Genomic DNA, 45,128 nt, shown 5'->3' on the forward strand with positions numbered 1-45,128 from the left:
GGAAAGCTGATCCACCTTGTTCATGATGATGGTATTGCAGAATTCGATCTGCTGGATCAGAAGGTTTGCGATGTCGGTTTCTTCAAGATCCTTCTGGAGAAGCTTCTGGCCACCGCCAAATTCGTCGGCCAGACGGCAGACGTCAACCACGGAAACCACGTTGTCCAGGTGGCAGGGGAGAGGTTCGCCCTTGGTGCTCTGGAGCTGCATGCCGGCCATGCAGATGGTCTGTGCGATAGGTACCGGTTCGCAAATACCGCTTGCTTCAATAAGAATGTAGTCGAACTTGCCGGTTTCGAGAATTTCGGCAATCTGTTCCAGCATGTCCTGCTTCAGGGAACAGCAGATGCAGCCATTGGAAAGGGGAACCACGGTGCCGTCGTCGGCCTTAGTGATGTTTCCGCCCTTTTCAATCAGGGTCTGGTCGATATTCACTTCACCAATGTCGTTAACGATAACGGCGACGTGATAGCCTTGCTGGTTGTTAAGAACGTAATTGAGAAGAGTAGTTTTTCCGGCTCCTAAGTAACCGGTGAGCACTGTAATAGGTACTGACTTTTTCATAGCCGAAAATCTAGCAATTTATTCTTTTCCAGGCTAGAGCATACCGTTTAGGCTGTTTTCATTTTTGTATTTTAGGGCTATGAGCTTGAATTTTGTAATCTTTTTAAGCATAGTTCTCGTTGTTCTTCTACTCTGCATGTTCGTGGTGAATCCTATTGCCCGAAAAATTGCAGAAAAGACTCCCAACAAGTTTGACGATCTCCTTGTAGAAAAACGGTTCTTTTCTAGGGCTTTGCAGCTTGTTCCCGCAACAATTTTTAGCGCAGCCTTTGCCCGCTTTGTGGAGCAGCAGTCCCTTGTGTACGATATTTGTACCCGTGTTTCTGCAGTATGGTTTGCCCTGATTGCCTTTGCGGCGGGAAGCTCCTTCTTTGATGTGGTCGAAACCTTGAACGACCAGAACCAAAGACGAAAGAACAAATCTTTCCACGGAACATTCCAGGCGGTTAAATTGATTTTGTTCTGCGTTTGCGCCATTGTTGTCATATCGCAGGTCATTGGCAAGAGCCCCGTATTCATACTCTCCGCTATGGGTGCCGCCGCAACCATCTTGATGTTGATCTTTAGGGATTCCATTCTGGGCGTAGTTTCGGGTATCCAGATTAATTTGTCTGACTTGCTCCGCAAAGGGGATTGGATCGAGATTGAACGCCACCATACTGATGGTACGGTCATCGACATTACGCTTACCTCTGTGAAAATCCGTAACTGGGACAAGACCATCTCGGTGATTCCTGCTTATGACCTCATTACCAACAGTTTCAAGAACTGGCGTGGCATGGAGGAATCCGGCGGTCGTCGCATTAAGCGTTCGCTCTTCATTGATCAGCAGAGCATCCGCTTCTTGACAGAAGAAGAAATTGAACGATTGTCAAAGATTGAAATTTTGAAACCCTACATGGATGAAAAGCGCGTAGAGTTGGCTTCGGAATTTACCGCCAAGTATGGGGAAAATGCCGTGCCTACAGAATTAGACATGGTGAATAGTCGTCACATGACTAACATCGGAACTTTCCGCGCCTATTGTACGGCGTACTTACGCTCTCTAAAAAATGTGGCGCAGGACATGACCTTGATGACACGCCAGCTGGCTCCAACTCCCGAAGGCTTGCCTCTTGAAATTTATGCATTCGCTAATGTTACCCAGTGGGTGGCCTACGAAGGAATCCAGTCTGACATATTTGACCACCTGATTGCGGTGCTGCCTGAATTTGGACTTAGTTTGTTCCAATACGCAGGGTATTTGAGAAAGTAATTTATGGATTTGTTTGTAGAATAAATCTTGAAAAACGGGTGGTTTGAGGAATCTATGAAAAATATGAAGCCGAATTTTGGATTTAGTGCGATTGCAGTTGGTGCTTTTGCCATGGCTTTGGGTCTTGCCGCCTGTGGCGACGGCGAATCTTCAAACGGACCGGCTAATGATGATGATTCTTCTTCCTCCAGTGTCATCCTGAGCTCCTCCTCTAGTGTCATCCTGAGCGATAGCGAAGGATCCAGCAGTTCTGTTGCAAGTTCGTCAAGCGCTAAGAACAGTAGCAGTGTCAAAGCTGCTTGGGCATACTTGAATCCAAACATTGACTACGGCGAGTTTACTGATGAACGCGACGGTCAAGTTTACAAGACAGTCACCATCGGCACCCAGACCTGGATGGCCGAAAACCTGAACTACAATACAAACGATAGTTATTGCTATGGTAATAACGCTAGCAATTGTAGTAAGTATGGTCGCCTGTACACTTGGTCTGCGGCTATGAACGCTTGCCCCTCTGGCTGGCACCTGCCAAGTGATACAGAGTGGAATACTTTGTGGACTGCGGTAGGCAGAACCAGCACCGCCGGTACGAAACTGAAGTCCACCAGTGGCTGGTATAGTGGTAACGGAACGGATTCCTTCGGCTTCGCTGTTCTGCCGGCGGGCTACCGCAACAACGACGGCAATTTCCGCAACGAGGGCGACTTCGCGGACTTCTGGAGTTCTACTGAGAACTCTAGTGACGGCGCGTACGATTGGTACTTCCGCTACGACGACGACAACATGTACAACTATTGGAGCAACAAGAACTACGCGCACTCTGTTCGTTGCCTCAGGGGCTCGTCTCCCACCAGTAGCAGTAGTGTTAGCTACGGTACTCTGACCGACCTCCGCGACAACCAAACCTACAAGACCGTCACCATCGGCACCCAGACCTGGATGGCGGAGAATTTGAACTACGACCCGGGCGATGTCTCTAGTATGGGCTACTACGCATGGAGCGGCTGCTATGGCAACAAGGCGGACTCCTGCTCCAAGTACGGTCGCCTTTATACCTGGGAAGTAGCCATGAATGACGCATCTTGTGCTTATACCTGTGGAGTTTCTCTAAACCCGACAATTCCTGTTCAAGGCGTTTGCCCAAGTGGCTGGCACTTGCCGAGCCACAGAGAGTTCGAGGAACTAATCAATTTTATTGACCCATCGTTCGGATATAACCATACTAGTGCTGCCAGTTCATCAACGGCAGGAAAGTACCTGAAGGCCAAGTCTGGATGGAACTCTAGCGGCAACGGAACCGATACCTTCGGTTTCTCTGCGCTCCCCGGTGGCGACAGGTACGGCTATGGCGATTTCGACGATGCTGGCATCTACGCTGACTTCTGGTCATCGGGTGAGGGCAGTAGCAACTACGCCTTCGTCTTGCCCCTGAGCTACGATAGCGAGGGCGCGTGCCTCGGCTGGGGCCTCAAGAACGAAGCAAAGTCGGTTCGCTGTCTCAAGGACTAAAGCGAACCTATAACCGAACCTGAGCGTAGGCGCTTTAGCGCCCTCTAACTAGACCGACGTAAGTCGGACTAGTGGTTGGCTAATGTAAGCCAACCAAAACAGGCCGCCAAGCCGCAAGGCAAGGCGGCCCGTCTGTTGACATTTTCGTCGAATAGATTTATATTCTCCTTGACGTTTGATAATCCGTCTGATTGTGGTGTGAAGTTTTTGCAGACACGCTGGCTTCCGAGTCCCAGGGCGGCAGTTGCATCGTTTGGCATTAGCGGTAAAAAAAGCAGGATTTGGGTCGGTGAGTAACGCGGCTGACTAGGGGAGTGGGCCTCCGCCTGCGAAATGCCAAGCACATCCTCGGTAGATAATACCGAATTTCACAAAAAAATGTTGTTATGCCAATGCACGTTATGCGTGTATTGGTTCTGCGTATCGTTCCTAGAAATCGCATCAGGTTTCTGGGTGTGATATGTTGTCTTAAACCCTTAAAATTTCAAGCCTTAAAGAGGTTAAAATGAATAGAAACCAGTATGCAAAAATGATGCAGGATATTCACGAAACCCGCATCGCTGGTGGCGACGTCACCGCCTGTATTACCAAATATCGTGAAATGTACAAGTATGTTTATGTCTATAACGATTCGTGCTTCAAGAAAATTTTTGGAGCCATTGAAAACAGGGGGCTGGCCGCCAGTTTCCTGAATGCAATCCTTAATCTGGAAGGCCCTAGGTGCATTGGCAAGTTGGATTTTATCGATCCTTCTGTTCCTGGCGGCCCTTTTGTAAAGTCGGTGACTTCGGACCTTGTTGCAGAAGATCCCGACAAGAACCGCATTGTTATCGAGGTTCAGCACAAGGGAAATTCGACCTTCAAGGATCGCCTTGTTTTCTATACAGCCTGCCACACTTTGCAGAGCAAGGTTCCTGGAGACACCTTTACCCTGCGCCATGTGGATTACATTGCCCTCCAGATGTTCGATGCGTATTCCGATAGCGAGGACTATAAGCATGTTGTGCAGTTGAAGGATCAGCATAATGTACTGTACCACGGAAAGAACGTATTGACCATTGTGGAAATTGAGAAGTTCCTGAATGGAAATTACGATACTGACGACAGTCGCCTGGCAGAGTGGCTCCGCGCTATCGATCTGGTGAATAACGAGTTTAATGGTGAAACAAGGAACCCCTACTTGGAGGACTTGCAAAACGCCGCGAAGTTGAGTAATTTTGATATGGATTACTTGCTGACGGAGGCAAAGAACATGTCTGACCACGCTTATGAACTGTCTGTTGAACGTGACGAAGCTCGCCTTGAAGGCATTGCCGAAGGCCGAGCAGAGGGTCGTGCAGAAGGTCGAGCAGAGGGCCGTGCAGATGGTCTTGCTGAAGCTAAGCGTTCCGCTGTAATCAAGGCCCTGAAACGCGGCAAGCTTACGGTAGAAGAAATCGCCGAAGATAACGATCTGCCTCTTGAAGAAGTTCTTAAGATTCAGAAGGAACAGCCTTAAGATATCTTGAGAAAATCTTTATCTTAGTAACGACTTGATAGTTGTAGTTCTAGCTGAGAAATCGGCTAGAATTTTTTTATCTGCTTAATTCCACCACGTAGTCGGCTGCATTCACAAAGTCCTGTGCATGCTCGATAGCTACTACGGTGTGGCCCGCTTCCGTGAGGCCGCGGATCAGCTCTAGCAGGTGATTGATATCGACCTGATGGAGGCCGCGTGCGGGCTCATCGAACAAGAATAATGTATTGGGTGCCTTGGCTCGGGCCAGGGCGATAGACAAACGTAAACGGGCTCGTTCGCCGCCGGAAAGGTGGGCGGTACTTTGCCCCAGACGGATGTAGTCGAGGCCTGTGTCTACAAGAGGTTTCAACTTATCGGCGAAAGGCTTCATGTCGTAGAAAAGCTTGTAGGCGTTCCCGATTTCCATATCCAGAATGTCGGCGATGGATTTGCTCTTGAAACGGATGTCTAGGACTTCATCCTTGAAACGTCTGCCCAGACAAACGGGGCATTCGTTTTCTTCATAGCCGGAGGGGTCCAGGATGACGCCTTCTCCCTTACAGTTTTCGCAGCGTCCGCCAGCAGCGTGGGTGGCGAATTTGGCGGCGTTGTAACCACGGACTTTGCTTTCGGGCATTTTTGCGAAAAGGTCCCGCAAAAGGTTGCTCATGTTGGTGGCGCTTAATACCGTACTGCGACGGTTTCCATGAAAATCGCCTGTAGAAAGTATGGATAGGGCATCGATTCCCAAGGGGGCGAATTCGCCGGCTTCTGCGCGAGGTGCCAGATTCTTGAACATGAGGGTAGACTTACCGCTACCGCTCTGGCCTGTGATCACGCTGAACTTCTTTAAAGGGAAATCTGCCGAAACGGATTTCATATCGAAGAGGGCAAAATCGCGAACGAGAATGGATGCTCCTGGATTCTGCTCCTTCGAACCTAATTCAACTAGGGGACTAAAGTCCCTAGTTTCATATATCGCCTTCGGCTCAGAATGACGTTCAGTCTCGCGCCTCGTGCCTTTCAAATACTTAATCCAGTTTCCGGTGGGGGAGACGGGGTTGTTCAAAATCTCTGCGGCGGATCCCATGTGCAGCACTTCTCCGCCTTTTTCTCCTGCGCCCGGTCCCATTTCTATTATCCAGTCAGCTTTCTCGATAATGGCTGGATTGTGTTCTATAAGGACTAGAGTATTCCCGCGGGCCTGCACTTTTTTAAGGACGTTCCAGAGGGCTTCCACGTCGTTTTTGTGGAGACCACTTGCCGGTTCATCTAGCGCAATCAGCAAATTGTTTAAATGACCTGTAGAAAGGCTTGCCAAACGGAGACGCTGGATTTCGCCTCCGGAAAGGGTGGTGCCTGCGCGGCCCGGAGTCAAGTAACCGATGCCAAGTTCGTTGATGGCTTGAATTCGTTCGGACAGGGATGCCGTAAGACGGGACAAAGTTGCCTGCCTACTTTCTTGTATGGGACCGTCAAAAACCGCGTGGATTTTTTCTTCCAGGTTTGCGAAGGGTGTCGTCAGCAAGTCGCTCCAGCGGGTTCCCTGAACTGTGGCGTTGAGCAGACCTTTCTTGAGACGGAGACCTTTACATTCCGTGCAATCTTCGATGTTGCCGTCTTTTTCGCAGGTGCCGGTTCCACCACAGGTGGGGCAGACGGAACTTCTGCAGTAGGGGGAGAAGTCCGAGGCGTCCAAGGCGTGAAAGTCCGCAGCACCGTGTTCCTTACAGCTGGGGACTGTGCTAAATACTCGGCGATTGCCGTTTTCATCTAGTGTAACTTCGGTGTGAGTTAGCTTAAGGACTCCGTCAACGGCTTCGGCAATTCTCGTGCGGGTGTTGGAACGGACTATGATTCTGTCCACAACGATAAAGAATTCACTGGGGCAGATTGCTCGTTGATCGTCTGTTAGGTCTGCTAGAGAAATGACTTGGTCGTCAGCAACGGCACGGGTAAAACCCTGGGCCAGGAAAGCGGCTGAAAGTTTGTCTAGCGATTGGCCGCTACGTTTGCGACCGGAGGCGTCCTCACTTGCACCGGTGTCGATTCGGGCGAAAAATTGCAGTTTGGTTCCTTCGGGAAGGCTCGCAACCTGGCGGATAATGTCTTCGCGGCTAGTGCTTTCCATGGGCTTGCCGCAAACAGGGCAGGCCGGTTTGGCGAAAGCTGCGAATAGAGTTCGCAAACTGCTGTCGCATTCAGAAATGCTTAAGGCGTAGGACTTGGCGCTGGCTTCTCCGTGGCTTGGGCCAATGGCAAGGCTAGCGGGCAGACCGTCAGCACTGTCAAGGGGTATAACCTTACGACCGCCCAGCATTTCGGCTGCGTAGGGCGATAGGGTTTCTAGATACCTGCGCTTGGATTCTCCGTGTAATGTATCAAGGACCAGGGTCGACTTTCCACACCCCGAAGGTCCACAGACAACCGTAATCTTCCCCAAGGGGAATTGGACATCCACATTCCTTAGGTTGTGGAGTCTGCATCCACGAAGTGTTATAAAGTCAGACGTACTGAACCCTATTCCTTAATGGTAAAGCGGAGTTCGCCAAAGGGGGTGCAGAAGTCCAGATTTTCCAATCCGTTTTCTTCGATGCCGTTGAACATGCGATAACCGCCACCCACAGAAACTTCCAGCATCTTGGTAACGCGGTAGTTGAAATGAACGGCCATGTCGGCTACAAAGAAGTAATCTTCGGAAGAAAAATTGTTGTCGCCATTTTCGATGACATTGATGGCGCCGCCACCCACTTCGATGGGAACGGAAATGCTGAATGCTTCATTGATGCGCACCGGGAACAGTTCGATGAAGGCTCCAAAGGAATTGTAGTCCAACATCTGCTTCTGGGGCACATTATAATTGCGAATGTCGCTGATGAGGAAGTTGGCGAAAAGGCCGGAGGCCAGCAGGTTGTTCCACTGGATACCGATTCGCAGATTGGCGAAGATGGCACCGTCGTCAGCAACCAGGGAATTACCTCCACCGATGCCAAGGAAGGCCTTCCAACCGTCATTCACCTTTTCTTCGGGGGTGAACTTGACTGATTGCAGTTCGGCGTTGGCGGTGGATGCCAGACCCATGAGGGCAAGGCCCGTAATCAAAATCTTCTTGAAAATCATAGACGATCCTCCGTTGTAAGTCCGTGCCCTTCGGCTGTAATTCCATCCCAGTTCCAGGTACGGTTTGCGGCTTCGGGCCAGTTGCAAATGGTCCATACCAGACTGTTGCCGCACAAGATGATAATCCAGATTCCGAAAACGAGGAAAAGCACCAGGGGAATAAAAGCTAAGGACCCATAGAAAATAGACATTCTTGTGACCAGTGCGGTCTGGATGAGCACCAAAATCTTCACATAGGCGATAATGCAGATCCAGGCCAGCAGGGATACTCCGATAGAGGTCAATATCAGTTGCTTCTTGGTGTAGGATCGCTTTTCTGCGGGCCGGGCCGGCAAGGCGTACAATACCATGAAAATCATCAAGATTACAGCAAACTGGAAAGAAGAGAACCAGAATGCGTTAATGAGGGTCTTGATGACAGAGGGCGGGAAATGCAAACCATCTACCACGATCAGGGAAAGGGCTTCCTGCAGCTGGTTTACAAGACCTGCGTAAATGCCGATGATGCCTGCATATACCAGCAACAGGGGGATGGCGATACGGATCTGCTTGTGGAGGGGGCGAGAAGTCTTGTTTTCCCAAACGACGTTAAAATTGGATTCCAGACTTCCGAAAGACAGAATGAAGGTGACGAAAAGACCCAATGCGCCGATGAAGCCCAGTCGACCGATAGGTACGTGTTCTGCATTCTGCACGATGGCTACCAGGGGTTCTGTGGGCCAGTCCAAATCAAGAATGTCAAAGAGGTGGGGGAGGTAATCAGAGAAGAAACTACCAAAGCCGGCAGAAATAGTTATGGAAGTCAACAGGATCAGCATGGGGACCACAGCCAAGAAACTGGTGTAGGTCAAGGCTGCTGCACGGGTAAGACCATGGAAATACAGGAAAGACTTGCCAGCGATTACTGCAATCTTTATAGGGGTCGGAGAAACGGCGGCCAATGCGTCGAATATTCGTTCCCAGGAAAAATTTTTAAACCATTCGGGCATAGTGGGGGCAAATTTAAAAAATTATTGCCTGTCCGAAAGTGCGTTGGTCAATGCCTTTACCAAATCAGCGGTGTTGATTGGTTTTGCGACATGCCCATTCATACCGATATTCAGTGCTTTCTGACGATCTTCGTCAAAGGCGTTTGCTGTCATGGCCACAATGGGAATTTTTCGCTTGTTTTTATTCTTGAATTGCCTAATATGTCGAGTGGCTTCATACCCATCCATAATCGGCATTTGAATGTCCATGAGAACTACGTCATAATAATTGTAATCCTGGGCCTCTATCATCTTGATACAGGATTGCCCGTCGGCTGCTCGTTCTATGGTGAATCCTAGTTCTTCAAGGAGTGCTTCTGCAATTTCTGCGTTTAGGTCGTTATCTTCTACGAGGAGAATTCGCTTCCCCTGGAAGGATTTGGATTCCGAGGTTGATTCTTCGTGGACTTTCCCGTTGGCGTTCTCGTTTACCTGTTTTGCGGCGTAAATTTGTTCGGCCGTGGGGAGACGCAGGTAAAGAACGATGGTTATCTTCGTTCCTTTGCCGACTTTACTCTGAATGTCTATGGTGCCGTTCATTAAATCGATCAGGCGCTTGACAATGGGCATGCCAAGACCACTTCCGCTAATCTTGCTCTCCGTGGAATTTTTTTCTCGAGAGAATTCCTCGAAGATGTGGGGGAGGTAATCCTTGTTGATGCCGATGCCTGAATCTTCTGCGATGGCTGTATACATGGTGTAGCCGGGTCGGTCGCATTTAGATTCTGTCAGGGATAGGTGAACAAAGCCGCCAGAAGGGGTGTACTTGATGGCGTTGCTTACGATATTTAACACTAGTTCTCTAATCTTCATTTCGTCGCCGATGACGTAATCGTTGATCAGGTTAGAATCGTTGCGAAAATCCAGCCCTTTTTCGTGTGCGAGATCGGTGAATACGGCATCGGTAACATTCTGGAAATTCTTTACATAGATGATGTCTTCTTCAAGAGTCATCTTACCGCTTTCGATGCGGGCCATTTCAAGAACATTGTTGATTAGGGAAAGGAGAAATTTGCTGGAGGCCTGAAGCTTGTTTAGATAGTCTGCGATTTTTTCTGGATTGCCTAAATTCTTTTGCATCAGGTTGGCAAAGCCGATGATGGCGTTCATGGGTGTACGAATGTCGTGGCTCATGCTAAAGAGGAAACTGCTTTTTGCCTTGTTAGCAAAAATCTGCATCTGCAGTTCTCTTTTGCGGACTGCTGCAAGGGAATGCATGTATAACAGGAAAAGTAGTGTTGCTAAAATCAGGAACGATGTGAGAAGGGATCCCCTCATTGCCTTTAGGGTGTTCCAACCACCTATAGGTTCCAAGGTAATGTGCCAGGTATCGTTAAGAATGTCAAATGATAGCTGAACATCCTTACCAATCTTTCCGTTGTTGAAATTGGTCAGGATAAATCCATTTTTATCTAGAACTGCAGTGGAGTCCGGTTCCTTCCATACGGCAAAATTGTAATTAGAAAAATGGAGATTGTTTGATATCTGGTTCAGAAGTAAACCTTTGTCCAGAACGACAATGGAAAATCCAATGAATTCTTCGTTGATAAAGGCAGGATTTCGTAGGATAAAGCCTTCGCCGCCTTCTATCAGGTTGTGGGGGCCGGCAATGGTTGCCTTGCGGTCTTCTAGGGCTTTTTGTGACTTTAATCCCTGAACGGGATCTTCTAACATATTGAAATTCGCCGTAGCAGAATCCACTTCGTCGGGGAATGCATACTTGATGATTCCCTTGGGTGCAAAGTACATGCTACCGATGGCCAGATTGTCGCGGGTCAGTTCTAGGCAGATTTCGTTAAAGTCTTTAAGGAATACGTCCCCATAAACTTTGTGGAGGTCAATCAACAACTTGGTCGTTTCGAAACTCTTGTTGAGCTCGCTCTGGATGCTGGCCACAATCTCTTCTGCGTGGGCCTTGGCTTCTGTCTTGATTTGTTTTTCTACGGAGAAATAGGTGGAAATGATGAATATCGATTCCAGTACAACGCAAATGAAAACTAGGGGCAGATAAACATGAATCTTGTCGGATCTTGAATTTTTGTTAGATGGTTGTGTCATGGACTCCTTCTCTAGTTTTGGTTACCGAGAATTCTCGTAAGTTCCTGCAATAGCATTTTGACATTGATTGGCTTGGATAGGTGGCCGTTCATGCCTGCCATAAATGCGGCTCGTTTATCTTCTTCGAATGCGTTAGCTGTGAGGGCAATAATTGGAATTGTCGCTTTCTTGGTGTCGCTCAGACTGCGGATAATGCGAGTTGCTTCATAACCGTTAATTTTGGGCATCTGGATGTCCATAAGGATTATGTTGTAGTAATTGTCGCTTGCCTTGCTTAACAGTTCTGCACAACAATGCCCGTCTACGGCGCGATCTACAGCGAATCCCACCTCTGTCAGAAGTGTTGTGGTGATTTCTGCATTTAGATCGTTGTCTTCGGCCAGAAGAACTCTATAACCCTTGAAGGATTCCTGACTGAATTTTTTATTTGCATGAACTAGCAAATCCTCTTCGCGTGCAATCTTGTGGGGAACCGTAACAATGAATGTGGTTCCGATTCCCTTTTCGCTATGGACTTCTATGGTTCCGTTCATCAGATCCACAAGTCTCTTGACGATTGACATGCCAAGACCTGAACCTTCAATCCTATTTCCGATAGAGGTATTTTCTCGAGCGAATTCTTCAAATACATGGGGGAGGAATTCCTTGGACATACCACAACCGGTGTCGGTAATTGTGGTTTGATAGAGACACCATCCCTCGGTATTGTAGGGCAGTTCCTTCAAGTTCATATGGACACTGCCACCGTAGGTGGTGTATTTGTAGGCGTTGGAAAGAATGTTCAGGAATATTTCACGCATTTTGATAGTGTCACACAACACGTTGTGGTGCTGGACTTCTATGGTTCGGGTGAACTTGATTCCCTTGTTCTTCATCATTTCCTGAAAAACGGAAAATAAGGTGTCGTTAAACTGTTCCGTACTCCAGGCGTTTTCTTCAATTTTTTCGGCGCCCTTTTCAATGCGAGCCATTTCCAACACGTTGTTAATGATGGACAGGAGTGTTGTACTGGAGTCTTGGATTTTCTTGAGGTAATTGTTTCGTTTCTCTGGATCTTCCTGGTATTTTTGCAGAAGGTCTGTGAAGCCTATGATGGCATTCATGGGGGTTCGAATGTCATGGCTCATGTTGAACAGGAACGTTGTTTTGGCGTTATTCGCTTCTTCTGCCTGTTTGCGAGAAAATTCCAGTTTTTTGTTCAGCCTTTCTTTTTCAAGTGCATCTTTTTTGGTGTGGTAGATGTTTCTGTTAAGAAGAATTATGATGAGCAACATAATTCCAAGGAAAATTGAACCGATGGAAATAATGCGGCTTTTTACAAAATCAATGAATGTGACGTTGTAGAATTCGTCCATGTATTTGTAGGCTGTATTGATGCCAAAATCTCGGCCGGTCAACTTTAGACCTCGGTTCAGTAGGAGGAGCAGGCCCACATTCCCCTTCTTGACGCCCAGGTAGCTGTTGCCGGAGGCGTTCAATTGCATCAATGAGAGGTTGTTGAATTCGCTGTTGCTGCGAATCAAATTTACGCGAAGGCCGTTGATGATGGTGACCGCGTTTTCGTTCTTGACTGCATAAAGAGCATCTTCGATTGAATTCTTGTAAAGAATTTCTGCGTCGGGGTAGTTTCTCTTGACGAATTTTTCTTGCAGTTCGTTGTTCTTGTTGATTGCAAAAAGTTTGATCTTTTCTTGACTTAAGTTACCCTGGTAGACAAGGTCTAACCCTGTTGAAACCACTGCGGTGGTAGTGTTCATTCCACTTCTGTCAATATCCCAGATTTGCCCTCCGATGGGGAAAATTGCGTCAATTTGATTTTCGGTCAGTGCGTCGATCATTGGCTGGAAACTGTAGAACGACTGGTAGGATACGACGAGCGAATCCCTTAGTTTTAGATGGTCGAGAGCGGCGTCCATAACTTCGGTGATCAGCCCGTAGGCGTTTCCGTCCTTATCGCTCTTGCTGTAGGGGAGGTAGTCTCCTAGATATCCGATGCGCAGTGTGTCATGGGTAGAAACCCACTGCAACTCTTCTTCAGAAAGTTGGCTATTGGCCATGGTGGCCCCATAGCTTTTGTACTGCAGACTTTGAAGAAAATAGGGGTTCATCTCTTGCAAAATTTCAAGAGATCGATTTAAGTCGGTCAAGAGGTCCTTGCGCTTCTTGGCAACGGCCAGGTAGAATGGTTCTTCACCCACTTTGGCTACGGGCGAGTAACCAACGGTGGTGTTGATGTTGTTGTCTGTTGCGACAATGCCGTCTAGTTTACCGTTGGTGAAATCTTCGTCTCGTCCGCGGAATCCGTCATAGTAGATGTAGTCTAGGCTTGCCTGGTTTTCTTCGGCCCATTGGATCAGGTGCGTGGTCATGCGGTTGTTGTTGATACAACCGATTTTTTTCCCGATAAAGGTCGTGATGTCGGAAACGTCCATGGTCCGCTTTTTGTCGTGCTGATACAGGTAGTATCTGTCGGTTCCCATGGCATGAATGGGAAACAGCATCTTGGAGCTACGTTCCTTGGTGTACGAAACTCCGGCAAGGACGTCGATGTCGCCGTTTTCAAGTTTTTCTAATAGGTCGACCCATTGGCCGTACTCGTAAGAGAACTGCCAACCGCTGTAGTCTGCGATTTTTAGAAGGTATTCGTAGGCGTAACCTCTTTTGGGCTCATCGTCGCTCATTCCCTCTTGGAACATATCGCTATGGTACCAGCCGACCTTGACGATTTTTTCCGCGGAATCGGCGACGGCCGGGCTACTGGCGAACATCACGACGAATGTTGCCACGAGTAATAAGAGTCTTACAATAGACAGGGGCTCAACTTTACTACGAATCATACCAAACCTTTACAGCTTGGTTTGAAATATAGAATAGAAATCTTATTTAAATATTACTAAAGTCCTTTTAGAAAGGTCTGCTGACTAATTTTTCAAGATGATCTTGAGAGTCTCCATCAGCTTTTCCACGTTGATGGGCTTTGCCACATGTCCGTTCATTCCTGCGTCAAAGGCCTTCTTGCGGTCTTCGTCAAAGGCATTCGCCGTCATGGCGACAATAGGAATAGTTGACTTCTCGGAATCGGCTAGACTTCTAATTTGTCTGGAAGCTTCGTAACCGTCCATAATGGGCATCTGGATGTCCATCAGGATCAGCTTGAAAGTGTTTGCCGGAACTTCGTTGATTTTATCGACAGCTTCTTTACCGTTGTTCACTACGGTCACTTCAAAGCCGGCTTCGGTAAGCAGCGTAGAAGCGATTTCCTGGTTAAGCGGGTTGTCTTCTGCCAGTAAGATGGGTGCTCCCTTGAAGTCGTATCCGTTGACAGTTTTATTCTTGGCAGTTCCGGCCGGTCTGGTCAATACATCGCGCAGTTCCGACATGAATAGCGGCTTAGAACAGAACGCGGTTACGCCTGCCTTAAGCGCTTCTTCTTCAATTTCGCTCCAGTCATATGCGGTAAGGATAATAATCTGTTTTCCTTCTCCGATAATCTTGCGGATTCGGCGTACGGTTTCAATGCCGTTCATGTCTGGCATCTGCCAGTCAATAATGAACGTGTGGAAGTCTTCTCCCTGATCCACTGCGTCTTGGGTTCTAAGGACAGCTTCTCTTCCGGATATTGTCCATTCCGGGCGCATGCCGATAGTTCTCAACATCTTGCTTACACTTAGGCAGGTGTTGGAATCGTCATCGACAATCAGGGCTCTCAAGCCCATAAGCTGAGATACGGAAACGTTTCTTGTGGGACCCTTACACAGTTTAAATTCCAGGGAGACGATAAATTCTGTGCCTTTACCTTCTGCAGAAACGATTTCGATGTTTCCGTTCATCATATTGACGATGTTCTTGGTAATGGCCATACCCAGGCCAGTTCCCTGGATGCCGGAAACAGTGGAGGATTCTTCTCTGGAGAATGCATCAAAAATATGCTTCTGGAATTCTTCGCTAATACCGATACCGTTGTCCTTGACGCTGAACTCGTATCGGGCGTAATCCTTAGTGGTGCAAGGCTTTTCAAGAACCCTCAGGCTAATTGTGCCTCCGTTATGGGTGAACTTGATTGCATTGCTCAGAAGGTTTAACAAGACCTGGTTTAGACGGAGTTTGTCTACAATGACGTCTTCGTTGACTACGTCCATGGCGTCGATAAACAGCTCCTGCTGTTTGCGGAGGATGTTTGCCTGTACGATAGTCTTGATGTCGTGGAGCAGGTCAGGCAGATGACATTCGCGTTCTTCCAACTTGACCTTCCCGCTTTCGATGCGGCGCATGTCAAGAACGTCGTTAATCAGGGACAGGAGATGTTCACTGGAGGTGGTAATCTTTCCGAGGTAGTCAGAAAGTTTTTCCTTGTCGTCCATGTGAGTGGCGGCGAGTGTCGTGAAACCGATAATGGCATTCATGGGGGTGCGGATATCGTGGCTCATGTTGTTCAGGAAGAACGTCTTGGCCTTGTTTGCCTGTTCCGCCTGTTCAAGAGCTTCCTGCAGGTTCTGTTCCGTCTTTTTCTGACGGTTGATTTCCTGTGAAATGTAGAGTACGTGCGTCGGCTCGCCCTTTTCGTTGCGACGGGCTACAATGATGCTGACTCCGCACCAACCTTGAATTTTACCGACGTACTCTTCATAAATGGAATCTGAATTTGCCAGTTTGTTTTTCCAGCTGGCGATATTGTTGAATTCTCGTATAATAGGCTTGAACTTGTCCTGAATCATGTTCTCAGCCATCAGGTTCAATGCCTGCTGGGCGTCATTTCTTAAATGTCCGACGGCTTTTTCAATGGATTCGAATGTATGTAGAATGGTGAAGGTATTTTGGGGAATGTTGACCAGGAATACACTATGGTACAAGTCGCTAATGGAGTTAATCACGTCCAACTGCATACTGAGTCGTTCGTTTTGTTCCTTTTCCCTGGCGGTTTCCCTCTTGATTCGTCTGTAGCGGCTGATGATGAATGCGGATATCAATACGAAAAATGCGGCAAGCAGCGAGAAGAAGAGCGCTGCATGGTCGGAAATTGTTTCTACTAGACTCGGCTGATACAGTTTTTCTGCGTACTGATAGGCCAGGTTTAACGTATATTCTGCGCCTGTCAATGCAATTCCTCGATTCAATATCTTCAGGAAAGGTTCGTTTCCGTTGGCAACGCCGAAATACTTGTCGTCGGGGATGTTTAGCAACTTAACCGACAGGTTAGAATATTGGCGGTTCTTTAGTAGGTGGATGGATCGGAGATTTCCTAGAATTGTTGCATTGACCTGGCCTTTCTGTACGGCGTCAAGGCACTCCTGGATTGAATTGTAATAAACGATTTTTGCATTGGGGAAGTTGTCCTGGATGATGTAATCCAGGACCCTGTTGTTCTTGTTGACTGCAAAACTGGAAACCGTATTCTTGTTGAAGACGTTCTTGTAGACTAGGTTCAATTCGGATCGTATGACTGGGGCTGATTCTCGGATTCCCGCCTGTTCTGCCCTATATAGACTGCCTCCTGCAGGGAAGGCTACGTCCTGTTCGCCCTTGACAAGGGCGGAAATCATTTCATCGTAGGAATCGTATCCCTTATACTTGAGGAATAATTTTTTCGAAGTGATGTGACCTGCCATTTCAGGGAATATTTCGCTCACGATGCCTGAGGGCTTGTCGCTGCTTGCTACGATGCGGTCTGAGTGGCTTTGTTCCGCGTTTTTGTCGTTATCCCTGTCGTCGCTGTAGGGGAGCATGTTGCGGAGATAGCCGATCCTGATGGTGTCGTGGTTTGCGAGCCAAATCTTTTCTGGCAATGTCAATGTTTTTGAGGCGGCACCGGCGCGCATGTACTTGTCGTACAGTTTGGCCATGATAATCGGGTCGTCGGTCATTAACTGTCCGATGGCCCGGTTTAACTCACCAAATAGGTCGGGGCGTTTCTTGGTAACGCACAGATAAAAATTTGTATTTCCCATTCTCAAGAAAGTTTCTGTACCTTCCTGAACACTGGATCCTGCGTTTTCAACGATGGCGGCGTCAATGGAATTTGTGCTCAGGGCCTGGTCTCGGGAACTAATGTCATCGAATACGATAATGTTGGCTTTGACATGTCTGGATTGCAGAAGCGTAATGAGTGCCAGTTCCATAGCTCCGCGGAGTGTCCCGATTTTCTTGTCCTGGAGGGAGGTAGGATCCTCGTGAATAGACGTGTTGTTGGATTTCTTGATCAAATGGTAGATGTCGCGGCCCATGGGAGCTTGAGGGAAGAACATTTTGGCCTCTCGTTCCGGGGTGCGGGCGAGACCTGCAAACAGGTCTATTTCGCCGTCAATGAATTTCTGATAGAGTTCTTCATAGGGTCCGTAGACATACTCGTAACGCCAGCCAGAGTACTGGGCGACGCGTTGGTAATATTCGTAACCGAAGCCATACAGCGGAGATCCCTGTCCGCCTTCCTGAAAACTTTCGTTCTGATAGTATCCTACACGGACAGTCTTTGGCTTCTTGTCTCCACGATTGTGGACATTTTTAGGCCCAGGTTGGGCGTTTGCTGTGTAGGCGAAAGCCAGAATAATTGCGAAAAAATATGAGAAAAATCTTTTCATAGGGCACTCTAGAGTCTATTCAATCATAAATGATAGTTTTTTGTAAGAAAAAATGAAAAATGTTAAACGATTTTATCATTCCATATCGGGGTATTTTTTAAAGGGATGTTGACAGAATGTCAATAAAAATATCTTACAAAAGTGTAACTGTGGACAATTTTAGTATATATTTGTCTACAGTTTTAAGATAGGTGTGGTGTGTATGCGTAATATTTCAAAGGCATTACTTATTGGGTCTGCTCTTTTGAGCATGAATAGTTTGGTTTTCGCTGCTCCCAAGCAGATGGAAAATTTGACTCGCGGTCTTGTTGCTGCGAATGTGGGTAAGGGTATGCTGGTAAGCTGGCGCTTACTAGGCTCTGATGATCCGCAAACGGAGTTTAATCTTTATAGGGATGGTACAAAGATTGCGTCCATCAAGGGAACCGATGGCACAAACTATCTGGATGCAGAAGGTAAGACTTCTTCCGGATATCAGGTGACTGCTGTCTTGAATGGTAAGGAAAGTGCCAAATCTGGATTATCTGTAGTTTTGGGCCAGACCGTTTCTAATAGCGGAAAGTCTTTCCCCTACAAGACCATTAAACTTGAAGTTCCCGCAAAGCAGACCATGCCTGATGGTGAAATCTGCACATATACTCCTAACGACATGAGCGCTGCTGACCTGGATGGTGACGGCGAACTTGAATTGATTTTGAAGTGGGATCCGTCCAATGCCCACGATAACTCCCAGGGTGGTTACACAGGCACCGTATTCATTGATGCCTATAAGTTGGATGGAACCCGTTTGTGGCGTATCGACATGGGTAAGAATATCCGTGCTGGCGCCCATTATACCCAGTTCCAGGTCTATGACTACGATGGTGACGGCAAGGCCGAAATGATCGTGAAGACTGCCGACGGAACCATTGACGGTACGGGCAAGGCCATTGGCGACAAGTCCAAGGATTACCGTAATTCCGGTGGAACTGTTCTTGATGGCCCCGAATACCTGACAGTCTTCCGTGGTGTAGATGGAGCCGCCATCACTACCATTGATTTTGTTCCCAGCCGTAATATCAACCAGCACGTAAAGGGCGTGGATAAGAAGGGCTACTGGGGCGATAACTACGGTAACCGTTGCGAACGCTATATTGCCGCAACTGCCTACCTGGACGGCGTTCATCCCAGTGCGATCTTTATTCGTGGATACTATAGTTCCTCCTACATTGTTGCCTACGATTTTGACGGCAAGACTTTGAAACAGCGCTGGTATCACAAGTCTGAAGATCCTGGCCAGGGTTTCTATGCCCAGGGCAACCACAATATTGTTACCGGCGATATCGATGGCGATGGCTATGATGAAATCGTTTTCGGCGGTGCCGCTTTGAATCACGACGGTACTCTCCGCTATTCCACTCAGTTGGGCCATGGGGATGCAGGTCATTTGTCTGACTTGGATCCGGATCTTCCTGGCCTTGAATTCTTTGACGTTCACGAACATACTGATGCTAAGTACACCGACGAAGTCCGTGCTCCTGATGGCACTATCATTTGGGGTACTCCGCAGCCGGGTAAGGATAATGGTCGCGGCATGGCTGCCGACATTGATTCTACGCATCGCGGTTTCGAAGTGTGGTCCAGCTATAGTGGCGGCATGCATGATATCAAGGGCAAGTCCATGGGCTCTCCTGCGGTTTCCACTAACTTCCGTATTTACTTTGATGGTGACTTGCAGGACGAACTTCTTGATGGCGCTTATGTAACGAAGTTTAACATCACTAAGAGAGAATCTGAAACTTATTTCGATGGCTCGAAGGCTCTTGGCGCAACAGGCTGTAACGGCACCAAGAACACTCCCAGTCTGGTGGCAGACCTCTTTGGTGACTGGCGCGAAGAGCTGGTGGTTCGTAATTCCGAAGACCCGTCCGTTCTCTACATCATCGGCACTCCGGTGACCTCACCTTATCGTGTGTACACCTTGATGCATGATCCGGTTTATCGTACAGCTATTGCTTGGCAGAATACTGCCTACAATCAGCCGCCTCACCTGGGTTATTACCTGCCGGATGCTGTCAAGAAATTAACTGCTCCTGAAATTCAGATTGTGGGCGAACCCATTGTTTCTGTTCCTGATGAAACCGATGAATATCCGGTTATTAAGGATGGAACGTCTGCGCTGGAAATCTGCAAACCTGTAGATGGTGTTGGCTTTGAATGTCAGACGGATAATGCAGGCTTTGAACAGGATGGCTTCTACAATTTTGATAACAGCATTGGCAGTTATGGCGTGTGGGAAATCTACTCTCCCCAGGATGTAAAGACTACCTTGACCATTCGATTTGCCAATGGTGGAAATTCCAATCGTAACATGACTCTTACTGTAAATGGCAAGTCTGCAGGTACCGTGGAATTTGTTCCCGGTGGTTGGACAACCTACACGGAAGTAACTGTAAATGTAGCGCTCAAGGCCGGTAAGAATACCCTGAAATTGTCTTCTACCACTTCTGATGGTGGTCCCAATGTGGATACCTTTACCTTTGGTATGGATGGCATTGAACTCTATAATAACCAGAAAGTTCCTGAGCCGACGGATCCTGAAAATCCGGGTACTGTTCTTGCTCCCGTTCCCTTTGCTGCTGGCGTGAATGCCTATAATCCCAATACAGGTATCTTGCGCACCAATCTTTCTGGTTATGCAGAAGTTCGCATTTACGATATGCGCGGCCAGATTGTGGGTAGCATGGATGCTAAGGTTCCTGCAGGTCAGTCTGTGCTGAATATCGATCGAGATTTGCTGCCTAAGGGCAATTACGTTGTGAAGGTTATGTTGAACGGCAAGACTATTGCTAAGTCCAGTTTCTCCTTGAAGTAGTAGTGTTATGGGTATGAAGTTCTTTTCTGGTAAGTTTTGGCAGGGCGCCGTCGTGGCTTCTATGTTAGCGGCTCCTGCCGCTTTGGCTCAGGTTGTTATCTATATGTGTGGAGACTCCACCATGCAGGACTGGGCTAGTGGTTACTGCCCCAAGCAGGGCCAGGGGCAGGATTTCCATTATTGGTTTGATTCTGGCTTGGCTACCGTGGTTAATCGCGGTCAGGGCGGTATGGCGGCCGATGGCTATTACGAACTTTTCTGGAAGAGCGATTGTACTCAGGGCAACTGCATTGTGAGCAAGCTGAAGGCTGGCGACTATGCGGTAATTCAGTTCGGTATCAATGATGTGAGCAAGAGTGACGAAGCTAAGTTTACCGTAGCTATGGCCACCATGGCAAAGGAAGCTCGTGCAAAGGGGGCTTATCCCATTATCATGAGCCCTATTCGTCGACTCTATTACGATTCTCCGACGCAGATCCATAACAGCTACCGCGGTTATCCTGCTCGTGCCAAGGCCATTGCCGATAGCCTTGATATTCCATTTATCGACATGAGTGAACTGGTGGCAAACTACATGATTTCTGTGGGTGAATATTACGCCCAGCAGTTTATCTTCAACTACGCCACTTCTGCTGAATACAGCAATTTGAAGTCTGACCAGACTGATGCCGTTCATCTGCAGATGAATGGAGCCAATGCCTTTGGCCGTATTATTACCGAACAGATGCGTGCTCATTCCGACCCTGTGGTAAAGAAGTTGGGCAATTACATGGCTCCTATGTACCAGGTGGACGTGAAGGTTTCTCCGGAAGGTGCTGCTGAAGCAACATCTATTGGTGCCTATTATCCCGAAGGTATGACTGTCATGTTGAAGACCGTTCCCAAGAGCGGCAAGAAATTCCTGGGCTGGTATGATGGTAATGGAAATAAGGTTAGCGGTAATGCCATTTCTACCGTTAAATCTCAGTACATCTATACTTTCAAGATGGGCAATAAGTCTACCCAGTATACAGCTGTTTATGAAGGTGGTTCTGCCGTAAAGTATGAGGGTGACGGAAAGGCTTTGACTAGCTTCCCCACAACAACTCCTACGAGTCTTGATGATGTGACTTTTGAACCGTTCACTCCCATTGGCGGAAGCGATACTAATGGAGTGGCTGTAAATAAGGACATCAAGAAATATTTTGATGCCTTTAAGCCGGATACAGGTGTTGGTTTCTCTGAAGACAACTGGGCCCATACGGGTGAAGGCTTCTTTAACTTTGCCAACGAGAAGAATTCCTTTGGCACCTATAGAATGCGTTTCCCGGGGGCAGGCTATGTGACTCTTGCCGTGCGTTATGCTAATGGCGGAACTTCTGACCGTATGTTTAACGCTTATCTGGATCATGACTACTACCTGAATGCTCCTCCAACTGGTGGCTGGGACAAGTGGGATACCGCATATGTTGTTATGGATGCACCCCTTGGTGAAGCCGATTTGAAGTTTATCAGCTTGACATCTGATGGTGCTCCCAATATTGACGCCTTCGGTTTCAGCATTGATGATGTTTGTCGAGTTTCTGATACAGCATGTGTTGCAGAAGTCATTGCCAAGGAACAGGCTGAAAAGGATTCCATTGCCGCTGCAGATTCCCTGAAGAACGATTCCTCTATTGGATTTGTGAATGCCTCCCTGAATCTTCCGCAGATGGGCGAAGCCTCGGTTAGCGTTTTCGATATGCATGGTAAGCTTGTTGCCAAGAAGCAGATGGTTGTGGGCAACAAAATTTCTTCTGCTGAATTTGACGGAATGGTAAAAACTTCTGGCCTTTACCATGTGGTTATCCGCAAGGGTTCCCAGCTTATTCATCAGACTATGGCAAAGACAAAGTAGGGGTGGCAAAATGAATAAACTTTTGAAGTATTTTTCCGCTGCTGCTCTTTTTACAAGTGTTGCCGTTAGCGATACGACTAGTTTTACCATTCACGTGATTGGAGACTCCACGGTTTGCGATTACAAGGAAAATGCTTATCCGCAGACCGGTTGGGGCCAGGTTCTGGCTCCCTTCTTTGATCAGTCCCGTGTAAAGGTGATTAACTACGCCATTGGTGGTCGTAGTTCCAAATCCTTTATTAACGATGGTCGTCTAAATTCAGTTTTGGCTGCGACACAACCAGGTGATTACATCTTTGTTCAGATGGGAACCAATGATCGTGACTACTCCAAGGCGGATCGCTACGTTCCCATTGATTCCAGTGCTTATTGGTTCCAGAAATATGTTGACGGGGCTAAAAGCAAGGGTGCTCACATTGTTCTCATGAGCCCCCTGATGCTGAATACTTACCCTCGTAACGTATTCGATAATAATCTTACGGATGCTGCCCACAAGAATAAGGAATATCCTGTAAAGGATAAGATTAAGGAAGTCGCCCAGAAGAATGGTGTTCCCTTTGTTGACCTTACCACAAAGACTTATAATCTGTATACGCAGCTAAGCTCCGCCTACATTTCCCGTTACGTTTTCAAGATGTTCCTGCCAGGAGAATACCCCAATTATCCCAATGGCGTTACCAATGACGGTACCACCCATTTCCAGGAATCCGGTTCTGTAGTTCATGCGCAGCTTATCATGGATGGCCTTCGTGAAAACTTGAATAGTTCTTCTGTAAATGCTTCTGAAAAGGCCGCCTTGACTACTTTGGTGGGCGCAATTGCTCCGACCTACAAGTTGACCGTAAAGGCCAATGTTTCAGGCAGTGGCCTTATTACCCATAACCAGAATTTGCCTGGTGGCGCCGCCTTGAATCTTCATGTTTCTCCGGGAAGTTTCGGCAAGAAATTCCAGTACTGGGCTGATGATGATTGCAATAAGGTAACTGCTGATTCCAACTATTACAAGGTCAAAATGCCCTACCGCGATATCACCTTTACCGCGATGTTCGAAGGTGGTGCAAACTGCGTCACGACGGCTCACGGCGAAGAAAATATTCCTGTGCCGGGATCCAGTGCTAGCGAGGGGCCGAGCGTTTCTTCTAGTAGTGAAATAATCAAGTTTGAAATTCTTGAAGGCTCAAAAGAATGGCCTAGCGTAAGCGACTTGTCTTATCCCAACGTAGGGGAGGATGTTCAGGGTTGGACTGAAGCAAACCATGTAGGCTTTAGTGGAAAGGGCTTCTTCAACTTTGACAATGCTACGGGCCGTTACGCTACCTACAAGATGACTTCTTATCAGTCTGCCTCCAATGCAAGAATGTTTATTCGTTACTGCAATGGTAAAACCACTACAAGTAAGATGAGTGTTCAGGTGGATGCTAAAACGTACGAAGTGGAATTTCCGCCTAGTGCAAACTGGGATACCTGGGATACGGTCTATGTAGATGACGTGTGGCTGGATGCTTGCGATTTCGATCTGAAGTTTACGTCTTTAACTTCTGACGGCGGCCCCAATATTGATATGGTTGGCTTTGACATCAAGGACGTTTACCGTATTGGTGCAGAACCTGCTCCTGAAAGCTCCAGTAGTTCCGATCAGTCCAGCAGTTCTGTCTGTGCCGAAGGCGATGAAGATTGCAATGTATCCATTCGTCGAACTGTCCGCCAGAATGTTCAGATAAATGGCCGCACCGAACAGGTGAATCTGCTTGGTCGTACTGTCAGATCCAAGGCTTCTCACGGCGTATACCTTAACAAGAAAGCTAAGTAATTCTTAGTTGTGATTTGGAACAACCGTAGTGCTTGTTGCGCTACGGTTATTCTAAACTGTAGACGTTTTTAATGTTTAAACTGTAGACTTCGATCGTCATTTTTGTATATTGTAAATTATGGTGAATCTTTTTGAATACTTGAACTATCGCGATTTCCTGAAGGATGCCTACGAAGAACGGCACGCGGCTGAATGGCGTTTCAGCCACCGTTTTATCGCAGAAAAGGCCGGAATCGATGGCTCCATGTTCAATAAGATTCTTCAGGGCAAACGCAACTTGACTCCGCGTCTGGTTCAAGTTTTTGCAGACCTGTTCTGCAATGACGGTCGCGAAAAACAGTATTTCGCGGACATGGTCTCTTTCAATCAGGCCAAAAACCATTCCGAAAGTCGCCAGTACCTCGAAAAGTTGGTGGCCACCAAGGAATGCAAAGTCGAAAATGTGGCCCGCGACCAGTTTGAATATTTTGATCACTGGTATCATGCGGTTATTCGCGAATTGATTACCTTCTACCCTTATGTGGGGGATGATGCGGCCTTGGGCCTCATGGTCCGTCCGCCGATTTCCGCTAGTCAGGTGAAATCCTCTGTGGCCTTGCTGGAACGTCTTTCCATGATCCGCAAGAATCCGGAAACTGGTTTTTATGAACAGACCCAGGGCTTGATTTCTAGCGGAAGCGAATCCTATAGCACGGCGGTTAATTCTTACATCCAGCAGAATCTGGATGTGGCTACATCGGCTATTGACCGCTTTGAACGAGAGGAACGAAACCTCTCTACTTTGGCATTTGGTTGCGATGAAGATACCTATAAGGAATTGGTTGAAATGGTTCGCCGTTTCCGTCGCGAAGTTCTGGCCAAGGTGAATCAATGCCAGAAACCCAATCGAGTTTTCCAGTTGGGGATGCAGTTGTTCCCTTTAAGCGATCCTTATCCACCTCCCGTAAGGCGTGGACGTAAGCGTCGTATTATCGGTGAAGAAATCCGCAACGAAGTTAACGACGAAGTTGCAGGCGAACAGATGGAGGCTTCCAATGATTAAAAAGCCCTTCTGGTTGATTTTGGGTGGAGCTCTCGCTGCATTGACAACATCCTGTTCCAATGACAAGGGTGAAGTTGCCGGTGGTACCGAAGCTGAATCTACAATTGCCTTGCAGATCCAATTGGCGGATGGTGCGCCAGCTGCCAAGTCCCGTATTCGCGTGTTGCCGGTAGGATATTTGTCTGACGGCTTGTCTCAGGAAGAATGGTCTGATACGGATGACCGCGGTTATGTAAAGCTAACTGTGGATCCTGGTGAATACTCTGTAGAAATCCGTGGAGAAAGTGATTCCTCTGCATTAGGTGCCGTATTTACCAAGTCCGTAGAGCTGCAGGAAGTGTCTGCTGTTGATTCCATTGCACTTGGCGCACTCACTACCATCGAGGGCTTTGTTGCACCTGGGCAAGGTCCTTCTGTCATTAGAATTCCTGGCTTGGAACGTTTTGTAGTTCCCGATAGCGCTGGACATTTTGTAATTGATTCCCTTCCTGCCGGAAATTTTGAAGTTCTTATCGAGAGCCGAAGCAACCGCGGTACAATCAAGTTGAGCGCATCTGCCGGTGAAACCGTGCCCGAAATAAACCTGGGTGCTCCCCGTGGTTTTGCTGTGGAAGATTTCGAAAGCTTTAGCGGAATTTCTGCCACGGGAGCTATTCTTGGTGATGGCTGGTGGTTTACCATGGATGCCGATGGCCAGAACTTGATGCCCCTCTGGGATGAATCCCTGACGCAGACATTCTCTGGTAATGATGGCTGTGCGTCGGGTGGTTGCGCCCGAATTTTTGGAGACGGTAAATCCTCTCGTTCTTCGACGCACTTGGGTTTCTTGCTGGGCGGATATCGAACTGATTACGAATTGCCTGGCTTTGATTCCCTGATGTTCAGTGCCCGTGGCCATGGAACCTTGCATGTGGCTCTTTCGGCTTATGATAGCTCTGCCAGGAGCATAGAGTTTGACGTGGATCTGTCAAAGGTTTGGCAAGGATTCGCTCTTCCTGTGGGGTCGAAGAAAGTTGCTGTAAACCGAATTGACTTTAGTGTGAATGCTGGGGATTCAGTCTTCCTGGATGATGTGTTCCTGGGCGGCGTTTCTGAAGAATCCCTGAAAAAGATTTCAATGGGCGTAGGCGAGGATCGCTCAACTTATCCTGCAGACTGGAAGGATCACGCGGCCTTATTGAGGGAAGTTGTCGGCTATGCATCGGGTGTTCGTGGCGGTGAAGGCTACATCGACAGCCTGGCTGCAGATTCTATCCAGGGTGAAATTTGCCTTGTTACGACAACAGAGGATTACATCATTGTAGAAGATACCACCAATGTGGACTCTACCGGAAAGGCGGCCACTACCGCCGTAATCGCTCCCGGTTCCTTGCGGGATTGCGCCTATCGTGATGGACCGACCTGGATTCTTTTCGAGAAAAGCGGAACTTATAATTTGACGGCGGCTCTTCGAATTAAGTCCAACAAGACTTTTGATGGTCGCGGTCGAGATATCCGCATTTCTGGTATGGGAATTATGACGGAGGAATCGTCTAACCTGATTTTTGAAAATCTGACGTTCTCTGCTCCGTCGACAGTTGTTTCCGATACAGCAAATCGCAGGGCCATTTCTCTTCACAATAACACCCATCATGTGTGGATTGACCATTGCTCCTTTGAAGAATATCCCATTGTCGAAGTCGATGTGAAACGCGGTTCCCATGACGTAACTATTTCATGGTCTCGTTTTGAAAATGCAGAAACGGGTGTCCTTTTTGGCCTGACTCCGGATTTGATCGATGAATCAACTCAGACTTTGACGTTGCATCACAATTTCTTTGATAATATGAGCTGGTCTGGCGCTTTTGCAAGACGCGGTCGCCTGCATGCATTCAATAACTTCTTTAAGAACCTGGATCGCTATGCCGTAGAATGCACGGACTCCGCCAGTTGCTATATTGAAGGCAACGTGTTCAACATGGATGATCCTGTGCTCGTTTACAGTTTCTTTGATGACGAAGGCGCTCCGATCGATACTTCAGTTGGCTTCCCCAAGATGGTCGGTAACTGGTATACGGTTGGCGGTGATCCTCTGAAAGTCTCAGTTTCATCCCTGGAATACAAACCGGACTATGGTTATTTGGCAGAGCCTGCCGATGCAGACCTTGCCTGGACCCTCAAGGATAAAACTGGACCTCGTTAAATGAAACAAAAACTTCCTGCAATTCTGTTCCTGATATCAACCGGCTTTTCTGTGGTTGTCTACCTGAAGGTGGCTGAACTTTCCGGACATGAACTTCTTGGTGTGGTGGCGGCCATGGGCTTTTATATGGCCGTTTTTGCCGTGCTGTGTGTCCTGTTCAATACTAAGGAAAAATCTGGAGAAGAAAAGTCAACCTGGCAGGAACTGAAGGAACTGCAGGAAGCGACCCGCAAGGCCTCGGAAGAGGAATTCTCCAGAAAGTCCGCCGAAAAGAACAACGAAAACGTCAAGGACGAAAATTCCTGAATTCAATGGTTGGCATGGTTCTTGCATTAACAGGAACATGTTGTTTTTGACTATTGGAATTTTCCATTATCTGTCTGTCTTTCAAGGTTAGACGTTTTTCTATTACATTCCCTGTATAGTACGTCTTTTTTTAGAGGTCTCGTATGTCCAAACTTTCCGAATCCTTGTCTCTGGTAAAAAAAGTCCTGTCTGAAGTTCGCATGTATAATCAGGCATCGGCTGTATTGAATTTTGATATGCAGACTATTTGCCCCAAGGAGGGGATGAATGCTCAAGGCGAGGTGGATGCCTTCTTGAGTAATAAGGCCTTTGTCCTTCAGAAGGATGCCGCCTATATCGAGGCTTGTCTGTACATCTATGATCATCGGGATGAACTGACTGACGAATTTGACCGCTGCCTGGCCGAAAGTCTTCATCGTGATTATGCCCGCGAAAAAAACGTGACTCCCGAAATGCAGCACGAACGTTCCCTGACGTACAACAAGGCTTATGTTAATTGGCTTGAGGCGAAAAAGTCGAAGGATTTTGGCATTTTTGCTCCAAGTCTTGCCGAGGTGCAGAAGATTCAGGTTCGTGAAGCGAACCTCAATGAAGAACGTAAGGAAACGCCCTACGATACTCTGTTCGACGGTTATGAACAGGGCTTGTCTTCTCGAGACCTGGATGATTGTTTTAACGAATGCAAGGCTCGCCTGGTGCCGCTGCTTAAGCGCGTCATGAACAGCAAGAAAAAGATCCGCACGGATTTCTTGAGCCGCCCTGTAAAGGATGAGGCCCAGAAAACTTGTACTCAGTATCTGCTGGAAACCATGGGCTTCGATTTTAACCGCGGAGCCTTTGCCACTACGGAACATCCCTTTACTACGGAAATTGGCAAGAATGATATTCGCGTGACGACCCATTATTACCCGGATATGTTCTATTCCAACATCTTCAGTATTATTCATGAAGGTGGTCATGCGCTGTTTGAACAGAACCAGCCTAAGGAAAACTATAGCCACTTTATTGAATTCAATAAGACTATGGGAATGCATGAAAGTACCAGCAGATTTTATGAGAATCGCATTGGCCGCAGCCGTGAATTCATTTCGCTGATTTACCCCAAGTGCTGTGAACTTTTCCCCAATGTTTTTGAAGGCGTTTCTGAACAGGAATTCTATGAATCCATGAATACGGTAACGCCTAGCCTGATCCGTACTGAAGCGGATGAATTTACCTACACTTTCCACATCATTATCCGTTATGAAATCGAGAAGATGATTGTGAATGGTGGTGCCGACGTGGATGTTGCCGCCTTGCCGAAATTGTGGAATGACAAGTATGCCGAATATCTGGGAATCCGTCCGGCTCATGATGCGGAGGGTATTCTTCAGGATGTTCACTGGACCAGCGGATTTGGCTATTTCCCCACGTACGCCTTGGGCAATATGTATAATGCCATGTACTATAACACCATGAATAAGCAGTTCGATATAAAGTCTGCTGTCCTTGCCGGCGATTTCAAAAAAATCAACGGGTGGATGACCGAAAACGTGTGGGCACGCGCCGATAGGGAGTCGCCAAAGACCTGGATTAAGAACATTACGGGCCGTGATTTTACTCCCACGGATTTCCTGGACTATCTGGAAAGCAAATACAGCGAGATTTATGAACTGTAATTTTGGTACAATTTGTATCAAATGCGTTTTTGAAATGTGATGTGTATCAAAAAATACTCAAACAGCTAGTACAGTTGTTTGAGTTTGCTTTTTGATAACCCGTGCGAAATTTTCTTTGTACGTTTATCTTTTTGTTAGGATGATTGGGATTCACCCTAGTGTATGAGGATGTTATGAAGAAGATTATCGCATTGGGTCTTATGACCGCAGGTCTTGCCACTATGGCATTTGGCGCAAATCGCGTCGGTCCCGTTTCTCAGTATGGTCAGCTTCAGGCTGGCAAGAACGCCGCAGGCAAGGGCCGTATTTACGGTAGCTGCCCGGCTTACAGCACCAGCGGCAACGAAGTCGCTGTTCAGGGTATGAGCCTTTTCTGGTCCATGACGAAAACTGCCGGTATTAATTTCTGGAACGGAGACGTCATCAAGGGCCTAGTGGATAAGCACAAGATCCAGCTGATTCGTGCTCCCATGGGTGTTGATGGCTCCTGGGAAGATGATGTTGGCAACTACTACACCAATGCCATGCACGAAACCGCCATGAATGCCGTTGTCCAGGCTGCTATCGATAACGATATCTACGTGCTTATCGACTATCATTCCCATTGCGCCGAAAAGAATACTGCAGGTGCAACTCAGTTCTTTGGCAAGATGGCTCAGAAGTGGGGCAAGTACGACAACGTAATCTTCGAAATTTATAACGAACCCAAGCATGGTGATTGCAACGAAGAAAATCCTTGGTACGATGCTGCAGAAGCAAAGAATTACTGGAAATCTAACATCTATCCCTATGCAAATGCCGTCATTTCTGAGATTCGTAAATATTCCGACAACCTGGTTGTTGTTGGTACGCCATATTACGATCAGTACGTAGATGCTGCGGCCGTTCAGCCTATTAACGACAAGAATGTTGCCTATACATTTCATTATTACGCAGGTGAAGAAGTCCAGAATTCCGAATGGACTCACAAGGTGGATGTACTTGGCAAGAATCCCGAAAATATGATGAACAAGGGTTACTCTGTGTTCGTTACGGAATGGGGTAACTCTGGTCCCAGTGGCGATGGCGGCTTTACTAAAAGCTACAGTACTACCTGGTACAATTGGATGAAGACCAACCAGCTCTCCGGTGCCAACTGGTCTGTGTCCAACAAGGCTGAAACGGCTTCCTACTTCACTACCGGTGTTTCTGCAAGTACTCCTTCTAGCCAGTGGAGCTATACCGAAAGCGGTAGCTGGACAAACGAGAACGTATTTGCTGCATTGCCGGCAACTTATAAGGCTTGCGACGGTTCTTCTGCTCCGTCTTCTGATAGCCAGCAGCAGAACGCCTCTTCTTCTAGCCAGCAGCAGATTGCCAGCTCCAGCAGCCAGCAGCAGATCGCAAGTTCTAGTGCTCAGCAGCAGGCTCAGTCAAGCAGCGCTCAACAGCAGGTCGCAAACTCCAGCGCCCAGCAGCAGATTACTTCCAGTGCTAGCCAGACTGTTACCGGCGGCGCAAATGTTTCCGGTAGCCTGAATCAGACTGTGGCTCAGGGCGGTACCTTTAACACCATTACCATTACTGGCGTGAGCAGCTTCAATCGCGATACTTACTCAGCTTACTTCCTCCAGGTCAAACAGGAAGGGGATAAGGTGACTATCAGTACCCAGGGTGGTGCAATCGATCAGTATTTGAATACGGGTGATTACTCGGATACCTTTACCGTTAACGGTGAAAAGCTGACCTTGAACGTGAAGGTCGTTGCCGCCGGTACAGAAATCGCTTCCAGTGATTCCCAGGCTCCGGCAAGCTCTGCTACAGCGGCCCTGGCTGCTGTCCAGAAGTCCTATATCACCGTGGCTGTGGCTGGCCGCATGCTGAACATCGCTGGCGTAACCTCCGCCGATGTGGATTTGTTTGACCTGCAAGGTCGTCCCATGGTCCGCCTGAAGAATGTGGTTGGTTCTGCTGACTTGTCCGCAGTTCCCAGTGGCAACTACATTGTCAGAGTCCGTTCCGGTGCGGTGAACATGACCCGAAAGGTGAACCTCCGATAATACGATTTGCTAAAATGGCGCCCGAAAGGGCGCTTTTTTGCTTTTAGGTGGTGTATTGAAAATCCCTAGGAACGTCTAATTTTTCGTAACTTGTTGAAAGTCAATGGATTACGAAAGCGATAGGCGAAATGAAGCAAAAAACGGCAAAAATCTTTAAAAAACGGCCTTAAAATACTATTTTTACGTCCGTAAACTCAAAGGAGCTACTAATGCTTAAATCTACTCTGCAGCAGACCGATCCGGCAATCTTCGACATCATCAAGGAAGAAGCCGAACGTCAGGAATATGGCATCGAACTGATCGCCTCCGAAAACTACACCTCCAAGGCCGTCATGGAAGCTATGGGTTCCGTGCTGACCAACAAGTACAGCGAAGGCTACGTTGGCAAGCGCTACTACGGTGGTAACGAAGTGATCGACAAGATGGAAGCCCTGGCAATCGAACGTTGCAAGCAGCTCTTTGGTTGTGACCACGCAAACATCCAGCCCCTTTCCGGTTCTCCTGCAAACGCCGCTGTCTACATGGGCGTTCTCAAGCCGGGTGACAAGGTTCTCGGCCTCAAGCTGGACCACGGTGGACACCTTTCTCACGGCCATCCGGTGAACTTCTCCGGTATGCTCTACAACTTCGTCCAGTACGAAGTGGATAAGGAAACTGGCCGCATCGACATGGACAAGGTCCGTGAAATCGCTCTTAAGGAAAAGCCCCGCATGATCCTCGCTGGCTTCTCCGCTTACAGCCGCAACCTTGACTGGATGAAGTTCAAGGAAATCGCCGACGAAGTTGGCGCTCTCACCATGGCTGACATTTCTCACGTTGCTGGCCTCATCGCTGGTAAGGCAATCGAATCTCCGGTTCCCTACTTCGATATCGTCACCACCACCACCCATAAGACTCTCCGCGGTCCCCGTTCTGCAATCATCATGTGCAAGGACAAGATGATCAAGAAGATCGTCAAGGGTGAAGAAAAGGAAGTCTCCCTGCCCAAGGCAATCGACGCAGGTCTGTTCCCGGGTATGCAGGGTGGTCCCCATGACCACATCAACGCTGGTAAGGCTGTTGCCTTCCTGGAAGCTCTCCAGCCGGAATTCCAGACCTATGCCCAGAACATCATCAAGAACGCAAAGGCTATGGCCGACGAACTGATGAAGCTCGGTTACAAGATCATTTCCGACGGTACCGACAACCACCTCATGGTTGTGGACATGACTTCCAAGGGTATCGGTGGTAAGGATGCCGAAATCGCAATGGAAAAGGTTGGCATCTCCTGCAGCCGTTCTACCATTCCGTTCGACACTCGCAAGCCCATGGATCCGTCCGGCGTACGTCTTGGCACCGCTGCCATCACTACCCGTGGCTTCGACGAAAACGATTCCCGCCTGGTAGCTCAGATCATCGACCGTTGCATCCAGAACAAGGACAACGAAGAAGGCCTGAAGGCTATCCGTCAGGAAATCATCGACCTCTGCAAGAAGCACCCGCTTTACGCATAAGCGCTTCGCGCTTTTGAAAAGACCTCAAGTCGTCTATGAGCGGCTTGGGGTCTTTTTTCTATATTCTGAACATGGACGCAATCAAGCTTGAAAACGTTTCCTTTCGCTATCCGAGGGCGGCTGTAGAGGCTCTTTCCCAGGTGAATCTTCAAATTCCCCAGGGGAGTTTCTTTGCGTTGCTGGGCCCCAATGGGGCGGGGAAGACGACCTTGTTGCGATTGCTTTGCGGTCGTTTCGCGTCTTATGAGGGAACCTTGAATATTGCGGAAGGATTCCGCGGGCCTAACGGCTTTCTTGACCCCAAGTCCTATGGAATTCTCCTTGAAAATCCTGGCGTCTACCCGAAGCTTTCCGTTGAAGAATATGTGAAGTATTTTGCGGGCATGTACGGCTGTGGCGAATGCGGTACCCGTTTGCAATCCCTTGCCAGGGACTTGGAGTTGCCTGCCTTGTCGACGAAACTTTCCGCTCTTTCCTTGGGGAACCGTCAGAAGGTTCAAATCCTGCGAGCCCTGATTCATAATCCAAAGTTATTGATTCTTGATGAACCTGTAGCTAATCTGGACCCAATGTCCCGCGAAACGGTTTGGCGCCTTATTGCGGATTGGCGTAAACGGGATGGTGGCACCGCCATTGTGTGTTCCCATATCCTTGCCGAAATGGATCAGGAAGCTACAGATTATGCCATTGTGAACCATGGCAAGATTCTGAAGGCGGGGGCAGTTCCTTCTAATGCGCACTCTCCTTTGCAAAAGGGCAAAAATTTTGACTTGTCCTTTGAACAGGATGTTTCCCAGGAGCTGATTCAGCGTGCTTTAGAAAGCGCTGGCCTTCCTTCGGTTTCTATAAGGTATGCGGGATCCTCTCTTGCGGATATCTATAAAGAGAACGTCTAATCCCGATATAAGTTTTGACTTTAGAACGTGTGGGATAGGTCGAAGGCGAATCTGCTCCAGGCGAATCCTTCTGCACTCCAATCGGTCAAATTTTTCTTGAAGGCGTAATCAAGTCGGAAAGTCAGGAATTGCCAACTATAGCGAATTCCGAGGCCAAGGCTTTCATTTCGGGCTGATGTGTAGATGTCGTCTTCATCGTCGGTTACTTTAGCCCAGTCGTAGAATTGTACGAGTTGCCAGTGTCTCCATCCTTTCCAGGGGAACATCCAGCGGATTTCTTCGTTGAATCTGAAGTAGGTGGGGGTAAGGCCCGTGTTGATGATTGTGTCTGCCTTGATGGAAGATTCTTGCCCTGTGTAGATGATAGAATCTCGGCTGGCGAAAATATGTCTGAATTTATAACCGCGAACGGATCGGGAACCGCCCTGGTAGAAAATGCGTGCGTCTTCTTCCAGGGCCTTTGCGAAGAAGCTGCCCGTACTTCCACTAATTGCTCCGAAAAATGTCCAGAATAGGGGGAGGTAGGCGTTTGCTGTTATTTCGCCGTAGGTGTAGGGATTGCCTCTCATGTTGAATGATTTCAGATCGCCGTCCCAGTTCGTTCCTGCGCCGAATGTGGGGGCAAGGCGGATTCCCTTGGTGGGGTTGAAATAGTCGTTGGTAAAGTCAAATGTAAGGGCAATTTCACCCTTTAGCTTAAGCAACTTATCTTTATTTTGTGTTTCTAGCAAAGAGTCCTGTGAACTTGAGAGGCTTGCTGTATCGCTGATGTCTGCGGCGCCTGAATTCTCCTTGCTTACGACAAGTACGGTATCCTTGGCTTTGGAAACGTATCGGGTATCGATCGTGCCGCGGAATCTAATATGGTTGGTAATGCCGAAGGTAATGTCTCCTCGGTTGATGATTTCGTAGCGTTCTTCGTATCGGTCATCGTAGGCGGGCTGCGTGATTTTTTCGTGGTTTAATGTCAGTCGGTTGTCGAAACGGATTGCTGTGGGAATAAAGCTTACGGATGTTCCGAAAAGTAGCGGGTTTGCGTAACCGATGGAGGCTTCCTGCTTGTGTTGTGCAATTTGAACACTTGATGAAAATTCGTGGAAGTGACCGAAGAAGTTTTTGTGACGAGCGTAGGCCAAGGCTCCGAATCCGTAGATTTCTTCATAGAAGAATCCGTAACGAGTTTCGCCGGGTACACGCTCCGTTACGTTTAGATATACGTCAGACAGACCGTCTTCGCGGAGGGTGTCGCTCATTTTTACCTGAGTGAACAACTGGGTCGAGAACAGTTTCGACTTGAATGAATTGTACTGGTTTCCGTCAATCAGTTCGCCTTGTTCGATTTTCCATAGGCTTGAAAGCCAGGCGGTATCCGTAAGTCCTGCTTCCGTTGGCCCCTGCAGTTTTTTGTCGGCGGAACGGAAGCTGGTGCTGATCATGTTTCCCATCAGGACTTTGGCACCTGGGGTAATTGTAATCTCGACAAATATCTTCTTGTGTAGGGAATCCAACATTTCAATGGAAGAAAGATAGGCGTGAAGATAGCCTTCCTTGCGGTATACGCGCTGGATTTCCTGCAGGTCTTCTGAGATGTCTTCCTGGTTGTAATAGTTTTCCTTTGAAATGTTCAATTTGCTTTCGTCAATTTCCAATTTTGCTTCTTCGGGAACGATGATTTTTGCACCGCTAAATTTGTAACGTTCGCCGTCTCGGATGTGGATGAAATAACCTCTCTGGACAATACCTTCCGAGGTTGTGTCCTTGCGGATGTTGAGTGCCATGTCAAGGCTGTAGTAACCTCTAGAGTAATAGAGAGCCTTGATGTTCTCTATAGAAAGTCTCATGAGGAAGTCTTGCTTTGTGGTGTCCATCTGGCCGAACTCTTCGGGAACGTCGAGCTGTTCTTCTAACTGGTAATTAGAGAACGCCTTGTTTCCGGAGATTTGTACAAACCAGGGATGCTTTACATCGTCTGCTGCCCATGAAAACGCAATCATTGCCAAGAGGAGGATTAGAAATTTATTCATTTGGATGTGTCCTCCCTGGAATCCTGATTTTGGGTATGCTGGCTACCTATGCTTTCACAACGGCCGATTCCTAGCAAGCAGGGGTTCCAATAACGGTAGACATAGTTGATGCCGATATTCTTTTCAAGTCGGTCGTCGTCGCGTTCTGTACCGGAGTTGGTCAGGTATTGCTTTCTGGTTAATAGGGCGTTAAGTGATAATGCCGGTGCAATGTGGTTCTTGTGGGAGTATTCAGCTTCCTGGAATACAGGAAGTGTGTAGTTAGCTCCGAACTGAACGGATTGTTCGTAGGTGGGGTTTACGCTCTGGTCCTTGGTATAGCCGAATACCAGACTCAAATTTTTTACCCAGCGGTCTAATGAAACCGGAATCTTGAAGTAGCTGGAATCCTTGTCGCTGGTGGTGGTGTTTTCAAACAGCATCACCTTCATGTCAATGTCGCCAATGTAGTCGCCGCCAAGAGTCTTGTTTGCCGTTGTTGAAATAACCTTGCCGATTGCCTTGCCTGCGATTCGGTTCCAGTCTGCGGATTCGCCGCCTTTGTCTGCAATACAGCCTAGGAGAACGTTGTAGTAAATTACCGCAGGGGATGATTCGATACCGCAATTCGAAGATGGCATGGGCTGGGGATTGGTAATTGTTCCCTGAATGTCCAAATTGATAGGACAGGTTTCGTTAACGCTTTCTGAATTTTCGTTACAATAGGGAAGATCCTGGCTACTGGTTACGTCGATAACGCCCTTTTGCCAGGGCACATCGTTCCAAGAAATTTGGAAGGAGTTCAAGTTGAATTCGTAGACTTCGTGGATGCCGATAAATCCGTTGTTCGTATTTGCAATGTCACCTCTGAGCAAGGGCCTTGTGGTATTGCCCAAGACCCAGATGTCCAAAGTAACGGGGAAGGTAGCGAACGGTGTCACGATACCAACAGAATCCCTTTGGGAATCGCTAATATGAAGTGAAAGATTGATTGGGCTTGCCGTAGAGAGCTTTTCTTCTTGAACTTCTTTTTTCTTTAACTTGGCGACGCCGTTGTTGAACATGGCGATGTATTTGTCAATGGCCGAAGGTGTAACTTCGATATCAAGATCGCGATAATAAACGAGTTTGTCTATAAGGATGTTTCCTGCGATGGTGTTGTTTTGAATCTGGCCCGCCTTGCTATGGGGGATAATGTAGGCAATGTCGCCTCTGGCTAATGCTTCAGCCTGTCCAATAACGTCATCGTTAAAATTGTAGGTGATCTTTGGAATGTCTGCGGTTATGGTGAGATTTTCGTCTCCATCTTCAAGGTGCCCGCTGATACCTTCCAGAACCAGCTTGTGCTGGTCCATCTCAATCGTGTAGCGGTCTGACCTAACGTCAATGGCATTAAGCTTTAGACTGTCAAGTTGGAATTTTAATGTAGCTTCGATAGTTTCGTTATTGCGATTGGTTGTCTTGGCGGAGGAAATGTCCAGTAGACCGTTTTCAATGCGTCCTCTTAAACTGATGGGGAAGGAAACGTTCATCTTGGGCGGGTTATATCGAGTGGAATCTGCGGTGATGTCTGCAGTAATTCCCTTGAATCCCTTGCGGATGTCTGCGGTAATGTCGACATGGAGGTCCGTGTTGGTGATTTCGCTGATAGTTCCGGGAATGTACCAGGAACCGTTTGCGTCAACGGTACCCTTGAACTTCAAGTCGTTGTCGATGAAGCCTTCCGACCATAAAGTGCCACCATTGTCACTTCCATGAGAGAAACTGAGGTGTCGCCTGTCGTCAAAAATATGATCGATGATTATCTGCGTGTTTCCTGTCCAACCACCACGGCCAATGTCCAGATAGGAATTTAGCTCGACCTTGTCTTTTTCTGCAAAGATGTTCAACTTCTTGATTCGGAGCAAATCTGGCGAGAGGTCGTTAAACTCGATATTGGAGAAGTCCAGGTTCCCCATAACGCCTGTATTCTGGTTGAACGACAATTGGCCCGAGAGCATACCGGAGGCGAAGGTGCTGTCATTTAGTGGCTCTAGCAGGAGCGGAATACTGAAGTCATTTGAGGAAATACTTGCTTCGAGAACCTGGATGGGAAGGAAGGGAGTGGGCTTGAAATCCGGGTTTGAATCATTGGGCAATATGAATGAACCGTATGCGTTTACTTCATTCCTGTTGTAAATGCTATGGGCTCTGTCAATGAAAATCGTGTCCTTATTCTGTCTTGCGATTACGTCTGCAACCATGTTGTATTCGGCCACTTCGCCGTCAATGGTAACGTTGGCGAATCCAGTGGAGTCGTCGATATTCCAATGCCACATTCCGCTCACGCGGCCTCTAATTCGGTCTGATATGGACAAATCCGCAAAGGGTATTGTTGCAATGATGGCCTTGTCTGCGCTGACATCGATTGCGATAGAATCTCCGATGTCGATATAGGCGCTGGCCTTACCGCCATGTCGTTGAGTGATGTTCCATGAGGTGTGAGGACGTTCATGATTCCATTTTACGTCGCCATCGAAATCGAACGTTTCATTCGGGGTGTAGATGACACCCTTTGAAAAATCAATTCCCTTGGTGTCAAGATCCAGGGTGACTTGCATGGAATCGGCCGTCATGTGATAGGCGTAGGCAACGGTGTCGAACTTCGCCAGAATTCGGAGCTTGTGTCCGTCGCAGGTTCCGTAAAGTTGCGGTCTTCCGCCCAAGGTCAAGTTTCCGTGAGTCCAGTCCAGAGCCCAAGGTTCGTAAGGGGAGATGTCTCCGATGAATGTAATCATCAGGGAATCCCTCAAGTCGATTGTTCCATTGACGTAGGACCCCTGTCTTGTTTCCAGGGAGGCTCGGATGACCATGTCGTTTATGTCGGCGGAACGAATGTCTACGTCCATAGGCATCATCTGCGGTCCGTACAGGGCGCTCATGTTTTCGACCTTGCCTTCTACGTGTCCGTTAAGATTCGTGTCGAAATCTCCGGCAAGGTGGATGGAGCCGCCTTCGTCGTTTTGCAGAAGAATGTCTGCGTTAATCTTTTCCTGATTTCCCTGGACCTTGATTGTCACTCGTTCCGGTTCCAGTGGCCACAGGGCTCCGACTCGTGTGCGGATGGTGCTGTTGTAGAAGACCGTTTCCTTTCGGGTGTCTAAGGTTGCCTCGGCAACGACATCGATTTTACCGATTTCAGGAATCTCTTCGGGGAGTTTGAACGGCAACCATTCGGCGGGGTTCTTTACAGAAATGTTGGTCTTCGCCTTGATTCGGCTCATGTCCTTCTTGGGAACGTTTGCCTTGATCTGGACGGAATCCTTGCTTGTTTTTACGCTTGCCTCTAAAGTCAGCTTTGCCCCTGCGAAGTCCCCTTTCATCTTGACTGAGGCGGGGTTGCTTACGAAGTCTCCGTTGACTTGCCTGATTCCTACGTTGAGCGCGTATTCCCCGTTGTTCTGTACGCTGAGCCCCTTGGCGTTCCAGGACTTTCCGTCGGACAGCTTGATGTTTGCGTCCTCGATGTTGACTGAAACGTTTGCCGGGAATCTAAGGTTGTCGGGGAATGCAGGGTTGGTGGTATCTTTTGTCGCAGAAAGGGTGTCGCTTTGTGGAATGGCGATGAATGCATCCACATGGTCCATTTTCAGGCTTACCCCCCGGTTTTCTCCAAGAATGGTGATGTCCAGGTTAGGGTTTATGATTTTTACTTCGGTAGAGTCCGTCGAAATGAAAAGGGAATCGAAGGAATGCTCTAACAGGGACTGCGCGTTGTGGCCGTAGGGGGTAATCGTTACCCCGGAAAAAGTGTGTGGGGCGGAAAGGTAGCGTTCCACAAACGCATGAACAAACCAGACGCCAAGAGCGATGGCGCCTACTGCAGCAGTTGCAAAAAATGCTGTTCCAAAGAATGTCTGTTTGCGTTTTTTCAAACTGAGTCCAAGTATAGAAAATGCGATAATTCGTTGATGGTCAACAAGTTATGAAAACGGCTCGTAATTTGTACACAAGTGCTTTTTTGTGTAGTATTTTGTTGTCGCTTTCCGATATCGGGCGCACACCTGTAATTTGAGCGGAAATTTTGCTTTTTTACCTATTATTATTACTATATTCAGTGCGCTATTATTGGGCTTTGGAGCCCGCCGGAAACAAGAGGTTACATGAAACTCCGCTTTGCCTTTTTTACTGTGAGTCTCCTAAATCTGTTTGCCTTGACTGGCTGCAACAGTGTGGGGGATAAGGATACCATTCTTGCTCGCATTGATAAGGAAGTCGTCTATCGAGAAGACCTTGTTCTCTTGATGAAAAATTCCATTTCCTCCAAGGAACCTTTGAACAAGCGTCTCTACGAAAATGTTTATGCGAAGGAAGCCGTCGTTTCCAAGGCTTTGACACAGTTCCCCGAGTTGAACAAGGAATGGGAAGAATTTCTCGGTTTGATTGAGCCCAAGCTGCTTGCTTCCGTCTATCAGCGTTTCTACCTGAATGAACGCCTTACTTATTCCGAACCGGAACTTCGTCATTTCTATGACGAACATCGCAGCCTGTTTGAAGAGGCGCCCCTTCCTGATTTTAGTGTCATTCAGGGAATTGTTGCCTGCGAATACTATATGTCTCATTCCAAGGAAGCCTTGAACGCTTACTTGAAAGAACACTTGATGGGCTCTACGTCCAGAGAAGATTCCATAACTTGGAAGACCAAGTTCGTTGAACTCCACCGTTCTGAACTCAAGGAACAGATTGCAAGGAACCTCGCCTCAGACCTTCATGTGACGTTCCATGAATTGCCTAAGCCGGAACCGAAGGCTTTCTACGAAAAGCATATGGATATGTTCATGACTGCCCCCGGTTATGAGCTGTATCATGTGCAGGGAACAGATTCCGTTGCCCTGGCAGCCCTGTTTAACGAAACCACTGACCTTGAAAATTTCAAGAAAATCGCTTCCACAAAGAGTGCAAATAAAGCTACCGCCAAGGAAGGCGGCTTTGTCGGCTACGTCAAGGACGGCTTTGCCATGCCGTACGGTATTGGCATGGTTTCTGGTTTGAGTGCCGCCTTGAATGGCAAGGATGCAGGCTTTGTATCGCCTGTAATCAAGGGCGATGTCGGTAATGCCTACCACGTATTCTATCTGTCTTCCCTGGTTCAGCCGAAACAAAAGACTTTTGATCGCGTTGAAGCCTCTATCAAGCAGGGGTTGGCTAGCGGAGAATTCTTTGATGTGGATTCATCCTATGTTCTCCTGTCTGAAAATGGTGAAACTTTGCTGACTGAAGGGGAACTGAAGCGTATTTGCAAAAGGGATTTCATGGCCGAGGTCAATGCTCGCAACCATCAGCGCTTGTTTAGCATGGTTGTAGAAAGACTGCTGTTCAGCAAGGCTGCCCTGAATTTGAAACTGGATAAAACCTGGGAATACCGCGCCTTGGTGCGTGCAGCCCGTCGAAATTTCATCTTCGATAACTTCTTCTTTAAGAAACGTCAGAACGTAGAAGTTAGCGAAGATTCCCTGAAGGCTTTCTACGAACGTTATGGAAGCCCCGTGCATCAGGAATATTCCTTTGAACAGGGACGCAGTGAGGTTCGTGCCGCAGCAATGTTCCCGATGAATATCCTTAGGCACGAATATTTCCTGAGTAAAAAATCTAGCTACTTTAAACTTGATTTCAAACAAACTCTCCCGGTCCTCTTCAGACAGAACTGGAGGATGCAGAGCGATATGAGTGAAGCCCGCTTTGCTGCTGAAAGTTACCAGTCTGCTGTGCTTCACTTCTACGATAGCAGTATCCAGGAATGGGAGCCTACGATCTTGGCTGATCGACTGGTGGCCAACGCTGATTCCTTGCGTAAGGAAGGCTTGAATGATGAAGCCCTGGAAGCCTATCGCAATTTGATTTTTGCCTATGGCGAAAACGATTCTCTTGTGAAGTTGGCTATCTACGAAAGCGCTCAAATTTATAACGAGACAGGCCGCTTTGAAGAAGCTGAAGCGGAGTATCAGGCTTGCTACGAAATCTTCCCCGATAGCCCTGAAGCGGAAAAGTCCTTGTTCAGCCGCGGTTTTATCTTGAGCGAGAATCTCAATAAGAACGATGAGGCTCTCCAGGTCCTCAAGACTTTCCAACAGAAATATCCGAACAGCGAACTGAAGGAGTCGGTGGACTGGCTGGTGCAGAACATTGAATCAGACGGAAAACTTGCCGACGACCTGCTCAAGAAGATCAGCGCCGAAGAATAAAGAGTTATATTTAACGCACTCACAATAAAAGGTGGTATACCCTATGGAAATGACATTCGCTATGATCAAGCCCAACGCCGTGAAGAGCGGCCTGATTGGTCAAATTATTGCCCGTTACGAAGCTGCAGGCCTCTCCGTCTGCGCTATCAAGATGCATCAGATGACTTCCGCTGACGCTCGCGGTTTCTATGCCGAACACGTCGAGAAGCCTTTCTTCCCGGAACTGGAAGCCTACATGACTAAGGGTCCTTCCGTGATGCTCGCTCTGGGTGGCGAAAATGCCATTGCCAAGGTTCGCGCTATCAACGGTGCTACCAATCCGGCTAAGGCAGAACCCGGTACCCTCCGCTACGATTTTGCTCCTTCCATGACCGAAAATGTTGTCCATAGCTCCGACAGTCCTGCATCCGCAGAACGCGAACTGGACTTCTGGTTCAAGAAGGAAGACCGCTACGCCTACGAAGCTGCAAGCAAGAAGGCTTGCTGCATCCTCTAACGGCAGTTTAAGGTCTGTTAGAATTACAAACAAAAAAAGACCCCCTCAAGGAGACACAAAACAATGCAATGGATCATTAAGTACCTTACCTCTTCCATTGGTAAGAAACAGATCATGGGATGCTCTGGTGCGTTCCTCGCTCTGTTCATCCTCGTCCACATGTGCGGCAACCTCCAGTTGCTGAACTTTGATCAGTCTGCAGCACAGGCATCCTACAATGCCTATACTGAATTCCTGACCAGCTTCAACCCGCTCCACTTCCCGGTAAAGTTGATTTACCTCATGGAACTGGGCATGGTTGCTGCATTCGGTCTCCATATCGGTCTCGGCGTTTTGCTGAAGCTCGAAAACAAGAAGGCTCGTGGCGCTGTGGGTTACGAAGTCAACGCTCGCAAGGGTAACAAGTCCTTCGCTACCTTCACCATGATCTGGACCGGCCTTATCATTCTCGGCTTTGGCATCCAGCATCTCGCTAACCTCAAGTTCGGTGCTCACTACCTGTACCAGAACGCTGCCGGCGAAATCGTCCGCGACATGTGGCTCACCACCATCGACATGTTTGCTAACCCGGTTTGGACCGTGTTCTACCTGGTTGCCATGCTCGTTATCGGCATCCACCTGTTCCATGCCATTTCTTCTGCTTTCCAGACTCTCGGCCTTGCTCACCAGAAGTGGACTCCGGTTATTGAAGTTATCGGCATTGCATACAGCATCGTGATTGCAATCGGCTTTGCTGTTGAAGCTGCATTCTCCTGCTACATCGCTCATCAGCCGGAAACCGAAGCTCTCCGCGCCAAGTCTCATGAACTCCAGCAGCAGCTGGAACAGAAGAAGGCCGCTTCCGAAGCTAAGACTTCTTTCGTCGTTCCCTCTGTCGGCATCATTTCCACCAACGTTTAATGGAGACCATAACTAATGATTCTCGATTCTAAAATTCCTGGTGGTTCCATTGAAGAAAAGTGGACCAAGCATAAGTTTGAACTGAAGCTCGTGAACCCCGCTAACAAGCGTAAGTTCACCGTTCTCGTGGTGGGTACCGGTCTTGCTGGTGCTTCCGCTGCAGCTTCTCTCGCAGAACTGGGCTACAATGTTAAGTCCTTCTGCATTCAGGACTCTCCCCGTCGTGCTCACTCCATTGCTGCCCAGGGTGGTATCAATGCTGCTAAGAGCTATAAGAACGATGGTGACTCTGTCTATCGTCTTTTCTACGATACCGTTAAGGGCGGTGACTTCCGCGCTCGTGAAGCCAACGTTCATCGTCTCGCCGAAAACTCCAACCTGATCATCGACCAGTGCGTCGCTCAGGGTGTTCCCTTCGGCCGTGAATACGGTGGCCTCCTGGACAACCGCTCCTTCGGTGGTACCCAGGTTTCTCGTACCTTCTACGCTCGCGGTCAGACCGGTCAGCAGCTCCTCCTCGGTGCATACCAGGCTCTCATGCGCCAGGTTGCAGCAGGCAAGGTAACTCTGCTTCCTCGTCGCGAAATGATGGACCTCGTGGTTGTCGATGGCAAGGCTCGCGGTATTATCGTTCGTAACCTGGTGACTGGCGAACTTGAAAGCCACGTTGGCGACGCAGTCTGCCTTTGCACCGGTGGTTACGGTAACGTCTACTACCTGTCCACCAACGCTCAGGGTTCTAACGTTACTGCAGCATTCCGCGCTTACAAGAAGGGTGCCGCATTTGCTAACCCCTGCTACACTCAGATTCACCCGACTTGCTTGCCCCGTCATGGAGACCTGCAGTCCAAGCTGACTCTGATGTCTGAATCTCTCCGTAACGATGGCCGTATTTGGGTTCCCCGTAAGGCTGGCGACAAGCGTTCTCCGGACCAGATCCCCGAAGAAGATCGTTACTACTACCTCGAAGAAAAGTACCCCAGCTTCGGTAACCTCGTTCCTCGTGACGTGGCTTCCCGTAACGCTAAGCAGGTTTGCGACGCCGGTCTCGGCGTAGGCAACACTGGCCTCGCAGTTTACCTGGACTTCGCAGACGCTATCAAGCGCATGGGCGTTGCAGGCGTTTCTGCTAAGTATGGTAACCTCTTCCAGATGTACGAAAAGATCGTTGACGAAGACCCGTACAAGGTTCCGATGCGCATCTTCCCGGCAATCCACTACACCATGGGTGGTCTGTGGGTTGACTACGATTTGATGTCCACCATCCCGGGCTGCTTCGTTCTCGGTGAAGCAAACTTCTCTGACCACGGTGCTAACCGTCTCGGCGCTTCTGCTCTTATGCAGGGCCTCTCCGATGGTTACTTCGTGATTCCGTTCACCATCGGTGGCTACTTCGCAGGCACCAAGCTGGAAAAGGTTTCCGAATCTGATCCTGCTTTCGAAGATTGCAAGAAGCAGACCGCAGAAAAGATTTCCAAGCTCCTTTCCATCAAGGGTCACCGCACTGTTAACGATATCCATCGTCAGCTCGGTAACATCATGTGGGAATACGTTGGTATGGCCCGTAACAAGGCTGGCCTCGAAAAGGCTCTCCAGGAAATCCCCGCACTCCGCGAAGAATTCTACGAAAACGTCAACGTTGTTGGCTCTGAAGGTTCCTTCAACCAGAACCTGGAACGTGCTGGCCGTCTGGCTGACTTCCTTGAATTCGCAGAAGTCCTCACCCTCGACGCCCTCCACCGTGA

26 protein-coding genes (1 of these 26 running past the window's edge) are annotated in these 45,128 nt (G+C 48.2%); 17 read left to right on the top strand and 9 right to left on the bottom strand.

Going from position 1 to position 45,128, the window contains the following annotated elements:
* Positions 1 to 564: the 5' portion of a CobW family GTP-binding protein gene (locus BUB38_RS05790; protein WP_073158373.1), read on the bottom strand. Its footprint begins 771 nt before the window's first position; 564 of the gene's 1,335 nt are visible here — the first part of the coding sequence; the start codon lies at positions 562 to 564; its stop codon lies off the left edge, out of view.
* A gap of 79 nt (positions 565 to 643) precedes the next feature.
* Here BUB38_RS05790 and BUB38_RS05795 point away from each other — a divergent pair, with 79 nt between their 5' ends.
* The 3 genes from BUB38_RS05795 to BUB38_RS05805 all read left to right on the top strand — a co-directional run bounded on the left by BUB38_RS05795 (position 644) and on the right by BUB38_RS05805 (position 4,826).
* Positions 644 to 1,819 (top strand): mechanosensitive ion channel family protein, encoded by a 1,176-nt coding sequence (locus BUB38_RS05795; protein WP_073158376.1) that lies wholly within the window; start codon positions 644 to 646, stop codon positions 1,817 to 1,819.
* Between the two features lie 54 nt (positions 1,820 to 1,873).
* A complete protein-coding gene (locus BUB38_RS05800) occupies positions 1,874 to 3,328 on the top strand; it encodes a fibrobacter succinogenes major paralogous domain-containing protein (RefSeq protein WP_073158379.1) in 1,455 nt (484 codons plus the stop codon).
* 505 nt (positions 3,329 to 3,833) lie between these two features.
* Positions 3,834 to 4,826 carry an Rpn family recombination-promoting nuclease/putative transposase gene (locus BUB38_RS05805; RefSeq protein WP_073158382.1) on the top strand — a complete coding sequence of 331 codons (993 nt, stop codon included), beginning with the start codon at positions 3,834 to 3,836 and terminating at the stop codon, positions 4,824 to 4,826.
* A 76-nt stretch (positions 4,827 to 4,902) separates the two neighbouring features.
* On the opposite strand, the gene BUB38_RS05810 is transcribed toward BUB38_RS05805, so the two are convergent.
* The 6 genes from BUB38_RS05810 to BUB38_RS05835 all read right to left on the bottom strand — a co-directional run bounded on the left by BUB38_RS05810 (position 4,903) and on the right by BUB38_RS05835 (position 17,607).
* Positions 4,903 to 7,287 carry an excinuclease ABC subunit UvrA gene (locus BUB38_RS05810; protein WP_254794882.1) on the bottom strand — a complete coding sequence of 795 codons (2,385 nt, stop codon included), beginning with the start codon at positions 7,285 to 7,287 and terminating at the stop codon, positions 4,903 to 4,905.
* A 59-nt stretch (positions 7,288 to 7,346) separates the two neighbouring features.
* Positions 7,347 to 7,946: a hypothetical protein gene (locus BUB38_RS05815; RefSeq protein WP_073158388.1), complete on the bottom strand. Its 600-nt coding sequence runs from the start codon at positions 7,944 to 7,946 to the stop codon at positions 7,347 to 7,349.
* On the bottom strand, positions 7,943 to 8,935 hold the full coding sequence (locus tag BUB38_RS05820; RefSeq protein WP_073158391.1) for a YihY/virulence factor BrkB family protein: 993 nt from the start codon (positions 8,933 to 8,935) through the stop codon (positions 7,943 to 7,945). Before BUB38_RS05820 ends, BUB38_RS05815 begins: the two co-directional genes overlap by 4 nt.
* A 21-nt stretch (positions 8,936 to 8,956) precedes the next feature.
* Complete coding sequence (locus tag BUB38_RS05825; protein WP_073158393.1) at positions 8,957 to 11,032, bottom strand: hybrid sensor histidine kinase/response regulator; 2,076 nt, start codon at positions 11,030 to 11,032, stop codon at positions 8,957 to 8,959.
* A gap of 11 nt (positions 11,033 to 11,043) precedes the next feature.
* The gene (locus BUB38_RS05830; RefSeq protein ID WP_083539666.1) at positions 11,044 to 13,869 is read right to left on the bottom strand and encodes an ATP-binding protein; all 2,826 of its coding nucleotides are present in this window, start codon (positions 13,867 to 13,869) and stop codon (positions 11,044 to 11,046) included.
* Between the two features lie 84 nt (positions 13,870 to 13,953).
* Positions 13,954 to 17,607 (bottom strand): response regulator, encoded by a 3,654-nt coding sequence (locus BUB38_RS05835; protein ID WP_073158399.1) that lies wholly within the window; start codon positions 17,605 to 17,607, stop codon positions 13,954 to 13,956.
* A 250-nt stretch (positions 17,608 to 17,857) separates the two neighbouring features.
* Here BUB38_RS05835 and BUB38_RS05840 point away from each other — a divergent pair, with 250 nt between their 5' ends.
* The 10 genes from BUB38_RS05840 to BUB38_RS05885 all read left to right on the top strand — a co-directional run bounded on the left by BUB38_RS05840 (position 17,858) and on the right by BUB38_RS05885 (position 33,763).
* On the top strand, positions 17,858 to 20,461 hold the full coding sequence (locus BUB38_RS05840; RefSeq protein ID WP_073158401.1) for a rhamnogalacturonan lyase family protein: 2,604 nt from the start codon (positions 17,858 to 17,860) through the stop codon (positions 20,459 to 20,461).
* A gap of 13 nt (positions 20,462 to 20,474) precedes the next feature.
* Positions 20,475 to 22,337: a GDSL-type esterase/lipase family protein gene (locus BUB38_RS05845; RefSeq protein WP_249269304.1), complete on the top strand. Its 1,863-nt coding sequence runs from the start codon at positions 20,475 to 20,477 to the stop codon at positions 22,335 to 22,337.
* 10 nt (positions 22,338 to 22,347) lie between these two features.
* Positions 22,348 to 24,147, top strand: coding sequence for a GDSL-type esterase/lipase family protein (locus BUB38_RS05850; protein ID WP_073158405.1), 1,800 nt, complete (start codon positions 22,348 to 22,350; stop codon positions 24,145 to 24,147).
* 118 nt (positions 24,148 to 24,265) lie between these two features.
* The gene (locus tag BUB38_RS05855; RefSeq protein WP_073158408.1) at positions 24,266 to 25,189 is read left to right on the top strand and encodes a TIGR02147 family protein; all 924 of its coding nucleotides are present in this window, start codon (positions 24,266 to 24,268) and stop codon (positions 25,187 to 25,189) included.
* On the top strand, positions 25,182 to 27,371 hold the full coding sequence (locus tag BUB38_RS05860) for a pectate lyase family protein (protein ID WP_073158411.1): 2,190 nt from the start codon (positions 25,182 to 25,184) through the stop codon (positions 27,369 to 27,371). Before BUB38_RS05855 ends, BUB38_RS05860 begins: the two co-directional genes overlap by 8 nt.
* Entirely contained in the window at positions 27,372 to 27,677 is a 306-nt protein-coding gene (locus BUB38_RS05865; protein ID WP_073158413.1) for a hypothetical protein, read from the top strand.
* Between the two features lie 143 nt (positions 27,678 to 27,820).
* Positions 27,821 to 29,335, top strand: coding sequence for a carboxypeptidase M32 (locus tag BUB38_RS05870; RefSeq protein WP_073158416.1), 1,515 nt, complete (start codon positions 27,821 to 27,823; stop codon positions 29,333 to 29,335).
* Positions 29,336 to 29,508: 173 nt separating this feature from the next.
* Positions 29,509 to 31,374: a cellulase family glycosylhydrolase gene (locus BUB38_RS05875; RefSeq protein ID WP_073158419.1), complete on the top strand. Its 1,866-nt coding sequence runs from the start codon at positions 29,509 to 29,511 to the stop codon at positions 31,372 to 31,374.
* Positions 31,375 to 31,583: 209 nt separating this feature from the next.
* Complete coding sequence (glyA, locus tag BUB38_RS05880) at positions 31,584 to 32,867, top strand: serine hydroxymethyltransferase (RefSeq protein WP_073158422.1); 1,284 nt, start codon at positions 31,584 to 31,586, stop codon at positions 32,865 to 32,867.
* 35 nt (positions 32,868 to 32,902) lie between these two features.
* Entirely contained in the window at positions 32,903 to 33,763 is an 861-nt protein-coding gene (locus BUB38_RS05885) for an ABC transporter ATP-binding protein (protein ID WP_254794883.1), read from the top strand.
* Positions 33,764 to 33,783: 20 nt separating this feature from the next.
* Here the strand turns inward: BUB38_RS05885 and BUB38_RS05890 are convergent, their stop codons facing one another.
* Both BUB38_RS05890 and BUB38_RS05895 read right to left on the bottom strand, forming a co-directional pair.
* Positions 33,784 to 35,787: a BamA/TamA family outer membrane protein gene (locus tag BUB38_RS05890; RefSeq protein WP_073158423.1), complete on the bottom strand. Its 2,004-nt coding sequence runs from the start codon at positions 35,785 to 35,787 to the stop codon at positions 33,784 to 33,786.
* The gene (locus BUB38_RS05895; RefSeq protein WP_073158426.1) at positions 35,784 to 39,680 is read right to left on the bottom strand and encodes a translocation/assembly module TamB domain-containing protein; all 3,897 of its coding nucleotides are present in this window, start codon (positions 39,678 to 39,680) and stop codon (positions 35,784 to 35,786) included. The genes BUB38_RS05890 and BUB38_RS05895 overlap by 4 nt, the downstream gene beginning before the upstream one ends.
* Positions 39,681 to 39,908: 228 nt before the next feature.
* On the opposite strand from BUB38_RS05895, the gene BUB38_RS05900 reads away from it, so the two are divergent.
* From BUB38_RS05900 to BUB38_RS05915, 4 genes are all read left to right on the top strand, one after another.
* Positions 39,909 to 41,987 carry a peptidyl-prolyl cis-trans isomerase gene (locus BUB38_RS05900; RefSeq protein WP_073158429.1) on the top strand — a complete coding sequence of 693 codons (2,079 nt, stop codon included), beginning with the start codon at positions 39,909 to 39,911 and terminating at the stop codon, positions 41,985 to 41,987.
* 43 nt (positions 41,988 to 42,030) lie between these two features.
* On the top strand, positions 42,031 to 42,483 hold the full coding sequence (gene ndk, locus BUB38_RS05905; protein WP_073158432.1) for a nucleoside-diphosphate kinase: 453 nt from the start codon (positions 42,031 to 42,033) through the stop codon (positions 42,481 to 42,483).
* A 63-nt stretch (positions 42,484 to 42,546) separates the two neighbouring features.
* On the top strand, positions 42,547 to 43,383 hold the full coding sequence (locus BUB38_RS05910; protein WP_073158434.1) for a succinate dehydrogenase cytochrome b subunit: 837 nt from the start codon (positions 42,547 to 42,549) through the stop codon (positions 43,381 to 43,383).
* 15 nt (positions 43,384 to 43,398) lie between these two features.
* The coding region (locus BUB38_RS05915; RefSeq protein ID WP_073158437.1) for a fumarate reductase/succinate dehydrogenase flavoprotein subunit at positions 43,399 to 45,128 on the top strand (1,730 nt) is incomplete at its 3' end.

Source organism: Fibrobacter sp. UWH5 (assembly GCF_900142505.1).
Taxonomy (GTDB): domain Bacteria; phylum Fibrobacterota; class Fibrobacteria; order Fibrobacterales; family Fibrobacteraceae; genus Fibrobacter.

Bases quoted from the DNA above. Each gene is read 5' to 3' on its own strand.
- BUB38_RS05875 (WP_073158419.1), top strand. From the start codon at position 29,509: ATGAAGAAGATTATCGCATTGGGTCTTATGACCGCAGGTCTTGCCACT.
- BUB38_RS05840 (WP_073158401.1), top strand. From the start codon at position 17,858: ATGAATAGTTTGGTTTTCGCTGCTCCCAAGCAGATGGAAAATTTGACT.
- BUB38_RS05885 (WP_254794883.1), top strand. From the start codon at position 32,903: ATGAGCGGCTTGGGGTCTTTTTTCTATATTCTGAACATGGACGCAATC.
- BUB38_RS05820 (WP_073158391.1), bottom strand. From the start codon at position 8,935: ATGCCCGAATGGTTTAAAAATTTTTCCTGGGAACGAATATTCGACGCA.
- BUB38_RS05850 (WP_073158405.1), top strand. From the start codon at position 22,348: ATGAATAAACTTTTGAAGTATTTTTCCGCTGCTGCTCTTTTTACAAGT.
- BUB38_RS05870 (WP_073158416.1), top strand. From the start codon at position 27,821: ATGTCCAAACTTTCCGAATCCTTGTCTCTGGTAAAAAAAGTCCTGTCT.
- BUB38_RS05855 (WP_073158408.1), top strand. From the start codon at position 24,266: ATGGTGAATCTTTTTGAATACTTGAACTATCGCGATTTCCTGAAGGAT.
- BUB38_RS05865 (WP_073158413.1), top strand. From the start codon at position 27,372: ATGAAACAAAAACTTCCTGCAATTCTGTTCCTGATATCAACCGGCTTT.
- BUB38_RS05800 (WP_073158379.1), top strand. From the start codon at position 1,874: ATGAAAAATATGAAGCCGAATTTTGGATTTAGTGCGATTGCAGTTGGT.
- BUB38_RS05900 (WP_073158429.1), top strand. From the start codon at position 39,909: ATGAAACTCCGCTTTGCCTTTTTTACTGTGAGTCTCCTAAATCTGTTT.
- BUB38_RS05795 (WP_073158376.1), top strand. From the start codon at position 644: ATGAGCTTGAATTTTGTAATCTTTTTAAGCATAGTTCTCGTTGTTCTT.
- BUB38_RS05835 (WP_073158399.1), bottom strand. From the start codon at position 17,607: ATGAAAAGATTTTTCTCATATTTTTTCGCAATTATTCTGGCTTTCGCC.
- BUB38_RS05890 (WP_073158423.1), bottom strand. From the start codon at position 35,787: ATGAATAAATTTCTAATCCTCCTCTTGGCAATGATTGCGTTTTCATGG.
- BUB38_RS05845 (WP_249269304.1), top strand. From the start codon at position 20,475: ATGAAGTTCTTTTCTGGTAAGTTTTGGCAGGGCGCCGTCGTGGCTTCT.
- BUB38_RS05910 (WP_073158434.1), top strand. From the start codon at position 42,547: ATGCAATGGATCATTAAGTACCTTACCTCTTCCATTGGTAAGAAACAG.
- BUB38_RS05805 (WP_073158382.1), top strand. From the start codon at position 3,834: ATGAATAGAAACCAGTATGCAAAAATGATGCAGGATATTCACGAAACC.
- BUB38_RS05825 (WP_073158393.1), bottom strand. From the start codon at position 11,032: ATGACACAACCATCTAACAAAAATTCAAGATCCGACAAGATTCATGTT.
- BUB38_RS05860 (WP_073158411.1), top strand. From the start codon at position 25,182: ATGATTAAAAAGCCCTTCTGGTTGATTTTGGGTGGAGCTCTCGCTGCA.
- glyA (WP_073158422.1), top strand. From the start codon at position 31,584: ATGCTTAAATCTACTCTGCAGCAGACCGATCCGGCAATCTTCGACATC.
- BUB38_RS05815 (WP_073158388.1), bottom strand. From the start codon at position 7,946: ATGATTTTCAAGAAGATTTTGATTACGGGCCTTGCCCTCATGGGTCTG.
- BUB38_RS05830 (WP_083539666.1), bottom strand. From the start codon at position 13,869: ATGATTCGTAGTAAAGTTGAGCCCCTGTCTATTGTAAGACTCTTATTA.
- ndk (WP_073158432.1), top strand. From the start codon at position 42,031: ATGGAAATGACATTCGCTATGATCAAGCCCAACGCCGTGAAGAGCGGC.